We start from the raw sequence: 53492 nt of genomic DNA on the forward strand, positions 1-53492 counted from the left end.
TATGCCCTCACCACTTCATGTTTAAATTCAATAGAGAAAAATTTATTGGACATAAAAAAGCCCCCTTAAGGTAATCAGATTTTATTTTTTAATCTGTCTACCTTAAGGGGAGCATATCAATTATAGTTAGCCTCTTTTTTATATCACCCCCTCATCTCTATAGGTGTTAAACAAAGGCTGTTTTCGCATTGATTGTTAATTTTCGTTCTAAGGTTAAGCACGTATATATCTAGCGTTCGTGGCATCTTTTCTACTTTTACAATTATTAAATTCTCTTAAAACTCATCAAACTGTCCATTTTAGAAATAATAGCAACAAAGTTTTTGAAAAGAGCCTAAACAGACGAAGTAGCTACATACTCGATTCATCGATGTTCAAGTTGCTTACCGATATTAGGTATTCAGCTTTTTACTATTCTTTTTTCTTTTTTTATATATAAAAAACCTTTTGAGATTAACTTTTTGTAGATGAACACCAATAACTCCTAAGATTATCAACAATGAACCAATCAGGTGATAGCTGTAAAATGGCTCATTTAAAATAAATACGCCTGCCATAGTACTTACAATAGTAGCTAGATTCATAAATACGCCTGCTTGAGAGGCTTTCATTCGAGCATAAGCGTAGTTTTTTAACATAGCTCCAAGTAGAGAAGATATAATAGCTAGATACAAAATTGAAAACAAAAAGTTTGTATTTAATAACATGGAGTAATCTACCTTTTCAGGTGACAAAAATACGAGGACATTAAACATGACCATTCCAATACCCATCATCGCAAAGGTGATTTCCATAGCTGTGAATTGTTTAGCAATTTCTCTGATTAATACAGTATATAGTGCCATTGAAAGGGCGGAGAAAACAATGAGTGTGATACCAACAATATTTCCATCAGTTTCAAGTCCTTTCATTAAAGTAATGTATGTTACTCCACCGACAGATAGCAAAATAGAAGTTTTTTGTGTAATGGTAGTACGTTCCTTCAATAACACAGAGGCTAATATCATGACGATTATAGGAACAAGTGCTGTTATAACACCCGCTTCACTTGAAGTTGTATACTTCATACCGTACGTTTGCAACAAAAATGCGAGCACTGGGTGGATGGTTGAAAATAAAATAAGAGGAAGTATTGGTTTATTGTAATATTGAATTTTCACAGCATTGCTTAAAACAAGGAGTGTTATTACTAGAAAAGCAATCGTAAATCTTATCGATAAAATATTTAATGGGGTAGTCATGCTTACGACATTTTTTAAAAATAAAAAACTAAGGCCACCCAGTACAGCACCTAATACTCCAGCTAAAATAGGTAAAGCAGGTTTATCGTTCATAATTAATTCCCCCTGATGTCGATAATTAAGATTAAAGGTGCCCAATCAATTAATATCAAAATAATGATTTAAGATCGTGTTAAATTCGTTTGTTGAGTAGGTTTGTTTTGACCTCTGACCATCATTAGTTATGATGATGTGCTCATCAGTTACCGTTACTCGGCCATTAGGGGTTGCAATTGTAACGATTGTCTGCTGTGTGAATTTAGATTGTGGATTAGTTTGATTCCAATGACATATCTCATTAAAGAAGGCATATTCTCTTGGTGTTTTGTTAAAGCGGAATTGTGTATGCCATTCATTATTCATGTGCTTTTGTAAATCAAAAAATATATCGTCAACAGCTTGTATGCGGTACTTTCCACTAATATCCTCAACAATCTCTCCGGTTAATAGTATTGGTGAACGGACTGTATCCCCGCAGCCCACATCTACCAAAAAATCGCGTTCATTAATAGTTACTAAATTCGTTAAATGGCTATTTGCTTTATACCACTGATCTTTCCCAGTCGATATTGTTGCTGAAATCATCGTTACTTTGTAGCCAAGCTTCTCTAGTAGCCAATTAAATAAGCCATTTAATTCATAACAAAAGCCACCTCGTTCATTATTCACGATTTTATGATAGATATTAGTTAAATTAAGCTTAATAGGTACGCTGTTTATGACATCTAAATTTTCAAATGGAACTGTGTATAGGTGATGTCGTTGTAAGGTTCTCAAGTCTTGTTCTTTTTCACCTGTGAGGGAGTGTACACCTATTCTTTGTAAATAATGATTCATGTTCATCTGTATTCCTCCTTTATTTACATTAGGCTGTTTTTCGTACAAATGGTGGTTTCGTACGAAGCATACTACATGTAGTTAACAATGGTTTGTTACATCTATCTCGACTTTTTGAAAGCGAATGAGAACTGGGTATAATGAACAACTTGCCTAATGCATTAAATAGTAACGAAATGAGCCTTGCCTTAAGCGTAACGTATAAACAATTGAAATAAATCGGTATTTATATTGAATGATTGATACGAATTTTAACCGATACGAAAAGGAACTTTCATACATCTACAGACCGAAGCTATGAATACGTTTGCATTTTTTAGAAAAAACTGTTTTTATAAAATTGATACCAAAAGTATTGCTCAAGGTTTTGGCATTGTGTTATAGTATTTTCATACTAAATGACTAAACTGTTCATTTGGTCAGTTGTGGAATGAGGTGTAGTAGTGGTTAAAGATCGAAAACAACTAATAATAGACGCAGCGACAAAATCTTTTTCTCTGTTTGGGTATAAAGCAACAACGATGGATCAAGTCGCAAAACTCGCTAATGTTGGGAAAGGTACGATATATACATTCTTTAAAAATAAAGAAGAGTTATTTGACGAAATAACATCTTCATTAATTGCTGAAATGCAAGAGGCTGCAGAAGAAGCTATTGATCCAACATTACGTTTCTACGAAAATGCGCATAGAGCTTTATACAAAATTTTAGAATTTAGAAAGAGACATCAACTGATGATAAAGTTAATTGAAGAGGAAAATCAGATTGGTACACCTGCTGTCCAAGAAGCTATGGTTAAACTCGAAGATGCTATCATTGGGTTTATTAAACAGAAAATTATCGTTGCAATAGATAAAAAAGAAATGAGAAATTGTGATCCAGAAATGACCGCATTTATCTTTTTGAAATTGTATATTGCATTAATTTTTGATTGGGAAAAAAATCACGAACCTTTAGGTAAGGAACAAATATTACACTTATTCGAGCTCTATTTCTTAGAGGGATTATCAATTAGATGATCCTTAAATTTTTCAGCATTATTGACCAAATGAACAAAACAGTCAAATGTTACTAAGGGGGATACTATGAGAGGAATATCATTGTTAATTCAAGAACTAAAAGCGATGGTAACGAACAAGAAACTCATTGTTCCAATCATTGTGTTAATGTTTATTCCGCTGTTATATAGTGGAATGTTTTTATGGGCTTTCTGGGATCCATACGATCAAATGGATCGTTTACCTGTAGCAGTCGTAAATCAAGATATTGGTACAGTGTATAATGATGAAGAATTGCACATAGGAGATGATCTAGTAGATCAATTAAAAGATAATGAAGGTTTTGGATGGGATTTTGTAGATGAAAATGTAGCTCAAGAAGGGTTGGATAATCTAGATTATTATATGATGGTTGAAATTCCAACAGATTTTTCTGAGCGTGCGACAACATTGTTAGAAGATAACCCTACCAAGCTAGAGCTTAAATATATACCTAATGAAAGTTATAACTTTCTTGCTGGACAAATTGGTGAATCTGCAATTGAAAAAATTAAAGGTGAGCTAGCGAATGAAATTAGTGCAACATTTGCAGAAAGCCTATTTGACAATGTTGATGAATTAGCAGATGGTTTAACAGAGGCTAGTGATGGTGCAAGTAAGATTGATGATGGAGTTACCGAACTAAACGATGGTGCAATTACGTTGCAAGAAAATTTAGCAAAGCTAGCAAGCAATACAATTACATTTAAGGAAGGGTTGCAGGCATCAAATAATGGTTCAAAAGAATTAGTTGATGGCGTAACAGCTTTAAAAGATGGGTTTGGGGAAATGAAGACAGGCCAGGAAGAATTGTTAGCTGGAGCTCTTGAAGCTCAAAATGGTACAGAACAATTGTCAAATGGTTTGCAACAATCACTTCAGGGAGTGGAAACAGCTCAGTCTTCTATTCCTCAATTAACGGATGGGTCCTTACAGTTAAATGATGGGACACAACAGTTAATTGAATCAATAGAACAATGGAAACAAGGAGCAGAACAAACTGCAGCTGGATCTGCCCAGTTGTCAAACGGTATTGAACAACTAAATGAAGTTATTCAACCAATGTTGGATTCGTTACCTGAAGAACAAAAGGAACAACTTAAAGTAACAATGGCGAGCTTAATAGATGGAAGTAAAGAAGTAAATGGTGGATTAGATCAGTTAACGGTTGCTGCAGATGAAATTAATGGTGGTGCGTCATTACTTTCAACAGAGATGAATAAGCTTCATCAAGGACAACTTGCGTTACAAACTGGAATAAACGAGTTGGCTGAAGGGCAACAGCTGCTAGTTGATGGTGCTACAAAACTGTTAGGTGGTCAAGATCAACTTGTAGGAGGGCTTCAATTATTCGGAGAAAAGATTACAGAGGCACAAGTAGGTACTGGCAATTTACTAGACGGTAGTAATAAATTATCAGCTGGTATTGATGAATTAGCAACTGGCTCTTTGGCGCTAGAAGATGGAGCTAGTCAATTAGCAGATGGATCTATAGAATTAATTGATGGGTTTGGAGAGCTTTCTGACGGAACGAATGAACTTTCTACGAAATTAACTGATGCCTCCACAGAGACATCGGAAATATCAGGTAACGATGATATGTATAATATGTTCGCTGACCCAGTAACAGTCGAAGAAAAGAAAATGAATGAAGTACCAAACTATGGAACAGGGTTTGCGCCATACTTCTTAAGCTTAGGGTTGTTTGTGGGGGCATTGCTCTTGTCGATTGTATTTCCTTTACGTGAAACGGTCGCAGCTCCAAAAAATCCGTTTAGTTGGTTTATTAGTAAATTTGGAGTACTGGTTATAGTTGGTATAATTCAAGCGCTAATAGCCGATGCAGTGCTATTATATGGCTTAGGTCTTGAAGTGAAAAGTGTCCCATTATTTATCTTGTTTAGCATTCTAACTAGTGTAACCTTTATCACATTGATTCAGTTTTTAGTAACTTGCTTTAATGATCCAGGACGCTTCTTAGCAATAGTTATTTTAATTTTGCAATTAACAACTAGTGCCGGAACGTTCCCGTTAGAAGTAATTCCAGATGTATTACAACCGTTTAATACATTATTACCAATGACCTATACAGTTTCAGGGTTGAAGGCAGTTATATCAAGCGGTGATTATGGATTTATGTGGCAAAATGCAACAATCCTCTTAATGTTCATTGTATTGATGTCATTAGGAACGCTATTATATTTTGTAATGCAGTTTAAGCGTAAATATGGAGCAAATGCTGCACAATCTTAATGAACAAACCTTGGAATATCAAGCGGAGAGTCTATTCACCTGATTCCTGAAATAAAGATAAAAATATTAGAGCATAGAACAAAGCCTGCTGATTGGTTATCAGCAGGCTATTATTTATAAATTTATTATTTAACATGAAGACAATCGTTACAGATGTTACCATAGCATTCATGTTGTTCATCTATTTCTTTATTACAATCAGTACATTTTTTTGGTGGTAAGTTTTTGAAGAAGTCACTACTTTTCTCAATCATTTCGTATCCCCTCCGAATTATGTTATGTATATATTGTATTATAACAGTTTTGTTTAGTCAATAACTGTTTTGTAACAAAGCTTGTAAATAGGCAAAATTGATCGCATACATCCATCATAAATGGCTTTTAAGTGTAACTAACGATATTTAACGAAGAACGGTTAGGTTCTAGCAGGTTTAAGTAAGCCAGTGTAATATTTAGGTGTAAAAGGGTACAATGAAATGAAATAGGAGTATTTTGAAAGGAAGAATGAAGATGAAGATGACAGTAATTGGATATTGGGGTGGGTATCCTGCCGCAGGAGAAGCAACGTCAGGTTACTTAATTGAGCATGAAGGTTTTTCATTATTAGTTGATTGCGGAAGTGCGGTTCTATCACAACTTCAAAAATTTATTCAAATTGACCAACTAGATGCTGTTTTACTTTCTCACTATCATCATGATCATATTGCAGACATTGGCCCTCTACAATACGCTTTGTTAATTCACCGTTTTATGGGGAAAGAACTGAAGGAACTACCGATTTATGGACATTCACATGATCAAATAGAGTTTGATAGGCTATCGTATAAAAATATTTCAAGAGGTATTGCATATAACCCTGAAAAAAAATTACACATTGGACCTTTTTCCATTACCTTTATTCAAACAGTTCATCCAGTAATGTGCTATGCAATGAGAATACAAGCAGGTGATCAATCAATAGTTTATACAGCTGACACTAGTTTTGATAAGAAATTTATTTCATTTGCTCAACAAGCTGATTTATTTATTTGTGAAAGCAATTTATATGCAAATCAAAATGGAACGAACGCTGGACACATGACTAGTGAAGAAGCTGGATATATCGCAAATAAAGCAAAAGTCAAGGAACTTTTACTAACACATCTTCCCCACTTTGGTGAGCATGAACAATTAATTAGAGAAGCTGAAAAACTATATCAAGGTAATGTAACTCTTGCAAAGACTGGCTATGTTTGGGGTTGAAATAGTTAAAAATAATGAAATGAAATAAATTTCAGAAATTTTTTATTTCGTTCCTTGAGTAAACTAGATTATTTCAATATAATAGAAGTGTATATTAATATGCCGAAAAAATGAATGGTTACTCATTCATTATAATAGGGAGGGAGTATTTTGAATTTAACTTCGCGCTTGTCAGAATCTGCACAGAAATACCCAGCAAAACCAGCTTATATTTTTCAAGATAAAGCTAGCACATATGCTGAGCTAGATAGTGCTGTGAATGCGTTTGCTAGTGGGTTAGACAAACTAGGTATTGGCAAAGGGGATCACATTGCACTTTTATTAGGTAATTCACCTTACTTTGTAATTTCGCTTTACGGTGCATTGAAGGTAGGAGCAACTATTATACCTATTAATCCTATTTATACTGCCGATGAAATTAGTTATATCGTTAATAATGGGGATGTTAAAGCGATTATTACCTTTGATGTTTTACTTCCACAAGTAGAACCTATGCTTCCTATCATGAAAGGTGTCGAGCATATTATTTATTGTGAAACACCACAAGGGAAAGACGCCGGTATTGATTCATCAGTAATTGTTACATTAGAAAAAATGAAATCGTTTTCAAAGATAATCTCATTAGGAAGTTTTACTTATGAAGGTCCAACATTAGCTGATGATGATGTAGCAGTTATCCTTTATACATCAGGAACAACTGGTAAACCAAAAGGTGCAATGCTGACTCATAAAAATTTGTATAGTAATGCGATAGATGTTGCTCAATATTTAAAATTAAGTGATACTGATCGAGTAATTACTACATTACCGATGTTTCACGTGTTTTGCCTAACCGTTGCACTGAATGCTCCACTTATGAATGGCGGAACGTTGATAATATTACCAAAGTTTAGTCCCGAAGAAGTATTTCGTGTTGCAAAGACATTTGAAGCGACAGTTTTTGCAGGTGTCCCAACGATGTATAACTTTTTATTACAACATCCAGACGGAAGTAAAGAAGATTTAGCATCTTTACGTCTTTGTATTTCTGGTGGTGCATCAATGCCAGTAGCACTGTTAAAAGGTTTTGAACAAAAGTTTAATGTTATCGTATCAGAGGGTTACGGTTTGTCTGAAGCATCTCCAGTTACTGCCTTTAATCCGCTAGATCGTCCAAGAAAACCAGGCTCTATTGGTACAAGTATTTTTAATATAGAAAATAAGGTAGTTGACGAAATGGGTGAGGAAGTTCCACCTGGACAAGTAGGTGAGCTTATTGTTCGTGGACCAAATGTGATGAAAGGCTATTATAAAATGCCTGAAGAAACTGCTCATACGATTATGGATGGGTGGTTATACACTGGTGATTTGGCACGTATGGATGAAGAGGGGTATTTTTATATTGTAGATAGAAAAAAAGACATGGTACTAGTAGGTGGATATAATGTATATCCACGAGAAGTAGAAGAGGTTCTATATAATCATCCAGATATTATCGAGGCTGCGGTCATTGGTGTTCCAGACCCGAACTTTGGTGAGGCAGTAAAAAGCTTTGTAGTAACAACAAACAACCAACTTACTGAGAAAGAAGTCCTTGATTATTGTATAGAGCATCTAGCAAAATATAAAATCCCTACCTCAATAGAGTTTATAGAAGAGTTACCAAAAAACACAACAGGAAAAATATTAAGACGTGCTTTAAAACAGCAAGAAACAACAAGCTTATAATTGTAGCATCATAAGATATAGGCTAATTGTAACATATACAAATAGATCAACAGCATGAAGGTCAGAGCCCCAGTTTAGCTAGGGTCTGACCTTTTATTTGTAAAGCGCTTTCAAAAAATTCAAATAGTGATGGAATTACGCCGCACGCTGACGTCTAAAGCTTTTTTCGGCTTTTCCAGTTTGTAATTGCCACATATGCCAAAAGACATATGGAACGATTAAGACGAAGTTAATCATACCCCATGTTTTTAATACTTCTGGATTATACCAAGAAGAGGAATCCATCGTCATAGGGAATATATCAAAACTAGCTCTTAAGAGCAGGTGTGCAGCTAGTGTATATACTCGAGCAGTAATATATAATTCTGGACGTCCTTTCATCAACGGGTATAGCTCTGCTGCAAGTAAAATAGTTAATGAACTCGCAAAATAGACAGGACTCTCAGCATAGACGAAGCAAGCGTTCCATGTTGTATAGAGAAAGTTCCAAGAAGCAGTCGTATAAGCTATAAGATCTCCATGTTTTTCAGTAGTAATCTTCCAAAACTTTGGAGCGAATGGTATGGTGACACATAAGAGAAACCCGGTTGCTGCATTAAAATAATTACCCATAGTAGCATCTTTTATCGTTGCTTCCATAATATTTAAAAACAAGATGGCGTAGAAAAACCATAGAAATTGCTCTGATTTTAGAAAATCCCATATTTTACCTTTTTTATTTTCGTAAACGGCTATACGCGAAAAGCCAACGATGATGGTTGGTAAGATGACACTTAATATTTTCGCCCAGCGAAACCATCCTTCAACTCCACCTAGAATCCATAATGGGAATGTAAATAGAGATGCAATCCAAAAATAAGCTGCTAGTTTATAGTGTTTTCTGAAAAAAGCGACGATGAATATTAAAACAATAAAGTAAATAGGCATAGTAATTACGTGTGGCCAAATGGTAATATTCATAATCATCTCATCCTCTACGTTATTTAATTTTTAATATAAAATAATGTCATGAAAAAATTTGAATGATAACGTATCGAACGTTCGGTATACCATAATTATACTGCTAAAATTCTTTGCTATCAATGTGAAAAGTATCACAATTTCATGACATTTATACATGTAAATAGTTTGTCAAAGCTCTTTTCTTAAACTCTGTTGCTATTGTTATCAAATTTGTATGATAACAAGTGGTTTTATATGTTGGGCATCGTCGTATGGAAGAAAAGGTACTACGAATGCTAGTTGACTACTTGTTTATTTTTTAATACGAAAAAACAACAATATCAATGTGAAAACAGCATTATTAATAATGGACACTGCGATGAGTTTTATAAGAACTTAATCATTTTAAATGTAGAAAAGAAGCCAAGAACGCTAGATGTATACGTGCTTATATTTTGTCAAACAACACATACTTCTATAAAAAACAAAATTTTCTGAATGATTTTTCTTTAAAAAAAGGAATTTATCCATTTCACTTAGAATTAAAACAATAACTATGAATAAATGAAGTAGGTGATCTTATTAGTGTCGTAAAATTTCGTGTCGAAAATCATATTGCAACTGTTACATTAAATCGTCCTGAGGCTCTTAATTGTTTTAATTACGATTTGCTATGTAGTCTAGAGAAAACGATTGAAGAAATACATGCTAGTAATGACATTAGAATTGTTATTTTTACGGGGACAGGCGATAAGGCATTTTCAGTAGGCGCAGACTTAAAAGAGAGAAGAACATTATCTGACACAGAGGTAAAAAGAAATTTGACTAAAATTGGTCAATTATTCACAAACATTGATAAACTACCTCAACCGACTATTGCTGCAATAAATGGTTATGCATTTGGTGGTGGGCTCGAGTTAGCTCTTTCTTGTGATTTCCGTTTCGTTGCTGAAGGTACACAATTAGGCTTAACTGAAACGAGTTTAGCTATTATTCCAGGCGCTGGCGGTACACAACGTCTACCTCGAATAATAGGAACAGAAAAAGCTCTAGAATTAATTTTGACAGCTAAAAGGTTAAATTCTGCACAGGCTTTAACGTATGGTTTAGTTACTAAAGTTGTACCTAGAGATCATTTAATAGACGAAAGTATACAATTTGCTAATGAAATGCTGAAAAATGGCCCTATTGCTTTACAACAAGCAAAGTTTGCTATAAAGCAGGGAATGAATACCGATTTACAAACAGGTCTGGAAATTGAAAGAAAAGCATATGAAGTAACAATTCCTACCGAAGATCGATTGGAAGCTCTACATGCATTTTCTGAGAAGCGACCTCCTAAATTTCATGGAAAATAATGAGTAATATTTTTAGATAATTAATAATATTCATATATTATTTAGTGTGGCTATAATAAAAGTCTTATAGACTATGTTCTTTGTTCAAATGGAACAGTTATTGCGTATTTTAGAAAAAAATCTTGATGTTTTATATTATTCATGTATAATTTAATGCATAAAAGCACCGAAGCATAAAAGCGTAAAAGCATAGAAGTGACAAAGAAATATAGAATAATAGTTTACGAGGGGGTTTTTAAAAGATGAAAAAAAGTTTGAAAGGTATACTCGGCAGTACACTTGCATCAGTATTAATTTTGAGTGGCTGTGGCTCTAGCGAGAGCAATGGATCCAATACGGGGGATGCTGGAGAAACATATAAAATAGGTGTGACACAGATTGTAGAGCATGACTCATTAGATGCTGCGTTTGATGGATTTAAGCAAGCATTAGCAGATAAAGGATTAGAGGTTGAATATGACGTCCAAATTGCTCAAGGCGATCCTAATACGAGTAATTTAATAGCCGAGAAATTAGTAGGAGATAATGTAGATTTAATATTTGCTAATTCAACTCCTAGTGCTCAAGGTGTGTTAAATGAAACAAGTGAAATTCCAATCGTGTTTACGTCTGTAACTGATCCGGTTGGTGCTGAGCTAGTAGAAGCAATGGATAAGCCTGGATCGAATATAACGGGTACAACAGATACACATCCAGATGCAGTACCAAATACAGTTGAATTTATCGATCAATATTTTGAAGGTAAACGTGTAGGGATGGTATACAACTCTGGAGAACAAAATTCCAATGCACAAGTTGAGCTAGTGGAAGAAGCAATGAAAGGAACAGATCTTGAAATTGTCTCAGCATCTGTGTCAACATCTGCTGAGGTAAAGCAAGCGACTGAATCTCTCATTGGAAATGTTGATGTAATATACATTATTACAGATAATACTGTTGTTAGTGCGTTAGAGTCAGTCATCATGGTAGCAGAAGAAAATGACATTCCATTGTTTGTTGGTGAACTTGATTCAGTTGAAAATGGTGGATTTGCTGCTTACGGTTTTGACTACTTTGATATTGGCTATGAAGCCGGTGAGATGGCAGCACAAATATTATCAGGAGAAAAAACAACTTCAGAACTACCAGTACAGTATCCACAAAACTTAAAATTACAGATTAATAAAAAAGCAGCTGAAAATATGGGTATCGAAATCAATAGCAAGTGGGATGATATCGCTGAATATTTAAATGAAGAGTAATGAATAGATTACTATTGTGTTCCTTTCTAATGTATAGAAGAAAGGAACATATTTTTCTGTTTGAAAGATAAGAAAATAAAACAGTTTTGAGAGAACTCATTCTTTGTATGAGAATTATCGATGAACAGGTCCAGCGCCTATCTCCTCGAGGTCACTTCGGTATTTTATCAAAAGGTAAAAAAATCCTTCTTGTGAAATGCAGCCTCCAGGGATTACAAGGCGCTTGCGCTTTTCATAACAATTTATGGATAAAATATATTTTTTAACTGGAAGGGTGAAAATACTATGCCTACAGCAATATTCGGAGCATTTGAGTCAGGTATTATTTATGCAATCATGGCATTAGGTGTATACTTATCATTTCGAATTTTAGACTTTCCAGACTTAACCGTTGATGGCAGTTTTGTAACTGGAGCAGCCGTAGCCGCAATTTTAATAGTAAATGGTATCAATCCTTTTATTGCTACAATCGCTTCTTTACTAGCGGGATTTATTGCTGGTTGTATCACAGGTTTGCTTCATACGAAAGGAAAAATAAATCCGCTGTTATCAGGGATTTTAATGATGATTGCATTATATTCTATTAACCTTCGTATAATGGGAAGATCTAATATACCGATGTTAAATGAAACAACAGTGGTTACAATTTTAACAGATTTTTGGAAGAATTTAGGGTTTGATACAGGTGTAGTTAATGTGTTGAGAGCATTGGGGTATTCAGGGTATATTCCAAAAACTTGGGCAATTGTTATTTTTATGATGATAATTACATTTGCCATCAAACTTATGTTAGATCGCTTTCTTCAAACGGAGATTGGACTTGCACTACGCGCCACTGGCGACAATAAAAATATGATTCGTAGCTTTTCAGCAAATACGAATGCTTTAACAGTAGTTGGACTAGGATTATCCAATGCACTTGTCGCTTTCTCTGGTGCAATCATTGCACAATATAATGGCTTTAGTGATGTCGGAATGGGAATAGGTATCATTATTATTGGCTTGGCCTCAGTTATTATTGGTGAAGCAATATTTGGTACGAAATCGATTATGCGAACGACATTTGCCGTGATTGGTGGTGCAATTATTTACCGCATTGTTGTAAGTATTGCTTTACGTGTAGAATTCCTAGAACCTGGTGATTTGAAGCTAATTACTGCAGTCATAGTTGTCTGTGCATTAATTATTCCTAAAATATTTGAATCACGTAGGGACAAAAAACGCAAAAAGCAACGATTACAGGCATTCGCAAATGATCACAAGCAACTAGCGAATAAAGAGGTGATATAGATGCTTGATTTTAACCATATCTTCAAAGTTTTTAACGAAGGAACGCTTGATGAAAAAATTGCATTAGATCACATAACGTTATCATTAAATAAAGGAGATTTCGTGACGGTCATAGGAAGTAATGGCGCAGGGAAATCAACGCTTATGAATGTTGTGTCAGGTAGGATTTTCCCCGACATAGGTGAGGTTATAATTGATGGGCAACAAGTAACGAATCTACCAGAACATAAGCGAGCTCAATATATCGGGAGAGTATTTCAAGATCCGATGGCAGGTACTGCGCCGACGATGACGATTGAAGAGAATTTGGCAATGGCTTTTTCGAGAACACAAAGAAGAACTTTACACAAGGGTGTAACAAAAAAGCGTAAGGTGTTTTTTAAAGAACAGCTTGAGACACTTCACTTGGGGTTAGAAGATCGCTTAAATGCAAAAGTAGGTTTATTATCAGGTGGTGAACGTCAAGCATTGTCTTTATTAATGGCGTCATTCACTGATCCAAAAATATTGTTATTAGACGAACATACTGCAGCATTAGATCCTGCTAGGGCAGAATTAATTACGAATTTAACTAAAGAAATTGTAGAAAAGAATAAGCTAACGACTTTAATGGTCACCCATAATATGCAACAAGCTCTTGACTTGGGCAACCGCTTAATTATGATGGATAAAGGTCAAATTATTTTTGAAGCTAGCGGAGAAGAGAAAAAGAAATTGACTGTAGAGCGGCTATTAGCAGAGTTTCAGCGCATTCGTGGTTCAGGGTTTACAAGTGATCGATCGGTTTTGTTGTAAAATAAGTGCTATATAACAGACTTGATTAACATAAAAACCGGTGGGGAGTTAACTCCCCACCGGTTTTACATATAGTCTGTTTTCGCATGGCTTGTTGTATGCGTAAAAAGAAATAGCTACGTGTGATGTTCTAATATCTCCGACAAGCACTGAAAGCATGCCTTAATTGATTGTTCTCATTATTCTTTTGAATACACGCTCTTTGTCAAAGCCTTCTCCCATACCAAAAATTTCAATGATGTTATTTTCATCGTCTAATAAATATGTATAGGCTGAATGAATAAATTGTCCATCACCAGGATCTCTATATAAGAATTCAAACGCTTCGGCAACTTTTTTTGTATCTTCCTCACTTCCACGAAGAAGATACCATGGGCCACCTTGCTCTAATTCAAATGCTTTGCCATATTCCTGTAACACTTCTTTTGTATCGTATGCGGGATCAATTGTAATAGTTATGAATTCAACTTTATTCCCAAAGACGCCTTCTTGTTCAAATTCTTCACGCAGTTGCTTCATTTTATAAGTCGTTACTGGACAAATATCTGGGCAATTTGTGTAAATAAATTCTAGTAGACGTACCTTTGGTTCCATTGCAGTAAATGAAAATGGCTCTCCGTAAGCTGTTTCCATGGCAACATCTTCCGGAAATTCCATTCCTGATTGTTTATAAACGGAAAAGTAGAATATTCCTGATGAAATACCGAGTACTAATAAGGTGACAAATGTAATATAAAGCTTCTTCATGAAATCACTCCAATACGCCTTTCAAATTTGACAATATAAATTAAGTCGGTTCTATACATACTAATCATACATGAACATTGCATATTCATGTGTCTATATCCATGAATTTTGTATGACAAAAAAATTATTGTTAATTTTTGTACTAATTTTATCTGATTTTTCTTACAATTAGTAAGGAGGCAAGCTATACTTAGTACAAGGGGGAGAATCTAACATTCATGAGAAAAATTGTAGGTTGGACGTTAATTTCGTATGTACTATTTAGTCTATTAATAGCTATGTATATTTTTTATTGGGCTGATACATCAATTCCGATACAGTATAAGGGATCAGGAGCGGATCCTACTACGTTCTTAAATGAACGTGAGCTTATGTTGAGTGAAGAGTATTCACAAATAAGAAATTTGTTATTTTTTCTCTCCTTACCATTCGAATGGATAATCTATTTATTTGTACTAGTGTTAGGAATATCATTCAAATTCAATACTTGGGCGCAAATAACATCTAAAAGAAAAATTATTCAAATTCCAATTTATGTATTTTGGTTATCTATTTTTGTTGGCGTTTTAACACTACCACTTAGTTGGTTTAGCTTCACCTTTTCTAAAATGTACAATATTTCTACTCAATCTACATCAGGGTGGTTAAAAGACCGATTAATCGATTTCTGGCTTGATTTTGGATTTTTAGTCATTATCGCCTATGCTTTATTTTTTCTCATTACAAAAGCAAAGAAGCGATGGTGGTTTTATGCATGGGTCTTGTCAATCCCATTTTCCTTATTTTTAATGTTTGTACAACCAGTGATTATTGATCCTCTTTATAACGATTTTTACGAACTTAAAAATAAAGAGCTTGAAGAAGAAATTTTACAAATGGCAGAACAAGCGAACATCCCTGCTGATCATGTATTTGAGGTTAATATGTCTGAAAAAACAAATGCCTTGAATGCTTATGTCACTGGAATAGGGGACAACTCAAGAATTGTGTTATGGGATACAACATTAAATAGGCTTAATGAACAAGAGATTTTATTTATCATGGCTCATGAAATGGGACACTATGTGAAAAAGCATATTTATTTTGGTATAGCGGGTTATTTAATTCTCTCTCTTATTGGCTTATATTTAACTAATAAAATTTTACATTTTTGCATTCATAGGTGGAAGGATATTCTACATATTCGTGACTTAAGAGAGTTACATGCACTTCCATTGTTGTTACTTGTATTTTCTATGCTAACATTTATAGCAAGCCCATTGGAAAACGTTGTTTCTAGATATCAGGAGCATACAGCAGATGTATACGCGATTGATATGACTAAGGACAATGAAGCAGCCATTCAAACTTTTCAAGAATTGTCACGTGCGGGACTTAGTCAAGTGAATCCTCCATTTATTGTAAAAATATTTAGATATGGTCATCCAACTATACTTGAACGAATTGCTTATATAGAGGAGCGAAAATAACTAAGAAACGCTAGAAAGCATAAGTGTAAGTGATTTTGTATTTAAAGATGGTAAAAAGTGTCAGGTGGAGTACTTACTTCATCTGATATAATATTTTATTATAGAAAAGTAGTGAGGCGTTTAAATACACTATAATAACTGGGCTAAAGAAGCCGTAGCAGGATGAACTTATATGAGGCTGTCATCGTTTTACAGATGAAAAGATAACACATTTTTTCATAGTTCGTAGATAGTCGTTGTCTTTAAGCGCTTACATTTTTATAAGAATTAACATGATTTTATATAAATAAATAATTAAATAATATAAAATTAGTATTAACAGTGTAAAATATCTTTATTGTTGTTGTGATTGAGCTATATTTATATAGAAAGACAAGGGGGAAATATGTTTGGAAATTGTAACTGAGAAGAGGAAAACGAGAGGAAGGTTTGTAAGAAATATGTTATTAATTGTACTAACTGTAATTATTTTGTTCTTTTTGATTGTCCAAATCATTCCTGTTAAGAAGAATGAAAGTAATACTATTCTGCGTGAAGGTGGAAAGCCAGATGTGATCGCTCACCGTGGAGGAGCTGGAATAGCTCCTGAAAATACGTTAGAGGCATTCAAACTGTCTGATTCACTCGGAGTAGATATGCTAGAATTTGATGTGAGACTATCAAAAGATGGACAAGTAGTAGTCATGCATGACGAAACCATTGATCGAACAACTAATGGAGAGGGAAAAATATCTGAATATTCTGTTGAAGAATTGAAATCGTTTGACGCTGGCTATCATTTTGTAGGTCCAGATGGCTCATTTCCTTATAGAGGTAAAGGTGTTACGATCCCAACTCTAACCGAAGTGTTCGAATCGTATAGTCATTTGCCTATGGTCATAGAAATTAAAGAAAATGATACGAAGTTAACGGAGAAATTTGCTGATATTATTTTTCAATATGGAATGGAAGATAAAGTGATTATAGCATCTTTCTATGACGAAATAGCAAATTATTTTTACGATATAACTAATGGAGAAGTTGCTATAAGTACTTCAAGTGCTACTACGAAAAAATATGTCATTTTTCAAAAGTTATTTTTAGGAAATATAATTCCGTTAAAGGAACAAGCTCTACAACTACCTACTCACTCAAGTATTTTTGATCTTACTACGAAAAAATTAATTGATGCAGCACATGAAAGAAATATAGCTGTCCAATACTGGACAATTAATGATTTAGACATGGTAGAATATTTACTTGAACAAGGTGCCGATGGAATAATGACAGATTATCCGAATAAAGTGATTCATTTATTACGTCAAAAAGGAGTAGATAAATAAATATGGAGATTAATAGACAACCTGTAGTGAGAAATAAACGCCCTGTCGCTCATCATATTGGATATATAACTATTTGTTTTGTTGCGGTTGCTATATTCTTTATTATAGCTGAGGTTGTTCAACAGTCTGATCAAGTAGCCTTTGATACAGCAATAAGAAATATCTTCGTCTTAGAGTCTCAATCATTTTTATATCAAGTATTTGCGAAAATCACTTGGCTTGGGAATAAGCCTGGTGTCATCACAATGCTAGTTATAATGTTAGTATGGTTAATATGGAGATATCGTGATTTCAAAGGTATTATTCTACTCATAACGATGGTTATTTTGCAAAATGAATTTAATAAAGCGATTAAAGATTTTTATCAAAGGGAACGACCTTTGATCGATCCTGCTATCGATGCATTAGGCTACAGTTTTCCGAGTGGTCATGCAATGACTGGTTTGTTAGCATATGGACTGGCCACGTATTTAATTGTCGTGAATGTAACATCGTTCAAAGCAAAGTTTATCGTTGGCATCTTTGGAAGTATTCTAATATTTTTAATCGGTCTAAGTCGCATTATACTGTCAGCGCATTATCCTACAGATGTAGTTGCAGGACATGCTTTAGGTATAGTTACCCTAATTATTTCGATATATTTGTATCAATGGATGAAGAGAATAGCTTTAAGTAAAAAAAATGATAAAGATACTCTTCAAGTAACGTAATAATTAAGAAAAATGATAATGAGATGTTTTAGAATAAAGGCACCCCCATTAGAGTATGAGAGTGCCTCTTTCCATAGAAGAGCAGGTAATCTAACTCATTGATCATTTCAAATCCAAAATGTTAAAAAAAAACCACATAATTATTTCCGCATTCATACTATTCTTTCGTATCGTTGGCGCTTTGTTTAATATGACTTATTAGAACATCATTTTCGGGTTTAATAAAATTTGGCTGTACTCGTTTGTAATACAACAGCCTATAGTAAAAAGGACTCTGGATAAAAGTATTTTAAAACTTTTATCCAGAGTCTTTATTTATTGTACGAATAAACGTTCCTTTTTTGCTGCACTCAAATTAAAATGACGATCCCCTTAATATTCATATTATTATTTATAAATTATTCATTTTTATAAGTCTACAATTTTATGGGATTTTTAGATATATTTTCTATACAGCAGCTAAAAAAGTGTTAATGGTCATATGGAGAGGAGTAATTATATGAAAATTAGTACATGGAATACAAGCTTAAAAATTCGGTTAATTGGTGAAATGTTATTTAATTTGCTGTATTGGATGTATTTTCCGTTCATTACTTATTACTTCGGAAGTGCATTAGGAAATAATATTGCTGGAATCCTTATGACGATCCCCCCTTTCATAGGAATCATTGGAATTATCATTGGTGGGAATCTAGCTGATAGGTTAGGTAGACGTGCTGCTATGTTAATAGGGACATCGATTAGAACAATAATGTTTTGTATTTTTGCTATATCAGATTCGTATTGGTTAAGCTATTTGGCGTTTGTTGGAACTGGCTTAGGAGGTGCATTATACGGACCAGCTAGTGATGCAATGATCGCTGACTTAATACCACAGCAAGTGAGGAAACGAGTGTATGCAACTTTTATGACAGCTAATAATATTGGTGCTGTTATCGGGCCAGTTTTAGGATCGTTTTTCTTTTTTAGTTATCGTAGTGAATTGTTATGGGCTTGCACAATAGTGATGTTAGTTTACTCAATTATTATTTATGTAAAGGTAGACGAATCCATGCCAAATTACTCAAGAGAACGAATGAATGTAAAATCTATTTCCAGTGGATTTAAAGAAGAATGGAAGGGGTATGGAGAGATTATTAGAGATAAAGTCTTCTTGTTGTACATGCTCGGAGGCGTTTCTGCTGTTATCGCTATTATGCAATTAGACTTATATTTATCAGTATACATTATTAATTATGTTCCTTCTCAAAAGCTATTTGTTTGGAATAACTTTTCTGTATCACTTGACAGTAAAGAGATTTTTGCCTGGATGTTAGTGTTAAACGGTGTCCTGTTCGTGTTTTTTGTTTTACCTATAACAAAATTGTTAAAAAATTGGACTGATCGGAACGTTTTTATTCTTTCAGCAATTTTAGCTGTGGGTGGCATGTTTTTAGTTGGATTTACTACAAACATATGGGTGCTAATTTTACTAACAATCATTTTTACTTTCGGAGAAATCGTGAGAGCCCCAGTAATAAATAATTTTGTTAGTGACTACGCTCCAGAACATGCTAGAGGAAAATATATGGGGGCAGCTAGACTACAGTTTACAATTGGTAGATTTTTAGCCCCATTAACTGTATTCCTAGCTGAATGGATTTCTCCTATGGGGATCTTTAGCGTAATTCTATTTTTTGCGTTTATGAGTGCAATTCTATATATCAAACTATATAAAAGCTATGAGCGCTATACAACAGGAATGACTGAGCCTGGAGTTCGAAAAAAAATGTAAGAATTTTTATTTGATAAATCAGAAATACGTACAAAATTATCAGATTTTTTAAAAAATAGCTTGCAATTCCTCTGTTCTGTTATATAATACTATTAGTTAAATAAAACTGTATTATAACAATATAGGTGGAAGGGTGTGTAGCTGCTGATGACGATACAGACGTCAGGTATTCAAGTTCACAGTAAGAGAAATGAACAGTATGATGAAATTTTGACACCTGAAGCATTAAAGTTTGTTAAAAAGTTAGAGAAAAAATTTGGTGAGAGAAGAAAAGAGTTACTACTAAAAAGAGGTGAGCGACAGCAGAAAATCGATGCTGGGAAATTGCCAGACTTCTTGGAAGAAACATCCGGTGTTCGACGAGGTGATTGGACTATTGCTCCCATACCTAAAGACCTCCAGGATCGACGAGTCGAAATAACAGGCCCTGTAGAAAGAAAGATGGTCATTAATGCATTAAATTCTGGTGCAAAAGTGTTCATGGCTGATTTTGAGGATGCTAATTCTCCAACTTGGCGAAATTGTATAGAAGGGCAAATAAATCTAAGAGATGCAGTGAACAAAACCATTACATTTGAAAATCCAAATGGAAAAAAATATAGCTTGAATGAAGAAGTTGCCACGTTGGTCGTACGTCCCCGTGGTTGGCATTTAGAAGAAAGACATGTCACAGTCGGCGGCAAGAGTATGTCCGCTAGTTTAATAGACTTTGGATTGTATTTTTTTCATAATGCTAAAACACTTTTAGCACGAAATAGCGGACCATATTTTTATTTACCGAAGCTCGAAAGTCACTTGGAAGCAAGATTGTGGAATGACGTATTCGTTTTTGCTCAAAATGAGCTCAATATTCCGCAAGGGACAATTAAAGCTACTGTATTAATCGAAACAATATTAGCAGCTTTTGAAATGGATGAAATATTATACGAGTTACGCGATCATTCAGCAGGGTTAAATTGTGGACGTTGGGACTATATTTTTAGCTATATTAAAAAATTAAGAAATTTTGAACACGTTATTTTACCTGATCGTTCACTCGTTACGATGACAGTTCCTTTTATGAGAGCTTATTCACTGCTTGCGATTAAGACATGTCATAGACGTAGTGCACCTGCAATTGGTGGTATGGCTGCACAAATTCCAGTGAAAAATGATCCAAAAGCAAATGAAGAAGCTTTTAAAAAGGTTCAAGCTGACAAGGAGAGAGAAGTGCTAGACGGTCATGATGGGACCTGGGTTGCACATCCAGCGCTAGTTCCTGTTGCAATGGAAATCTTTAATAATGAAATGCCTGAACCGAACCAAATATATAGAAAACGGGAAGATGTTTGCGTCACGGCTACAGAACTACTCGCAGTACCAGATGGAAAAATTACTGAGAATGGAGTACGCACTAATATTAATGTAGGAATTCAATATATTGAGTCATGGTTGTCTGGTAGAGGGGCTGCTCCAATTCATAATTTAATGGAAGATGCAGCGACTGCTGAAATATCTCGTGCGCAACTTTGGCAATGGATACGTCACTCTCAAGGAATTCTCGAGGATGGAAGAAAAATCACCTCTGAGCTTGTTCAACAGTTGAAAGAAGAAGAGCTTGTGAAAATTAAACAAGAGGTTGGAGAAGAGACATTTTCAAAAGGTAGATATCATGAAGCAAACGAGCTATTTGAACAGTTAATTTCAAATGATGAATTTACAGAGTTTTTAACTTTACCTGGGTATAAAACCTTGTAAGCGGAATTTGGAAATAAAGGTATGCTGGGTTGAACTATAAAAGGTTTTGATATGTCATTTCGTCTTTTATATAGAAGAAAAGATACTGTTTAAACCTAATTCTTATAGGATCACCATCAAATGGCTTCATATAAAAAAGAAGAGCTTGTGAAGTCATTGTTATAAGTATTAACAACTAATAGGAAAGATAAAGTACTTAAAATACAAGGAGGAATATGATTATGACTAATGAAAGAGTTCAAAAATTAGAAGAAAGCTGGAGTATGGATAAGCGTTGGAATGGGGTTGAAAGACCTTATAGTGCAGAAGAAGTAATTAAGCTTCGAGGTTCGATTGATATTGAATATACATTAGCAAAAAAAGGCTCAGAAAAGTTATGGGATTTAATTCATACGGAGGATTATGTTAATGCACTAGGTGCGTTAACAGGTAATCAAGCTGTTCAACAAGTGAAAGCAGGTTTAAAAGCAATTTATTTAAGTGGTTGGCAAGTAGCTGCAGATGCAAATTTAGCAGGGCAAATGTATCCTGATCAAAGCTTATATCCAGCCAATAGTGTTCCTTCTGTTGTGAAACGAATTAATCAAGCCCTACAACGTGCAGACCAAATTCATCATTTAGAAGAGAATAATCAATTTGATTGGTTTGCACCAATTGTTGCTGATGCTGAAGCTGGATTTGGAGGTCAATTAAATGTCTTTGAACTCATGAAAGGAATGATTGAAGCTGGTGCTTCAGGAGTGCACTTTGAAGATCAGCTGTCATCTGAAAAGAAATGTGGTCATTTAGGGGGGAAAGTTCTACTTCCAACACAAACTGCTGTCCGTAACTTAATCTCTGCCCGTTTAGCCGCTGACGTAATGGGGGTGCCAACCCTATTGATCGCTAGAACAGATGCCGATGCAGCTGATATGATTACTAGTGATATTGATGATAACGATAAAGCGTTTTTAACTGGTGAAAGAACACCTGAAGGTTTCTTCCGTACGAAGCCTGGCATTGAGCAAGCAATTGCTAGAGGATTAGCATATGCTCCGTATGCAGATTTAATTTGGTGTGAAACGTCAACACCTGATCTTGAGCAAGCAAAGCAGTTTGCAGATGCAATTCATGAAAAATATCCAAATAAACTTCTTGCATACAACTGTTCACCTTCGTTTAACTGGAAAGCAAAACTAGATGATGAAACGATTGCAAAATTCCAAAAAGAGTTAGGTAAAATGGGGTATAAGTTCCAATTCGTAACACTTGCAGGCTTCCATGCGTTAAACCATAGTATGTTCGAGTTAGCTCGTGGATACAAAGAGCGAGGAATGGCTGCATATTCGGAATTACAGCAAGCGGAATTTGGAAATGAAAAACATGGTTACACTGCTACAAAGCATCAAAGAGAAGTAGGTACAGGTTATTTTGATGAAGTGTCTCAAGTTGTATCAGGAGGAAAATCATCAACAACAGCTCTAAAAGGTTCAACAGAGGAAGAACAATTTGTTACCAATGCATAACTAACTAGTGTGTCAAGGGTTAACATAAATGGGGAAATGAAATAAAGAATAAACACTGGCACACAAAAGGCCAGTGTTTTTCGTTAGATTTAACTTTGTTGTTATTTATACTAAAAGTCTTATGTGATTATTATCATATAATAGAAAAAAGGATGTCACGAAACTATAGTTGTATGTGTGTTTATTTATTAACAGGAAAAAATAGGAATAACATATACGGTTGTCACTGCTATAAAGCAGATACGCCTTTGATGTTATGAGCTATGTTTGAATTACAGAGAAAATATTATAAGCATAAAATAATATGTCTCTTTAAATTGATTATATGTTATTCAACGCTTCTATAATATCCGTCTGTCCAGACAAAATTTCAAATGTTTTCCCATAGGTATTCTGAATGTTTAAACATTCTACAAGTACTTTTGCCACGTCTTCTCTAGATATATCACCTGAATAGTCAGCTAGTTTTTTAGATATGTTAATATGTCCAGTTCCTGCATCGTAAGAAAGCCTACCTGGACGGACAATCGTATATACGAGTGAGCTATTGCTTAAATATTCATCAGCTATCCCTTTTGATTTTAAATATACTTTCATTGATTCAGTAGGGCCAAGGTCGGGTAGATCTGCCCCAACAGAACTTAACATGATAAAGCGGTTAACTCCACACCTTTCCGCCTTTTTTATTAAGTTAATTGCACCTTGTTCATCAACGAGTTTTGTTTTATCTGCTCCAGTTTTTGATCCTGAACCAGCTGCGAAAATGATAGCATCACAGCCTTCGATAGCATGGCTCATATCTTTTTCTAAATCAGCTAAAACTGTTGAGCTAGCCCCAAGACTAATAAGGTGATCACGTTGTGAGTCATCACGAATCATTGCAACAGCATCATGTTCCTCATTCTGATCGAGTAATTGTAATATTATTCGTCCCGTACCACCATTAGCACCTACAACAAGTACTTTCATTTCATACCTTCTCTCTTAATATTATTAGCTTTATAAGGCTGTTCTGTTGTTATTAATGCTTCATAGAACAGCTAGATGAGTTTTATTCATCTGTGATCATTATGAAATAACAGGCTTTTTTTCATAAATTTCGTTGTTATTGTTTAAAATTGTACAGCAAGATGAAGCAAAGTCAGACTTTCAGCTTAATAAGGCTCTTTTCGTTAACATTGTTGCTATTGATAAATTAGTACTATAAAAAGAAGTTTTACATTGTTCGTCATCTGTACAGAAGAAAAGATGCCATGTACACTAATTAGAATGAGCTTATTTCTAAGTATGACAAACTACAATCAATGTGAAAACAAGCTTGTCCCTATAAATCAATCTTCTCATCATTAAACATATTTCTCATCATTTCTAAACTTTCCTTCGTATCATCTAAATATGTAACAAGCTCTTTACTACTCTTTTTTTGAATGTCAACAGACGATGCTATTTGTTGGAAGGTTGCAGACGTTTGTTCAAATGTCGAAGCAAAATCTGCCGTAGATGATTTGATGATAATTGATGTATCGTTTACTTTATCCGCAAGCTTTTCAAATTGAATCATCTGGTTGTTTAACTCATTTACTACTTTGTTTAAGGATCGAAAGCTATTTTCTGTCTCCTTCGTTATGTCAACATTTTTACTAAGCTGTTCTGAGCTCTCATTTAGTCTTAGATTAGCTTCACTTGTCTTTCCATTTACTTCTTGTAAATTATTAGTAATCTCCTCCGTTGACTGCTCGGTTAAATGTGCTAATTGTCGTATTTCATCGGCTACGATTGCAAACCCTTTGCCATAATCTCCTGCTCTTGCAGCTTCAATTGATGCATTTAATGCTAGTAGGTTTGTCTTTGTTGTTATTTCTTTAATTCCTTCAGTCAAAATATTTGTTTCGTTAATTTTTTCGTTCAATTCACGAAATGTAACTGCTAAATCCTTCATGACTACGTCTAATTCTACGGTGTTTTCTAATAAATAGCCCATTTTTCGTTCACCATTAACTGCAAGGTCTGATGATGCACTTGATTTCTCTTTTAACTTAGCTGCATTTGTAGAGATCTGTTCAATATTAGTTGTCGTTTGTTCAATTTGTTCAGCTATTGTTGTAATTGCTTCAGATTGTGTAAAACTACTTGATGATAGTTGTTGTATAGCTGCAGCTACTTCCATATTATTTGTCATTGTTGAGGAGGCATGATTATATTGGTCAACCATCTTTTGGTTAATTTTTTCAGCCTCTTTTTCAATCTCGAGTTTTTGAGTTATTTCTTTTTGTGCTGCTTGCTGTATTTGTTGTAAACTATCTTTTACTTGGGAGATATGGTTACGATTTATTTTTTGAACTGTAAATATAATACAAGTTATTAGTATGAGTAAAATGGAGATATTTATAATTTCATAAATATTAATATTCAAGTAGTCATCAAGAATAAACATTGTTGGCATCATACCTAACGATAATACAAAACCAAGGAAAAGGGTTCTTCTTCGACCATGTATCATAGATATCATTAACACATAAAACGGATATGCTAAAGATACAAAGAAAACTTTTTGCGTAATTATAAAATAGAACATAGCAGCTATAACGATTGTGACAACAGGTATATAAAAATGTGCTCCACTCTTTCTATTAAGTTGTGTCACAATGCCATAACTAATCAATAGAATACCGCCAATTAACATCGTAACCGTTATGTACAAGGGCTGTTCCATTGAAATATTTGAGACTGTACCTAATATAATTGAAATGATGACAACTATTAACATTAATTTGTTTTTTTGTTTTAAATCCTTTTGATAAAAATTATGAAGAGAATCCATGAACATATCAACTCCTACACCAAATTTTTGATAGATAGGATAATTATATCAATTTTTTATTAATACTTAACACTTTTCTAAAAATTATATCTTTTACAAATAATTATTATACAGTTTTTGCTTACACTGGATGTAGTAAATTAACCAGTATTTACGTAGATCTCGAAAAAGCTTTTCTCATATAAAATTAGGTTAATTACTTAAATTTAGTTGTTGCTGTCCAATATTAGTCTCAATAGCAATAAAGTTAACAATAAGAGTCCTTCATCAACATACTAATTAAGTAATAGATATAAGTTAGTCCTATTTATAGAAAAAGTTTGAATTTTTATGATTCAGTTGATACAATAAAAATATCTTGTAAAATGATAAGGAGGTGTAGAGATGTTACATTCTGTTATTAATCGCAATGGTTTTTTAGCATATATTTATATTTGCCGTGCGATTTTTCATGGTGTTGTTTTCAATGGGATACGTATGCCCATTTTTAGAAACAACATCATATTGAACAGAATGTAAGGTCTCTTAACCCTAATAGTGTGTGTTCAGAAGGTGAGAAAATAGTTGGAGAATGTAGCGTCGAAAAATCTGACTAATTTTCTTAGCATATCTGAACACCATCTAATATAAATTTCTGACAGAAATCTGATCGGCAACTATGGGGAGAGTCATGCTCTCCTTTTTTGTGTTTAAATTCTTATGCCAATTTGTGTACGATTGATGATTTCTTGTTAAGTAAATTTATGTTTCATAAAGTCATGGGTAGTTGAATCTTACCTATGGCTTTTTTTGTGTTTTTATATGGCTCTTTTCGTAAACTTTGTTGCTATGGTTTCTTAATTAGAAGATAAAGACGTCGGACATAAAAGGCATCGTTTAATAGAAGAAAGATGCCCCGAACGTTAGTAATAATTGTGATTAGATTTTAATACACAAGTAACAATTAATGTGAAAACAGCCCTTTAAATAATAAAGACCCATTAGCTAGTCTAAAAATTTGTTAAGGAGTGGTTATAAATGATCGTATGTGCTGCGAATGATATTAGTAAAATGTATGGTGGAAATCAGATATTCGAAAATATTTCCTTTGAAATAAAAACTGGAGAGCGAATTGGAATTGTAGGGCAAAATGGTAGTGGAAAAACAACTATTTTTAAATTGTTGTCAGATATAGAACAGCCTGATAGTGGAGAAATTTATCTGCAGAAAGGTTGTAAAGTTGGGTACCTTGCACAAATTCCAAGTTTTGAAGCTAGTACAACAGTATTAGATGTTCTCCAACATGCTTTTTCACATGTGAAAAAACTGGAACAAAAAATGAAAAAATTAGAAAGAGATATGGCAAGTGAGCAAAAACAACAGTCACTTGAGTTGTTATTAGAAGAGTACGGGATAGTCCAACAACAATTCTCTAACTTGGGTGGCTATGAAATTGAAGCTGAGATCATGAAGGTAGCTAATGGTTTAGGAATTGAAGCAATGCTTGAACAAAGGTTTAATGAACTTAGTGGTGGTGAAAAGACGAAAGTTGGACTTGGGTTAGTTATTCTACAACAGCCAAGTCTGTTATTACTTGATGAACCGACCAATCATTTAGACATAGACGCTGTAGAATGGCTTGAACAGTATTTAACTCAATATGAAGGCACAGTTTTCGTAATATCTCATGATCGATATTTTTTAGATCAAACTGTTACAAAGATTTATGATTTGGAAGCTGGCGAACTGTCTACGTACCACTGTAATTACTCTGCATTTATTAAAGAAAAGGAAGAAAGATTACTTGCTGAATTTGCAGCTTATGAGGAGCAACAGAAGAAAATTAAAAAGATGAGAGAAACGATTAAACGGTTGAAAGAATGGGCAAACCGTGCGAATCCACCAAATGAAGGATTGCATAAACGAGCAAAAAATATGGAGCGTGCAATTGAGAGGATGGAAAAACTAAAACGTCCGATTCTTGAAAGAAAGAAAATGGGACTTTCGTTTAATATGGAGGATAGAAGTGGAAAGGACGTCATCGTCATTGATCAAATATGTAAAAAGTTTGAAGGGAAAAAACTTTTTAACGATGCCTCAATGTATGTTAGATTTCGAGATAGGGTGGCAATTGTAGGAAATAATGGAAGCGGCAAAACAACATTATTAAAAATGATATTAGGTAATGAACAAGTAGACGAAGGGGATGTTAAAGTAGGAAATCAAGTTAAAATAGGTTATCTATCCCAACAGCTTAAGTATGACAACAAAGAAGAATCGATTCTTCAGCACTTTTGTAATGTAGTACCAATATCACAAGCTGATGCTCGGCACATTTTAGCTAGATTTATGTTTTATGGCCAGGATGTTTTTAAAAAAGTCTCAAGCCTTAGTGGTGGTGAACGAATGAGGTTGCGCTTAGCCCAACTTATGCACCAACAAATTAATGTGCTCATTTTAGATGAACCAACAAACCACCTTGATATTGACTCTCGTGAGGTACTTGAAGATGCAATTGAAGATTTTGCTGGGACGCTGATTTGTGTATCACACGATCGTTATTTGCTAAATAAATGCTTTAAGGTAACTTATTGGATTGAAGACTATGGACTAACAAGATATGAAGGTAGTTACGATGAAGCAAAAGGAAAAAGAAAAGAACTTAATCTAACTCCAGCTAAAACAAAAAGTGAAAATCATTATGTCAAAAAAACAATGATAGCCGTTAATAAACAAGAAATTGTAACAGTGCAACAAATAGAAATAAAAGTTGAAGCATTAGAAGCTGAAATTAATAAGATTGAGCAGCTAATGGAACAAGAATTTGAACTAACAAATTTATTAGAATTACAGCAAAAGAAAGAATTATTAAGTGCCGAAAGAGACGATTTGTATGAAATTTTAGATGAGATGCTATAACTGCAGCAAAAAAAGCTACGTACTCAGCATTTAAGTACGTAGCTTTTGATCAAGAAAATAGTTATGAGGAAAGCTTTAGTAAGTTGTTATATTCCTGTGAAAGATTCATAAACAACTCATTGTTCCTGCAATCTAAAGCAGCATCAATTTTTTGTAAAAGTAGTTCTTTTTTTCTATCATAAATAGCAGAGTCTATTACCATTTGAATGTATACATCAATCATAGTAGCATCGTGTAGCAATTTTTGATCTTTGCCGTGGGATTTCATGATCTCAGTATACGACTTTTTTTCTCTCATTAAAAATCCCTCCTACGTCTTTTTTATATTATATGGATAATTAAGTGAAAAATCAACCAAAAATTTAAAATATTCGGAAAATAGATAAAATTACATGATTGTGAATAAAATTACATTAATGGAACATGTTATTTGTATAGAACTTTGAATGGAGGAATAATTAGTGGATAAACAAAATAAAGTAAAGTCGACGATGGAAGATGAGACGGAATTACCTTTGGGAACGACACTTAATCCCTCAGTTATGCTTACTGCAAATTTTGATTCAAATAATCCATTTAAATCAGAAATTCAGTTTTCTGGTGATTCAACAAACGAGCATGTCATACAGCAAGAAGCTAATGAATATATTGCTCAAAAAGAAATAGGACAATCAAAAAATAATTCGTAAAATTATATAAGTGATTTTCTATGGCAGAAATCACTTATATTATGAATATTTTGTGAATTCAAATAAATGAACAAATTTGTGTGCTATTATATAAAGGAAATATTTAGGTTAAAATTTATAGTTAGGAGTTGATGAAATGAATGCTGGGTCACATGGTGTCTTGCAAGGTTATGAGGTAAACAGGCACACAATGTCTATCTTGCCACATATTTATGGAGGAAGGCCAGTTTCAAAAATTATAGAAGAAACTGAGGAGTTTATTGTATTAATGAAGCCGCTTCAAATTATTGAAAGAAGTTGTATTTATTACGGTACAAGCTTCAAAGGAAGGCGTGAGGGTACATATAAGATTATTGGAATATCTTATAAAGCTCCCATCGCTATTGAGCCATCTAACATGATTTACCTCTTCCCTACACTCTCACCAAAAAAATCGTTATGTGCTTGGATTTCACACCCTCACGTTCAGGATCATAAGCCAGTCGCTGGAAATAAAACTGATGTAATCTTTGTAAATAAAACAAACATTGAATTGCCTATCTCTCATAGATCATTTAAGAATCAATTACATCGTACCGCTCAGTTGCAAACAAAATTAACACACCGCATTGATAACCATAATAGAAAAATGGCATTTTTGCTAACTCCAGAGAAAAAGAATGGGCAAGAATTTAGTCATAGTTACATAATGGAAGATAAAAGTAAACATGACTAAATGAAAGGCCCTTTGCGTGCGTAAACTTTGTTGCAATTGTTCCTAAAGAAGGTGAAAATGTTATTTTATGGAAAAACATTGTTTTATAGAAGAAAAGATGCCACGAAATCTAATGGTATACGTGTTTATTTTTTATACGAAAAACAAGAATCTATGTGAAAATAGTCTTTTGTAAACTTTGTTGCAATGTTAACGAAATTTGGTATGTAGGTAGTGGTTTAGCGATTGCAGTTAATTACTGATGAAAAGGTGCTACGAACACTAATTGAATACGTGTTTATATTTTAGTATGAACAACGATAATTACTCGGTAAACATTGAAATTAAAAGGAGTAAAGACAACAATCTCGAATCATATATACAACAGTAATACAAAGTTGTATATATGATTTTTATTTCCTCTAGATTTGCTGATCAACATACATGATATCAGTAGTAACACATTTAATTACATCCAACTATGTGCGTTTTAACATAGGATACTTATATTTCGGAGCAATATTACGATTATATGTTGATTTGCGGTTACCTTGCTTGCCATAAGATAATCGACAATGGGTAAAGTCTTGCATTCATACTATGTCATTTTTGAATTTGATAATGTTCCTTCTTTCGTATCAATAGGCTTCGCCGAATTAATTTTGTTATCTTGCAAGTATACAATCATTAGGTCCTGTACTTTATTTCTTATACGCGGATTAAAGTAATTGTGTCGCTCTTCATACCCTTTATAAATAAATAGAAAATCTGTGAAAGCTTCATCTCGGTTTACTTCACATACTTTTAAATCATTTTTGTACATTTCTTTCTTTATGTGTTGTAAATCTATTTGTATTTGTTTCATTGATTGTTCAATAATAGTTACGTATGGCTTTTTTAGTTTGAAATTACTTTGTTGAATGGTTGCTAAGTCTTTGTTTAAAACAATTAATAACATAGGCAAATAAATGGCCAACTCCATCATTGCTCGTTCTTCATTTGGAATTCTCGTCATACTATTTCTCCTTTCAGAAAGCTTTTTCAAGTATGTTATAACGAGTGAAGAATTAATGCTTCCTCGTGGTTTTCTTAAAAAATTGTGTAAACTTTACTGTAAAATAAGCAAGCTAGCAAAGTTTAGCACATGGGTATGAATAAGAAGAAAAGTGATTATGAAAAACTATAATGAATGTGAAAACAGCTTTATTACAGGAATAGAGAACGTATGTTTGGTTTATATCTTATTATAAATTATGAAAAAAAACAAGTATCTAAAATTGTGAAAAGGGTATAATTCACAATAGTTGTAGAAATGACATTTGTTTGATATTATATTTCCCAAAATTAACATTATACGTGTACAATATATGAAATAGTGGGTAAAAAATATGTATCTGACGATGAGGAGTAATAGACATGGACCTAGACACGTTAAGAGAACTTATAACGTTAGAAAATATATTATCTGTACTGGAAGAATATCGCTCATTAGGACCACTGCCTGGAATTTTCCTTCCATTAATTGAAGCGTTTTTACCGTTCTTTCCTTTATTTGTTTTTGTGATGGCAAATGCGGCTGCGTTTGGACTTTGGCTCGGTTTTATCTTTTCTTGGATTGGTGCATGTGCGGGTTCAATAGCGGTGTTTTTTCTAGTCCGAAAATTTGGCCAACAACGCTTCTTTTCTTTTGTTAGCCGCCATCCTAAAGTGAAAAGCTTAATGAATTGGGTTGATAGACATGGGTTCGGTCCATTGTTTTTACTCCTATGCTTTCCATTTACCCCATCTGCAGCTGTTAACATTGTTGCTGGCTTGTCAAACGTACGTGTACCTCAATTTATTCTTGCTGTATTGTGTGGGAAAATGGTGATGATTTTTACAATGAGTTGGGTTGGGTATGATATTGCTGCTTTAGTTCAGCAGCCTGTTCGATCAATTATTGTTGTTATTATCATTTTCATATTATGGGTCGTAGGGAAAAGACTAGAAGCAAGGTTTAATATTAAGCAAACAGCAAATTGATTATTGTTCCATGATACTGATACTGATAAAATAAAATTAAAAAATAGTTATGAAGGAGTTAATAGACAATGCCTCAACAAGAAAAAAATATTAAAAAAGAAGGAATTGAATGGCTTAAGTCTATAGGTATTGGAATTATTATTTTTGCATTTTTTAGAACATTCTTCTTTACGAATTATGTAGTAGAAGGTGAATCGATGATGCCTACCCTTCAGGATGGTAATATGTTAATGGTAAATAAAATAGGCTATCGTTTAGGAGATCTAGAGCATTTTGATGTCGTTGTCTTTCATTCAGATAGTGAGGATGACTATGTGAAACGTGTGATCGGTTTACCAGGTGACAAAATTGAATACAAGCAAGACGTTTTATATATTAATGATAAACCTGTTCAAGAGCCATACCTTCTTCCATTTAAAGAAAGACTCGTTGAAGGTAAACTTACAGGAGATTTTACACTACAAGAAATTACTGGTGAAGCCAATGTTCCAGCAGACTCAGTATTTGTTATAGGGGATAACCGTCGCAAAAGTTGGGATGGGAGGCATTTTGGGTTTATTAAACGAGATCAAATTGTTGGAAAGGTCAATTTACGTTACTGGCCAATGGATGAATTTGATATAACTTTTTAGCCTACTATCTTTTCGTAAATTTTCATAATTTCAAAACTAGAAGGTAAAGATGCCGTTTGACTCAACAGTAATCGTTTTATATAAGAAAAGATGCCACGAAATCTAATTGTATTCGTGTTTATTTATTAGTATAAAAAACAATAATCTATGTGAAAACAGCCTTTCGCAAACCTTATTGCTAAATATACTAGATAATGAGGTCTCTGTTTTTCTGAAATGATACTCCATTTCTCTACATAGCAATGACAGAATATTAAAATATATTAAAAATACTACATAAATGCGAACGTTGATAAGGATTTGGACTTATTAACGTTTTTTGTTATGGTTCTTTTCATAACGCTCAGCTAACCATTTGTTGTTGAAAATTCTTGTGAAGGTGCTTAGAGAAAAAAGTTGGTGAACTATTAATTACAAAACCAAGCACAAAAGCATCGTTTACCTGATGCTCTTACTGCTTCTTCCTCAACATGTACTGTTCTCAGATTTCAAAGGGTGGATGTAATGTTTTAATGGAAGAGTATAAAGACAATAGCCATTACAAAATGAGTGTTTATGTCAACGTAAACCTCGTTGCTATTGTTACTGAAAAATGACAGCAAAAACTGATTATTCTCCAGTTAACATCATTGTTAATTTAGAAAAGATGAAACGGACGCTTAGTTTAAACTTACTACCTTAGTACGGCAAGCAAAATTAATCTGAAAAACAGTCATAAAAAAGAAAACTATTTTGGTGCTAATGTGCTCTAATATTATAGAGAGGTTTATGGGGAGGAGACACTTTGGATTTTGAACAACTAGTAAAACGTGCACAAAAGTATGATGATGAAGCGTTTTATGAATTAATTTCTTTGCATAAAATGAGCTTGTATAAAATAGCATACTCGTATTTTAGAAATGAACACGATGCAACAGAAGCAGTGCAAGAAGTGACCTTTCGGGCATATAAGGAGATCAAAAAGGTGAGGCAGCCACAATTCTTTACTACTTGGATTACTCGCATTATGATTAACTATTGTTCGAGAGAGTATAGTCGAAAGAAAAAAACATCTTTGCAGGAAGTAGATAAAGGTGTAGAGGATAGTGAGTCAGCAACGTTAACGAAAATTGATCTTGAACAGCATATTGCATTATTAGACCCTCAACTTCAAACAATTGTTAAGTTAAAATACTACCATGACTTAACGATAGGTCAAATCGCCGACATTCTTAAATGTCCTGAAGGAACCGTGAAAACAAGGTTGTATAAATCTCTAAAACTTTTAAAAGTTAGCTTAGCAAAGGAGTGGTTATCATGAATAAAGACTTTGATAAAGAAGAAGCTGCTCTTTATGACATAAAAGATAAATATGATCATTTGTCGATACCAGAAGGCCTTGATCAATCAATAAGGAATGGAATGAATAAAGCGACAAAGAGTCGAAGAATAAATCGTAGAATGAGGCTGACTTTCATTAGTGCTTGTATCTTAATATTATCCTTCGTTACAACAGTGCGGGTATCACCTGCCTTTGCTAATTATATGAGTACGATTCCTGGCTTAGCAAAAATTATTGAACTCATTCAATTTGACCAAAGTTTACAAGTAGCGGTAGAAAATGAATTTATTCAACATATTGGTGCAAGTAAAGAACAAAATGGTGTTACGTTCACAATCGATTCTGTTATTGTTGATGAGAGCAAGATGGTCATGTTTTATACAATGGAAAATGTAGATGACTATAATTATTTGCATCCTTTACCAGATTTATTAACGAGTGAAGGTAAAGATTATCTTACTAGTAGTTCCTCTAGCAACCTGACAAATAAACAGAACGAAAATTCAATAAGCGGACGATTTGAGTTTAATTTTCACGAAGCTGTACCTACAGAAGGTTTTATTCTCCAACTAATCGTTGAAGCGGGGGATGACTTATCTAATATGAGTGAACTTCCACATGAATATAGTATTCCTTTTCAAGTGAATACAGAGCTTTTCGAAAATATGAAGGAACTATACGAAATAAATAAAACAGTAGAAGTCGAAGGGCAGAAAATCACATTTGAGACACTCGAAGTATATCCAATTCAACTAAAACTGCAAGTGACATATGATAAAAACAATACGATGAAAATCTTCGAACTTGAAGATTTACGAATTGTTGATGAAAATGGTGATGAGGTTACTTCAATTTCGCATGGAGTAACAGGCTCGAATATTACCGAATATGGGGAGAGTTTTCATCTGGAAAGTAATTATTTCAAGAAACCGAAAGAGCTATACATCGAATTTACAGCTATAAGAGCGTTGGATAAAAACTTATTAGACCTTCAGGTGGATGTAAAAAACAGAAAAATAGTAAAAGCACCTGATGACCGTATCTATATAGAACCCTCCTACAATAATAAGAAGGAACAACTAGTTATTTCATTTGATAAAGATGACCTCTATAGTGGTGAATTACGTGTCAATTGGGAATTTGTTGATAGAGATGGAACAAAATATAAGCCCCTATCGAACGGCTACAGTATGGATGAAGATAAAGAAAGCTTGGTGCTTGAAATCCCTAATGAAAACTATAACAACCCATTAGTGTTTACAATTAGTGATTATCCAACTAGAAAATATACAAAAGATATCCGTATAAAGGTAAAATAGTGAACTTAGCGTTTCCTCAAAAGTATTTATGTGTTCCAAAGAACTTTTTTACTAGCTAATAATATGTTTTATTCATGTATTTTGGTCAATACTTTTTACTATCTATTATTATCAATTACAGTTATACTGATGTACTAATAGAGTATATATAACAGCAGTCATATATTATGGGGGAATTAAGATGGAACCAAAAATATATATTATTCATGAAAACGATGAATGGACAGAACCTTTACACAAAGAACTAGATAAATTAGGACTATCTTACGAAGATTGGTTTCTTAATGAGGGATTACTTGACCTTAACGAAGAACCGCCGATTGGGATTTTCTATAACCGAATGAGTGCATCTTCTCATACGAGAGGACACCGTTTTGCTCCTGAACATACAGCAGCGGTATTATCTTGGCTAGAAAAGCATGGACGAAAAGTGTTTAATACGAGTCGTGCACTTCAGCTTGAAGTAAGTAAAGTTGGCCAATATACGGCGTTACAAGCTTTTGATATCGTCCCTCCACATACGATTGCTGCAGTTGGTAAGGAACATATTTTAAAAGCTGGAAGTACGTTTGCAAAGCCATTTATTACAAAGCACAATCGTGCTGGCAAAGGGTTAGGCGTTCAGCTCTTTGACAATGTTTCCGCACTAGAGCAATACGTTAATAGCGATGAGTTTGATGAATCGATTGATGGCATCACACTTTTACAGGAATATATACAGGCACCAGAACCGTATATTACTCGTTGTGAATTCGTTGGAGGAAAATTTCTTTATGCTGTTCGGGTTGATACGTCTGAAGGCTTTGAGCTATGCCCAGCAGACGTGTGCCAAATAGGAGATGCCTTCTGCCCGACAACAGCCGAGCCTACGCCAAAGTTTAAAATTCAAGAAAATTTTAACGATCCGATCATTCAAAAATATGAACAATTTCTCGCTAACAATGACATTCATTTTGCAGGAATCGAATTTATTAAAGATGCCAAAGGAAATATATACACGTACGATGTAAATACTAACACAAACTATAATGCTGATGCAGAAGCAGTCGCAAATGTTTCAGGGATGGGTGCGATTGCTAAGTATCTCGGTAAAGAGCTAGCTATGTTATTGAACAACTAAACCTTTTATCTAATTGCACGATAAAGAACCTTTCAATTCGGGAGGGTTCTTTTTTTGTTCCTTATGATGAGTCTTTAAGTGTAGCCCATAGATTCAATGTGCCTTAAACTGAATGCGTAATTATTTCTTAGCAAATAAAACTAGAAAGATTTTTAACTGGCTCGTACAGATGGTTACATGTTTAAGATTTTCGATAACTGTTTTATAATGAGAGGAAGGATTAGCTACGGTTTACACGATAGATGTTTATAATTTTTTGATAGGCTCTTTTTGTAAACTTTGCTATTTTCACTAAAAATGTACAGAATGATGTGTTGTATGAGGGCTAGTAGATTTTAAAAGTAGAAAAGATGCCTGAATTTTAGTGTGAAATGCAACAACTAATACGAAAACAGCCATATGAGAATATAATACTGAGGAAAGGAGCTCACCTTCATGTTAGAAAAGGCCACCCATGTATTAAAACAATATTTTGGTTATACAGCGTTTCGGCAAGGACAAGATGGGATCATAGAAAATGTATTAAACGGGAATGATACGCTTGCTATTATGCCTACAGGTGGAGGAAAATCAATTTGTTATCAAGTGCCAGCGATGATGTTCGATGGTGTGACAATTGTTATTTCGCCGTTAATCTCCTTAATGAAGGATCAAGTTGATGCTTTAATTAATATTGGGATACCAGCAACATATATAAATAGTACGTTAACAAGACATGAATTAAATGACAGAATTGCGAAAGCACAAGAGGGGGCTTACAAACTCATTTATATAGCTCCTGAGAGATTAGAATCGTCTGATTTCCAACAATTATTACAAAGGTTACATATTTCACTAGTAGCAATTGACGAAGCGCATTGTATTTCACAATGGGGGCATGATTTTCGTCCAAGCTATCGGCATATTTCTACGTTTCTTCAAGCTTTAGATAAGCTACCAGTCGTCATCGCATTAACAGCGACGGCAACGACAGAAGTAAAAGATGATATTTGTGATTTACTACATATTGATTCGTCACATACATTTGTTACAGGTTTTGCTAGAGAAAATCTTTCTTTTACAGTCGTCAAAGGTGAAAATAAACGTGATTACATAACGAAATATATTAACGCAAATAAAGCATCTTCAGGAATTATTTATGCTGGTACGAGAAAAGAGGTTGATCAGCTTTATGCCTATTTTGAACGCAGCGGTGTTTCAATAGGAAAGTATCATGCTGGGATGTCAGAGCAAGAACGAAAGGACATGCAAGAGAAATTTATCTACGATGATATTAGTATCATGGTTGCTACAAATGCCTTTGGTATGGGAATAAATAAATCCAATGTACGTTATGTGCTACATTACAATTTACCGAAGAATATGGAAGCATATTACCAAGAAGCTGGTCGTGCTGGTCGTGATGGTGAGGAAAGCGATTGTGTTGTATTATTTTCTCCTCAGGACATACAGCTGCAAAAGTTTTTAATAGAGCAAACGTTGTTAAATCCTGAACGAAAAGCTAATGAATATCAAAAGCTGCAACAAATGATCGATTATTGCCATACTGAGCGTTGTTTACAACTATACATACTCGAATATTTTGGAGAAACAGATTGTCAAGCATGTGGAAAATGTGGGAATTGTACTGATGCTAGAGAAACGATTGATATTACAACAGAAGCACAAATGGTCTTTTCTTGTATTAAACGCATGAATGAGCGGTTTGGTAAAACGATCGTAGCCCAAGTTTTAAAAGGCTCTAGAAACAAACGTGTCATTGAACAACAATTTCATACGCTACCGACATATGGTCTTCTGAGTAAATATTCCGAAAAAGAAATTGTTGAGATGATTGATTACTTCGTAGCTGAACAATATTTGGTTGCCACAGAAGGTCAATATCCAGTATTAATGATCGGGAATAAAGCGTATCAAGTATTAAAAGGAAATGAAAAAGTATATAAAAAACAAAAACACAAAGCAAAACGTTTAACAACACACAATGAGCTGTTTGAGCGTCTGCGTGCACTTCGGAAGGATATTTCAACTGAAGAGCGTGTTCCACCTTATGTCGTTTTCGCTGATAGTGCATTAAGGGAAATGAGTGAGCAAGCACCTCTAAATGAACAAGCTATGCTAAGCATAAAAGGAGTAGGTAAGGTTAAGTTTGAAAGATATGGAACCCAATTTTTGCAAGAAATTAAAGCATATGCAGCTGAACATGATATTAAAGCAACAGAGGATATTCCTACAGAGGTACAGGTGAGTGAATTAGCATTAGGTTCATCTAATGATATAGTTGCAGACAAAGTAACAGAAAACCCTAGTCATATATTATCCTATCAATTATTTATTGAAGGAGAAGATATTGAAGATATTGCAAAAAAGCGGTCAATGTCACCGATAACCATTCAAAATCATATCATTCGAAGTGCAACTGAAGGGAACGTAATTGAATGGGGGCGAATGATTCCAGCTGAGTATGAAGAACAAATTGTCTCCAAAATATCAGAGTTAGGTGCAGAGAAGTTAAAACCAATAAAAGAGGCATTACCAGAAGAGGTAGATTACTTTGCAATCAAAGCTGTGATATGTAAAATGCACCTAACAACATGACCTTTACTAACGAGTTTATTATAAATGTTTAGTAAAAAGAGGAGATCTGATAAGTCTTTAAAAAAGTAAAGCATCTGATGAAAAATGATGCATTTTTTATCAGATGCTTTTTTGATTGTATGTTTTATGAAAGTAGCTAGGCGACATCCTGCTACTAAAGTCATAATCCCGAATTCATCGTGCACTTTGTCGAGACCCCGTAAGGAGGAAAACCTTCGGAATGATCGATTGCCCTATATGTGACCGAACACGCTATCTACTTCAACCTTTTGTCTGGCGTAGATAGCAACTGTTTCTTCACACTCAAGAGCTGATTTTGCTTTCATTTCTTCAAATATCGTATTCCAATAAACCTGTCAGTTTCCTTTCGCCTAGGTACCTTTCGTTTTGAACGGGCAACCTGTATATTCTGTTACGTAATGTATTTAGAAAAGTTGATAGGGAGTGGTTTAATGAGTGAGAAGCAAAGGGATGACCTATATAATAAGGAACGGAAAAACCACCCAACTGGAATGTTAAATGATGGAATCAACCGTAGCCAAGCTGGATCTCCTTCAGAATTGGTGAGAGGTGGTTGTTTTCAAATTGTTGTAACGATTGTCATTGTCATCATTAGCTTACTGTTGTTTAATCAATGTTCGACGTAATGAAATTAAAACTTATTATGGAGAGGTGTGTTAAATATGATTAGACACGTGAAAGAAGTAGATTATCAAACAATTATACCTGTAATGAATGATTGGTGGAATGGTCGCAAAATGGATCATATGTTGCCAATGCTATTCTTTACTCACTTCCAAAATACTAGTTTTGTAATTGAAGAGCAGGATGAGATTGTTGGGTTTTTAATTGGATTTGTTTCTCAATCTCAACAAAATGAAGCGTACATACACTTTGTAGGTGTACACCCTCAATATAGAGAACTGGGAATTGCTAAAAAACTATATGAACAGTTTTTTACTACTGTAATACAACATGGGTGTCAAATCGTAAGGTGCATTACATCACCAGTGAATACAAATTCAATAGGCTTTCCATCAGAAAATGGGTTTTCAAATTGAAGAAACAAATACTTTGATGGAAGGACTTTATGTGAAACGTAATTATGACGGTCAAGGTAATGACAGAGTGTTGTTCTTTAAGAATCTATACTAGGATGCTATGCTATAAGTGTAATAAAAAAGTTTGAACTACTCACCACTTAGCTTCGCTTGAAGTGGGAAATTCCTGCGAACACTAGCGTAACCGCAAGTTATTTAGCAGGCTCTACGGGTAGTCCCTACCCTGAAAGCAAAGCTTGTACGTATACTCACACGCTCCCTACTTTAGCTTGGTTTTCGCAACTTCGCCGAGCGTGGGGGATGGAGCGTTGAAGATTTTACGTTGCAGACGAATTCCTACAACAACCTCATATCTTCAGTTTTCAAAGAGCAATCTGTACAAGTATATTCTACCAATAGTTTTGGCTGACGCCAACCGACATTCATCTCACACCTACTCATTGGGCTTCGCCCTTCTCATTCCTTGAGGTGAGAGTCTTCTGCCGGAAAAAGTATAAATTGGTTTCATTTCTCTGATGCTATCCTTCCTATGTCTGATTTTCTGATTTTTACTAAAAGGTTATCTGCCCCAATAAAACGTAGCATTAACAATCATATAATATTTTTGTCAATTTTTATAGATATATAGATATCTCCATTCTTTTCTGTTAACTTTTGTTTGATTCAAAAGATGACTGTTGAGTAAAAAGAAATATTTTTCTTCTAGTTGAGAAGAATTGCAACAAGGTTTTACGAAAAGAGCCTTTGCAAAGCCTGCTTTCGCATAGGATGTTGTTATTCGTATTAATCAGTAAACACGAATAAAACTAGATGTCGTGGCATCTTTTCTTCTATAAAACGATGAATATTGAGTAAACCGACATACTTATCTTCTAGTTGAGGCAAGGTTTTACGAAAAGAGCCTTTGCAAAGACTGCCTTCACATAGGATGTTGTTTTTCGTACTAATAATAAACACGAATACAACTAGATGTCGTGGTACCTTTTCTTTTATTAAACGATGATTGTAGAGTAAACCGATATACTTATCATCTAGTTGAGGGACAATTGTAACAGGTTATACGAAAAGAGCTTTCCTAATGGCAGTTATTTTCTAGATAATCCATCTGTTCATTATTTTTTTAAAATTATATAAGGATTAAAAGTTCGGTTAAAGTCTATCGTGTTGATAGGCTTTTTTGATTGTTTAGACTGATAGTTGATTATTCTGATGGTCAAGTTTACTTGAAAGGGTTCGCTAGTGCCATATGAAACACTATCAAACGTAATTAACGTCTTTATTATTTAACTATAATAATAGTCATGTTAAGCGATTTAATATAAATATATTGATTCTAATGTTCGAAAACTGTCGATAAATGACGAAGTATATATGTTTTTAGCGATAGATGTTTCATTATCCTCCGTTTTGAGATTTTCCACTTAGATAAGTAATATCGTAGCATCTATATTAATGAACCAATCATTTGTTTAACAGATCCAGATAAAAATGAGAGCTGTACTTGTTCAAATGTGTAAGCGAAACAATTTGACAGTTGAAAGAGATCAACTTAGTCGGATAAAACCTGAATGTGTATTTATAAGACAATACCACGGTGATTTTTTGTATTTTTAAACTATTTATTTTGAAGGAGGTGCATTTCGAATGTGAAGTGTTTTTCGTTACTCTTTAAGTGGTTAGGGATGAAGTAATCATTCATATCAAAAGTCCAAATGAGAAAGGAGCATTTTTAATGGGGAACAATAAATCAACAAAACGTTTTTTCTCAATTATTACAACGCTAGCTCTAACGACTCAAATTGTATCATTTTCTCATCCAGTAACTTATGCAAAAAACATTGAATCCCAATCCGAGCGTTCTGTCCAAGAAGAAATAAATGATGATAACATTATTTTGAATGGTATGGAGGGAACATATTATTCTGACGCAGAGTTTTCTGATCATTTATTAATACGTTTGGAAGATTCAAATGCAAAATTTGATATTAATAGACTTAATATACCTAAGCCACTCCAAAGTAAGATGCGAAATATTCACTCGATAAAATGGGAAGGCATAATTGAACCTAATTATTCTGAGGATTATACTTTTACTACATCTGATAATGATCATATTAAACTATGGATTGATGATGAATTAATTATTAATGGACAACACTTTAAACCCCAGGCAATTAGCTTAGAGTCAGATCAACAATATAACATTACCATAGGTTATAGCAACTCAGATGTAGCACTATCTGAACTTGAAATTAAGTGGTTCAGTAATAATCAAGAAGAAGAGATCATTCCGAAAGAACAAATATTTCCACCAATTCAAAGTGAAGAAGGAAATGATTCGTTAGATCCTATTGATTTGATAGTTGATGAGCCTATCATACAAGAAGAGCCGGGAGATGAATCAACTGATCCAGGAGAAGAGCCAGGAGGTGAATCAACTGATCCAGGAGAAGAGCCAGGAGATGAATCAACTGATCCAGTCGAAGAACCAGGAGATGAATCAACTGATCCAGTCGAAGAGCCAGGAGATGAATCAACTGATCCAGGAGAAGAACCAGTAAATAATCTAACCGATTCACTAGAAAGAACAGTAAATAAGTTTCGAGATTGGTTATTATCATCTTATCAAAAACTAACAGAGCTCGTAGCTTATAAGCCATCAGTTGTAAGTGCGGAGACGATAGAAAACGATACTGATAACGATGGAGTTACTGACTTGTGGGAAATTAATGGTTATACTCATATTCCTGGCTTTGGATTAGTTGAATGGGATGATGCCTATTATGAGATGGGTGTATTAAAATATACAACGTCCCCATATGACTGGAGTACGGATCAAGATCCATACAGTGATAAGGAAGAAGTAACTGGTCAAATTGATGCGGCTATTCTAGCTCCTGCAACTCATCCTTTAGTTCCAGCATTTCCCGATATAAAAGCTGATCTTGAACATATTCAAATAACACCTAGAGAGACTATTACACTCTCTGATGGAACGTCAAGGTCAACAGGATGGCAAACCCAAACAGATACGACTGAGAGTAAAAAAATCAGTACTGGAGCTAAGTTTGGTACTGAAGTGACCCAAGAATTTGAAATATCTGCATCACTTACCGATCTTGGGGTAAAGCAATCAACGTCTCTTAAACTGTATACCGAATTAAATACGAATATCGAGACTACTGATGTAACTTCAAATTCGAGTGGTAGAAATGGCACGAATACAGCAAATTGGAGTCAAGCTACTACGAGTGAAAAAGATAAAGCTGCTACAAGTATTTGGAATGTAAAATATAGAAATGTAGGCACTGCGCCAGCATATGACATCGTTCCAAGTCTATCTTTAACAGTTGGTAATTTAGATATTCTGTCATTGAAAACAGCTAATGCCAGTACGATTGGAACGATTGCCCCTAATAGGACATATCCTAGCAGTGGATCTATTGCTTTACAGTACCAAGAGGTTGGGTCGGTAGATAACACACCTATTTATCTTACGATAGATCAACTTAAAATGGTTGAAATGGGCTTGCCTATTTCTCTATCTACAGACCAAATTGAGGCAAAAGTAAAACGTATAGAAAATGGATTGCCATCTACAGAGTACAATTGGAGCCTATATGAAGGAGCTATTGATGCTGTTTCAGCTAATATTACTTTTATTAGTAGTACGACTGGAGAGCATAACTATAAAATATATGCTAATGACCCAAATAACGCAAATTCTCAATTTAAACCTGATACGTCGTTAGAGGAAGCACTTGTGTTAGTTCTTGACGCAGAAATTGTGAATGGAAAATTGAGAATTTTTGGTGAAGAAGTTGATGATTCATGGCGTGTTTATTTTTCATCTGATTCATCTGCTGATTACGATGCATTCCAACAAGGTGAAAGCATTTTTGATACTAAATTACGACCTGGTATGAATATTGTTATTGAAAAACCTGATCCGAACGGTACACCGTATGTACAATATGCACTTTATGCTGATGAAGGAAAGCAGGTAGTTGCAAATATTCTTGAAAACGGATCATCAATTGAGAGTGTCAAAGCGACAGTTAAAACGATTAATAGTGGCGTACAGGAACTCACATTAACAGATGAGGATGAAAACGGTGACTTTGATGGTATTTGGGAATCTGATAGTTCAGCAGGATTAATAGATTTAACACATGCAGATGCAAAAATCACTGTTACTGCAGCAAATGGAAATGAAACAGAATCGTATATTCTAAGACCGTATGATTTATCATTTTATGGCTTAGGGTATGTCCCATTACAAGAAGCCCAAGATGTTTCAAATATTAATACTCTGTCGTCACAATATCCGACTGCTGAAGCATTCGTCCTTGAAGTGAAAGATACACAAACGACTTCAAATAAACATAATGTACAAATTGGTGCTCAAGAAACTTATTTAGGTGTCAACGATGACCCAATTGAATATAGAGGAGCAGCTACAACATACCAATTATACGAGGACGCGAATTATGAAGGGGAACGTATTTACGACCTAACTAGTTCAATGTCAGATTTGCGAAGTGGCTTTCATTATATGAGTAATGATAGTGGAAGTAATAAAGTTAGTGGTGTTAAGTTAAGACAGGATGAATCTGGATCAGGGCTTGTTCTTTATAACTACTATGGATATGAAAATGGCAATGTAGATAATGTTTTACCAGTAGTAAATGGCTATAAAGATCTTGCCAGCACGAATATGGATAATAAAGCATCGGCAGTTCGCATAGTCGGACAGTCAGGAAAGCCATTTGTTCGGCTATATGATCAGCAGGATTTTTCTAACGGTGGAAATGATTATGCTGGTGATTTTATAGATATTTACGGAAAAAAAGATATTTCTGGTTACTTTAATGATAAAGCTTCTTCTTTTAAAGTTTTTGCAGGTGAAGATACGAGTTATCAACTTGATTCGTACTTTTACAATGCTGATGATTTTTCTGAATCTGGTGGCTGGTATCACTCGTGGGATACGATTGGACGAGGAAAAAACCTTACAAAGTATAATACGAATAATAATGTCTCTTCCATCAAACTCGGATGTGAGCAGAATTGTCCAACAGTTAAATTTTACAATGACAAAAACTATAATGATTTACACGGTAATAACACATTGACACCTATATTTGACTTACGCCCTTTTGGTATGGGGTCTGATTTATCTTCAATAAAGTTTGAAAATAATGAGGATAAGCTTGCGAAAGTAATCATCTATAAGGAAACTGATTTTGAAGGCTCGTACGCAATTATTGATGAGTCGATTCCTGATTTAAGTAGTTTTCAAGATATTATATACAAAGGTAGAAGTGCAACTGGTACTCGTGGATTTAATAATACGATTGACTCTGCTCGCTTCTACTATGGACCAGTGTATCGTTTTTATGAAGGAACGAACTATACAGGTAATTATGCTGACTATGTCATAGGTGAGGATAATATTGGAAATAATTGGGCTAATCAATTTAGTTCTGTCAAAGTATTAAATCCATTACCTGAAATAGGATTAATCGCGTATGATAATACGAACTATGCTGGCGAGTTTCTTCCTGTTACTAATGATATCCCTGATTTAAGTACAGTTGATTTTAATGACAAAATTTCTTCGGTTAAATTAATTACGCGTATTCCAGATAAAAGACCAACTCACAATACTACGGTTGTTGTACCTGCATCTGATTTGACATTAAGCACGACAAATGATTATTTTGGAGAAGGTACTTCTATAAAAGTAGTTGGATATTTTGATCGCTTATCAAGTTCATCTAAGTTTACGCCATATAATCATGAGCGAACATATACAACGACAGGGACCCAATCATATAGTACAGGTATAAACCATGCAAAAGGCTATCTTGTACAAGTAGATGCAAACCGAGTGACGTCTAATAAAGTCAGAGTGAAAATAAACGGCTCGTCTTATTCAGAGCTTGGTACTTCGGCAACACATGCATTAGGATTTGAGCCAGGTGCTGAGAATAATCCAAAGCATAGCAATATCGTATTTGTTCCAGCAGATGAAAATGACCCTGCTAATATAACAGTTGACATTTCTTTAGGAAGTTGGAAAGATACTGATGATAATACTGAATTTTTAATTAAAGTACTTGGGTATTTTGCAGATGAAAATGACTCTAATAACGACTGGTTCTATGAGCAGTATACAACACCAATTTCTGTAGCGTCTCCAACAGTAACAGATGAGCAGTCTACACAAGTTATCCTACAAGGAAATGATTTTAAAGAGCAACCAAAAGCATTTCTAGTTAATGTTACAGCAAAAAATATAGGTGCTAGTGTATTAAAATTCTCTATTAATAACGATTATGTACAATTAGGGACTGCTGCAACAAAATTTGCGAAAGGTGTGGATCCTGAGTCCGTTCATCATAGCGGATTAATGTATGTAACGGCTGATGAGCTAAATCCATATTTACTGACCATGACTCCAAACTACGGTACGTGGACAGTGCTTGATAGTAATGCCGAATATGATATTGACATAGTAGGTTATTTCTACTAGAAACTTACCCTCAATGAGTAACAAACTCATTGAGGGTCTTACATTCTTTTATAAATAAAATAGGTGACACTCTTAACTAATGTATGTCATTACGCGGACAAAAAAGTAGTTTAGAAAGTAGAAGTTATATAGTAAGGATACTAATTCCAGATTATTTCATAAAATATTAAAAGTCAGCAGTGTATATAAGTTTGCAAACAATTCTTCATATACCCTCCTTATTTTAAGTCAAAATGTGATTTAAACTCGTTTAACAATCAAGCGTGCAGTTGCTTATTTCTACTATTATCCACATTAAATGAGATTTTTCTTCTTGGACTCTAGTTATGGTCTTTGTTCTCCTCGTTCATCATCAAATAATCCAACCGTATTTTTTGGTTTTTGTATATGTTTTATAGTCAAATTGCTCTTATAATTTAACACCTGCACGTAGTCAAGTATAGTAGGTTATTGACGATGTGCGATAAAAAGGACTATTGTGCTGAGATAAATGACAGTTTCCAAGACGGACCTTTTCACATAGTTTAGTTATATAAAAGATTATATAACTAAAATGAAGAAAGGGGTGATCGACATTGTTTATCTATCCTTGTGAAGGACGGGTGTCGTCAGCATATCGTACAAGCCATAGGCCAGACCATTATGGTGTAGATTTTGCCCAATCTGGAAAGGTTTCAATTGTTGCAGCCGCTGACGGTACTGTTAGTCGATCATATATATCAACGAGCTATGGTGAAGTCGTTTTTTTAGTTCATCATATCGAAGAACAAATCTGGGAAACTGTTTACGCTCATATGCGTAGTGGATCTCGAAAAGTCAAGCAAGGTGATAAAGTGAAGCAAGGAGAACATCTAGGTTATATGGGTAATACTGGTCAATCTACAGGTCAACATCTACACTTCGAGTTGCATAAAGGAAGATGGGATCTTAATAAGACAAATGCCGTCAATCCATTAGCGTTTTTAAGTAAAAAAGTAGAAGAGGAGGAAAGCTTAATGAAACTACAAAAATGGCAATATGAGGAACTTGCAAAAACGTATGAGATTTCCTATAAAAAGGGAATTTTGACAAGTGATAAATGGCATCAAAAAGCTAGGAAACAAGATATAACTATCGATGAAATAGCTTTTCTAAATGCAGTAATTATGGGACGTATGATAAAATAGTTAAATAATCCCACTATTGTATAAAGAACTCAATTATTTAATAGAAATTAGAAAAGGCTGCTTTCGAATTAACTGTTACTTTTCGTACTATGAACTAAACCCGTAGCTTACGAGGTATGTTTTGTCATTTGTTAATTATCACATTGATTGTAGTTTTTCGTACGATAAAATAATCATACCAACTAGCGAAGGTAGTGCCTTTTCTACACTAAAAAAAATCATAGACTAATATAACTCTCTTCTTGTCATCTGTTTGTAAACAAAAGTAACAAATTGTTCGATAAGAGTCATTAAGGAAGACGGTGAAAGGGGTATTTTCAGGAGATCATATGTACCATAATTTATTGTAAGGGGTGGAAGTATGGCAACTGAAATTAAAAAAATGATAGATGTCGATTTTAGAGATTTTGCAAAAATTTCAGTAAATGCGTATCCAGGGTTGTATAATTCTTCAGAAGACAAAATAAAGCAGTTAGAAGAAAAATTTATAGAATTGCAGAGTATTGAATCTTCAAAAGTATTTTATGGGGCATTTAAAGATCAAAAAGCTGTAGGTGGCATGAGGTTATATGATTACACGCTGACGCTTTTCTCTTCTCAAATAAACGCAGGTGGAATTGGCTCAGTTGCCGTTGATCTATTACATAAAAAAGAAAAAATAGGTAAGGATTTAATATACTTTTCATTACAACACTTTAGAGAAAAAGGCTTTCCACTGGCAGTTCTATATCCGTTCCGTCCAGATTTTTATAAGAAAATGGGTTTCGGATATGGTACAAAAACGAATCAATACCGAATCCAACCTGATAGCTTTCCGAAAGGAAGGTCGAAGAAGCATCTCCAATATATCGAAGCTTCTGAAGCTACCGAGTTACTAGACTGCTATAATAGAGTAGCGAAAATGACTCACGGCATGATAAAGAAAAATTACAATGACGCAGCTAGTATATTTAAAAAGCAAGCAAATAGCATCATTGCGTATAAAGAAGAAGGAACAATTAGAGGTTATCTTGTTTTTACATTTAACAAAGTAGACAAGAACAACTTTCTACTAAATAATTTAATTATTGAAGAAATTATATATGAAAATACAGAAGTGCTTCAAGAGCTCTTAACCTTTCTAAATAGCCAAATGGATCAAGTTAATGAAGTCATTGTTCATACTCAAGATGAATATTTCCATTACTTACTAACAGACGTTAGGAACGGTACGAATCATATCATGCCTCATGTGTATCATGAAAGCAATATCCAAGGTGTAGGCATTATGTATAGAGTAATTAATACGAAGGCTATATTCCAACAGTTAAGTAGCCATAATTTTAATAATGCGAATTGTAAATTGAAGATAACTATTAATGACGACTTTCTTAAAGAAAATGAAGGTAGTGTTATCTTATATTTTGAAGACGGCAAAGTAATAGTGATGGAAGAAAGTGAGTATGACGTAGAAATATCATTACATGTCTCAGAATTTACTTCAATGCTTGTTGGTTCTATTGCTCTTAAGCAACTACTAAGCTATGGATTAGTGAGCATATCTGATTCAACTTATGTAGAAACGGTTAATAGAATTTTTGCTACAGATCATAAGCCAATATGTACAACAAGATTTTAGCTAATATTCATTATATATTGTTACAGGCTAGGCAGTGTGAGGTCAGCCTGTTTTTTGTAGGGAAATACTTTCATTGACGTATGTGAAAAAAAGAACGTATAATGTATTCGAAAGCGTTTTCGTTATACATAAATTTCAACAATGACACTGAAAGTAAAGTGGAAATATGATACTAAAAAGGTAGGTGAAAGACTGCTATAACAATAAAAGCATTCAATATTTCATGTGCATTAAATGTCACAAAGTTAATGAGCAATTCATCATTTAATATCAATGGCATTTGTCTTAGGCACTTATCCATGAATCGAAAAGCTTGTTTTGTGTAGCAGGATATGATGAATTATATACCAAATGAAAACAGATACGACACGATGGTTTATCGCAGGTGTGGCAAGACCGGTTTGAAGCTACCGGCTGTTTCGCTAGGGTTATGGCATAATTTTGGTGGAATTGATGATTATGATAATGCTAAAGCGATGGTTACACGAGCATTTGATTTAGGAATTACTCACTTTGATCTTGCTAATAACTACGGACCCCCAGCAGGGAGTGCTGAAGAAACACTAGGTAAGATTTTGCAGACGGAATTAAAAGATTATAGAGATGAATTAATTATTTCAACTAAGGCAGGTTACGGTATGTGGCCAGGCCCTTATGGTGATTTCGGTTCAAGAAAATATTTAATTGCTAGCCTGGATCAAAGCTTAAAAAGACTAGGGGTAGACTACGTAGATGTCTTTTATTCACATCGTCCAGATCCTGATACTTCAATAGAAGAGACGATGATGGCTCTTGATTCAATTGTTCGACAAGGAAAAGCATTATATGTAGGGCTATCCAATTATGATGCTCTTCAAACATCTCAAGCACTTGAGGTACTGAAGGACTTAAAAACACCAATTGTTCTTCATCAACCAGCATATTCAATGTTGAATCGTTGGGTTGAACATGGGTTGTTAGATGTTAATGAAAGAGCTGGCATTGGAACGATAATCTTCCAACCATTGGCACAGGGTGTATTAACTGACAGATATTTGCAAGGTATCCCTAGTGATTCTCGTGCTGCTAGTGAAAGTGTATTTTTAAATGAACAAGATATTAATGATAAAAGAGTTAATATGGTGATCCAACTTAATAATATTGCTAAAAATCGTGGACAAAGTTTAGCGCAACTTGCAATTTCTTGGGCTTTACGTGATGAGCGAGTGACTTCAGCATTGATTGGTGCCAGTCGAGTAGCTCAAATCGAAGATAATGTAAAAGCACTTAACAATCTTTCATTTAGTGAAGCAGAATTAACTGAAATTGAAGCTATTTTACAACAAAATAGCTAAGTTTGGACAGTAAACGAAGTAGATTGGATAGTAAACGAAGAAGTTTGGACAGAAAAACCTGATTTTTGAACAGAAGAGCACATGAAAAAGGGTTCTAACCATCAATTTGTGGGTTAGAACCCTTTCATGTATGTTTTGGAGAAAAGAAATACCTTATGATTATCTGTACATTATCCATTTCCCAATGTCAACAAAGCCAAGCTTTTTATAAATCCGTCCTGCACTTGGGTTATCGTAAAAAAGACAAAGTGTTTTTCCTTCTTTTAATAAGTCTTTACATAACATTTTCATAACTTCAGTGGCATAGCCTCTATTTCTATAGTCTTGATGAGTACAAACACCAACGATCATTGCTGATATCGAATTTTCTGCGGTAGTTGATGCAGAGGCAATCATTTGTCCATTCTTTTTCATGACATATGTGCGACCTGTCCCAGATTTCATTGTTTTTATAAGCATTTCTTTTGCATTTGATGGCGTGACAAATTCTTCAATATCACTTCTTAATGCAATGATCTCATCGACATCTTCAATTGTTGCAAGAGAAATTTCTGATTGAAAATGAAGTTCTCCCAGCTGATCATCTGTTACACATTCACAAAAGAACATGTTTTGCTTTTTTCCTAGCTTTAAGCCCTCAATATTTTCAAACTGACATGCGATTTCAGACTTACCGGATAGAGCTTGTACATTATCATGTTTTTTAATAATTTGTACAAAACCTTCTACATCAAACTCATGTTTAGCATAAGGAATATAGTATTGGTAATAACGAAGTAAAACAGCGATTAGCTGATTGTTTTCATCGAATTCTCCCCAAATATCTTGGAAGTCTTGTTCGTACCCGAAAGCTTCGATATCCCCGATAAGAAATAAGTTAAAAGAAGCTTCCTCTTTTAGAAAAGAAAATACTTGTTTGTGGTCATTAGACTTCAATTTACGAATCATTGTTCTTCTCCTCGATAATAAAAATTTGGTAAAAAACGAATAATAATTATGAATATACTAGCATGGTTTTTATACCCAAACAATGACCACCATAAGAAAATGTTTAATTTGCCTTGACATATGATTGACACAAAGACAGCTTATAGTAAACATGTGACAAATAAATTGTCCAACAATTGAAGGAGGAATGTTAAAAATGAAAAAAATTGGTTTGTTAGCCTTAGCTGGAGCAATAACATTGGGAGGAGTGAGTACTACTAGTGCTTTTGCAAAATATGATAGTAGCATAAAATACTTTAATAAAGATCATTTTCAAGAAAAATGGAATGAGCTTAGTGATGAAGAGAAATTGGCAAAGCTAACAGAGCGAGCAGAGCAGCAAGGGATTGATGTAGAAGGCAAAACATTAGAAGAAATCCAAGACTTATTGAAGGAACAACGTGAACAACAACTGTTTGAACGAGCAGAAGAATTAGGTATTGAAACAGAAGGTAAAACTGTGGATGAAGTAATAGAATTAGTGAAGGAACAAGCTCCACACCATAAAGGAAAAAGAATGAATAAAGATCATTTTCAAGAAAAATGGAATGAGCTTAGTGATGAAGAAAAAATGGCAAAGCTAACAGAGCGAGCAGAGCAGCAAGGAATTGATGTAGAAGGCAAAACATTAGAAGAAATCCAAGACTTATTGAAGGAACAACGTGAACAACAACTGTTTGAACGAGCAGAAGAATTAGGTATTGAAACAGAAGGCAAAACTGTGGATGAAGTAATAGAATTAGTGAAGGAACAAGCTCCACACCATAAAGGCAAAAGAATGAATAAAGAAAAGCTTCAAGAAAAATGGAATGAGCTTAGTGATGAAGAGAAATTGGCAAAGCTAACAGAGCGAGCAGAGCAGCAAGGGATTGATGTAGAAGGCAAAACATTAGAAGAAATCCAAGACTTATTGAAGGAACAGCGTGAACAAAAGCTGTTCGAACGAGCAGAAGAATTAGGTATTGATATAGAAGGTAAAACTGTAGATGAAGTAATAGAATTAGTGAAGGAACAAGCTCCACACTATAAAGGTAAAAGAATGAATAAAGAAAAGTTCCAAGAAAAATGGAATGAGCTTAGTGATGAAGAAAAAGAGGCGAAGTTATTAGAAAAAGCAGAGCAGCTAGGAATTGACGTAGAAGGAAAATCACTAGAAGAAATCCAAGAGTTACTAAAAGAACAACGCCAGCAAAGACTAATTCAACGAGCAGAAGAATTAGGAATTGATACAGAAGGTAAAACAGTTGAGGAAATCAAAGAATTACTGAAGGAAGCACGTCAAAGCTCTAGAAATTAAGTTTAAAAAAACGGTTCAACGTCAAATGTTGGGGTGAAGCAAGTTCTCTTCGCCCTATCCAACATGAACACCCACTTTTTTATACTTATGAGCTAATAAGATTTTAGCTCTAAAACGCTTGAAACTTCTAA

39 protein-coding genes and 2 pseudogenes are annotated in these 53492 nt (G+C 34.2%); 31 read left to right on the forward strand and 10 right to left on the reverse strand.

Annotated elements, in window-relative coordinates:
• Positions 1–392: 392 nt before the first annotated feature.
• Both ACSVDA_RS18910 and ACSVDA_RS18915 read right to left on the reverse strand, forming a co-directional pair.
• Complete coding sequence (locus ACSVDA_RS18910) at positions 393–1334, reverse strand: DMT family transporter (protein WP_485885186.1); 942 nt, start codon at positions 1332–1334, stop codon at positions 393–395.
• A 45-nt stretch (positions 1335–1379) separates the two neighbouring features.
• A complete protein-coding gene (locus ACSVDA_RS18915) occupies positions 1380–2123 on the reverse strand; it encodes an arylamine N-acetyltransferase family protein (protein ID WP_485885188.1) in 744 nt (247 codons plus the stop codon).
• Between the two features lie 437 nt (positions 2124–2560).
• Between ACSVDA_RS18915 and ACSVDA_RS18920 the strand changes: the two genes are divergently transcribed.
• Both ACSVDA_RS18920 and ACSVDA_RS18925 read left to right on the forward strand, forming a co-directional pair.
• Positions 2561–3136: a TetR/AcrR family transcriptional regulator gene (locus ACSVDA_RS18920; protein ID WP_485885190.1), complete on the forward strand. Its 576-nt coding sequence runs from the start codon at positions 2561–2563 to the stop codon at positions 3134–3136.
• 66 nt (positions 3137–3202) lie between these two features.
• A complete protein-coding gene (locus ACSVDA_RS18925; RefSeq protein WP_485885192.1) occupies positions 3203–5407 on the forward strand; it encodes a YhgE/Pip family protein in 2205 nt (734 codons plus the stop codon).
• 125 nt (positions 5408–5532) lie between these two features.
• On the opposite strand, the gene yhfH is transcribed toward ACSVDA_RS18925, so the two are convergent.
• Positions 5533–5661, reverse strand: a complete 129-nt coding sequence (gene yhfH, locus ACSVDA_RS18930; protein ID WP_214482421.1) for a protein YhfH — start codon at positions 5659–5661, stop codon at positions 5533–5535.
• A 256-nt stretch (positions 5662–5917) separates the two neighbouring features.
• Between yhfH and ACSVDA_RS18935 the strand changes: the two genes are divergently transcribed.
• Both ACSVDA_RS18935 and ACSVDA_RS18940 read left to right on the forward strand, forming a co-directional pair.
• A complete protein-coding gene (locus ACSVDA_RS18935) occupies positions 5918–6649 on the forward strand; it encodes an MBL fold metallo-hydrolase (protein WP_485885194.1) in 732 nt (243 codons plus the stop codon).
• A 150-nt stretch (positions 6650–6799) separates the two neighbouring features.
• Positions 6800–8356: a fatty acid--CoA ligase family protein gene (locus ACSVDA_RS18940; protein WP_485885196.1), complete on the forward strand. Its 1557-nt coding sequence runs from the start codon at positions 6800–6802 to the stop codon at positions 8354–8356.
• Positions 8357–8491: 135 nt separating this feature from the next.
• On the opposite strand, the gene ACSVDA_RS18945 is transcribed toward ACSVDA_RS18940, so the two are convergent.
• Entirely contained in the window at positions 8492–9316 is an 825-nt protein-coding gene (locus ACSVDA_RS18945; protein ID WP_485885198.1) for a hypothetical protein, read from the reverse strand.
• Between the two features lie 563 nt (positions 9317–9879).
• On the opposite strand from ACSVDA_RS18945, the gene ACSVDA_RS18950 reads away from it, so the two are divergent.
• The 4 genes from ACSVDA_RS18950 (at position 9880) to ACSVDA_RS18965 (ending at position 13982) form a co-directional block, all read left to right on the forward strand.
• A complete protein-coding gene (locus ACSVDA_RS18950) occupies positions 9880–10656 on the forward strand; it encodes an enoyl-CoA hydratase-related protein (protein ID WP_485885236.1) in 777 nt (258 codons plus the stop codon).
• A gap of 242 nt (positions 10657–10898) precedes the next feature.
• On the forward strand, positions 10899–11897 hold the full coding sequence (locus ACSVDA_RS18955) for an ABC transporter substrate-binding protein (RefSeq protein WP_485885200.1): 999 nt from the start codon (positions 10899–10901) through the stop codon (positions 11895–11897).
• A gap of 285 nt (positions 11898–12182) precedes the next feature.
• Positions 12183–13187 carry an ABC transporter permease gene (locus ACSVDA_RS18960; protein WP_485885202.1) on the forward strand — a complete coding sequence of 335 codons (1005 nt, stop codon included), beginning with the start codon at positions 12183–12185 and terminating at the stop codon, positions 13185–13187.
• The gene (locus ACSVDA_RS18965; RefSeq protein ID WP_485885204.1) at positions 13188–13982 is read left to right on the forward strand and encodes an ABC transporter ATP-binding protein; all 795 of its coding nucleotides are present in this window, start codon (positions 13188–13190) and stop codon (positions 13980–13982) included.
• A gap of 162 nt (positions 13983–14144) precedes the next feature.
• Here the strand turns inward: ACSVDA_RS18965 and ACSVDA_RS18970 are convergent, their stop codons facing one another.
• The gene (locus tag ACSVDA_RS18970; protein ID WP_485885206.1) at positions 14145–14729 is read right to left on the reverse strand and encodes an SCO family protein; all 585 of its coding nucleotides are present in this window, start codon (positions 14727–14729) and stop codon (positions 14145–14147) included.
• 218 nt (positions 14730–14947) lie between these two features.
• On the opposite strand from ACSVDA_RS18970, the gene ACSVDA_RS18975 reads away from it, so the two are divergent.
• The 6 genes from ACSVDA_RS18975 to aceA all read left to right on the forward strand — a co-directional run bounded on the left by ACSVDA_RS18975 (position 14948) and on the right by aceA (position 23246).
• Positions 14948–16198, forward strand: coding sequence for a M48 family metallopeptidase (locus tag ACSVDA_RS18975; protein WP_485885208.1), 1251 nt, complete (start codon positions 14948–14950; stop codon positions 16196–16198).
• Between the two features lie 389 nt (positions 16199–16587).
• Entirely contained in the window at positions 16588–17520 is a 933-nt protein-coding gene (locus tag ACSVDA_RS18980; RefSeq protein ID WP_485885210.1) for a glycerophosphodiester phosphodiesterase family protein, read from the forward strand.
• A 2-nt stretch (positions 17521–17522) separates the two neighbouring features.
• A complete protein-coding gene (locus ACSVDA_RS18985; RefSeq protein ID WP_485885212.1) occupies positions 17523–18230 on the forward strand; it encodes a phosphatase PAP2 family protein in 708 nt (235 codons plus the stop codon).
• Positions 18231–18729: 499 nt separating this feature from the next.
• The gene (locus tag ACSVDA_RS18990; protein ID WP_485885213.1) at positions 18730–20004 is read left to right on the forward strand and encodes an MDR family MFS transporter; all 1275 of its coding nucleotides are present in this window, start codon (positions 18730–18732) and stop codon (positions 20002–20004) included.
• A 147-nt stretch (positions 20005–20151) separates the two neighbouring features.
• Entirely contained in the window at positions 20152–21741 is a 1590-nt protein-coding gene (gene aceB, locus ACSVDA_RS18995) for a malate synthase A (protein ID WP_485885214.1), read from the forward strand.
• A 221-nt stretch (positions 21742–21962) separates the two neighbouring features.
• Positions 21963–23246 carry an isocitrate lyase gene (aceA, locus tag ACSVDA_RS19000; protein WP_485885215.1) on the forward strand — a complete coding sequence of 428 codons (1284 nt, stop codon included), beginning with the start codon at positions 21963–21965 and terminating at the stop codon, positions 23244–23246.
• A gap of 321 nt (positions 23247–23567) precedes the next feature.
• Here aceA and ACSVDA_RS19005 read toward each other — a convergent pair whose 3' ends face one another.
• Both ACSVDA_RS19005 and ACSVDA_RS19010 read right to left on the reverse strand, forming a co-directional pair.
• Positions 23568–24215, reverse strand: coding sequence for an SDR family oxidoreductase (locus ACSVDA_RS19005; protein WP_485885216.1), 648 nt, complete (start codon positions 24213–24215; stop codon positions 23568–23570).
• Positions 24216–24570: 355 nt separating this feature from the next.
• Entirely contained in the window at positions 24571–26067 is a 1497-nt protein-coding gene (locus ACSVDA_RS19010) for a methyl-accepting chemotaxis protein (RefSeq protein WP_485885218.1), read from the reverse strand.
• Positions 26068–26451: 384 nt separating this feature from the next.
• Between ACSVDA_RS19010 and ACSVDA_RS19015 the strand changes: the two genes are divergently transcribed.
• Together ACSVDA_RS19015 and abc-f are read left to right on the forward strand one after the other, a co-directional pair.
• Entirely contained in the window at positions 26452–26586 is a 135-nt protein-coding gene (locus ACSVDA_RS19015) for an RAxF-45 family protein (RefSeq protein ID WP_485885220.1), read from the forward strand.
• A gap of 498 nt (positions 26587–27084) precedes the next feature.
• Positions 27085–28965, forward strand: coding sequence for a ribosomal protection-like ABC-F family protein (abc-f, locus tag ACSVDA_RS19020; RefSeq protein ID WP_485885222.1), 1881 nt, complete (start codon positions 27085–27087; stop codon positions 28963–28965).
• Positions 28966–29026: 61 nt separating this feature from the next.
• Here abc-f and ACSVDA_RS19025 read toward each other — a convergent pair whose 3' ends face one another.
• Positions 29027–29263 carry an IDEAL domain-containing protein gene (locus ACSVDA_RS19025; protein WP_214482438.1) on the reverse strand — a complete coding sequence of 79 codons (237 nt, stop codon included), beginning with the start codon at positions 29261–29263 and terminating at the stop codon, positions 29027–29029.
• 163 nt (positions 29264–29426) lie between these two features.
• Here ACSVDA_RS19025 and ACSVDA_RS19030 point away from each other — a divergent pair, with 163 nt between their 5' ends.
• On the forward strand, positions 29427–29654 hold the full coding sequence (locus ACSVDA_RS19030) for a hypothetical protein (RefSeq protein WP_485885223.1): 228 nt from the start codon (positions 29427–29429) through the stop codon (positions 29652–29654).
• A gap of 136 nt (positions 29655–29790) precedes the next feature.
• Positions 29791–30369: a competence protein ComK gene (locus tag ACSVDA_RS19035; RefSeq protein ID WP_485885224.1), complete on the forward strand. Its 579-nt coding sequence runs from the start codon at positions 29791–29793 to the stop codon at positions 30367–30369.
• A gap of 577 nt (positions 30370–30946) precedes the next feature.
• Here the strand turns inward: ACSVDA_RS19035 and ACSVDA_RS19040 are convergent.
• Positions 30947–31363, reverse strand: coding sequence for a YhjD family protein (locus tag ACSVDA_RS19040; RefSeq protein WP_485885225.1), 417 nt, complete (start codon positions 31361–31363; stop codon positions 30947–30949).
• A gap of 401 nt (positions 31364–31764) precedes the next feature.
• Between ACSVDA_RS19040 and ACSVDA_RS19045 the strand changes: the two genes are divergently transcribed.
• The 12 genes and pseudogenes from ACSVDA_RS19045 to mgrA all read left to right on the forward strand — a co-directional run bounded on the left by ACSVDA_RS19045 (position 31765) and on the right by mgrA (position 51077).
• Positions 31765–32370, forward strand: a complete 606-nt coding sequence (locus ACSVDA_RS19045) for a TVP38/TMEM64 family protein (RefSeq protein ID WP_320208244.1) — start codon at positions 31765–31767, stop codon at positions 32368–32370.
• A 68-nt stretch (positions 32371–32438) separates the two neighbouring features.
• Positions 32439–33002 carry a signal peptidase I gene (lepB, locus tag ACSVDA_RS19050; RefSeq protein ID WP_485885226.1) on the forward strand — a complete coding sequence of 188 codons (564 nt, stop codon included), beginning with the start codon at positions 32439–32441 and terminating at the stop codon, positions 33000–33002.
• A 784-nt stretch (positions 33003–33786) separates the two neighbouring features.
• On the forward strand, positions 33787–34302 hold the full coding sequence (locus ACSVDA_RS19055) for a sigma-70 family RNA polymerase sigma factor (protein ID WP_485885227.1): 516 nt from the start codon (positions 33787–33789) through the stop codon (positions 34300–34302).
• Positions 34299–35642, forward strand: coding sequence for a DUF4179 domain-containing protein (locus ACSVDA_RS19060; protein ID WP_485885228.1), 1344 nt, complete (start codon positions 34299–34301; stop codon positions 35640–35642). The genes ACSVDA_RS19055 and ACSVDA_RS19060 overlap by 4 nt, the downstream gene beginning before the upstream one ends.
• A 181-nt stretch (positions 35643–35823) precedes the next feature.
• Complete coding sequence (locus ACSVDA_RS19065) at positions 35824–36762, forward strand: ATP-grasp domain-containing protein (protein ID WP_485885229.1); 939 nt, start codon at positions 35824–35826, stop codon at positions 36760–36762.
• A gap of 435 nt (positions 36763–37197) precedes the next feature.
• Positions 37198–39360 (forward strand): DNA helicase RecQ, encoded by a 2163-nt coding sequence (gene recQ, locus ACSVDA_RS19070; RefSeq protein ID WP_485885230.1) that lies wholly within the window; start codon positions 37198–37200, stop codon positions 39358–39360.
• 452 nt (positions 39361–39812) lie between these two features.
• Positions 39813–40007 (forward strand): DUF6366 family protein, encoded by a 195-nt coding sequence (locus tag ACSVDA_RS19075; protein WP_485885231.1) that lies wholly within the window; start codon positions 39813–39815, stop codon positions 40005–40007.
• Between the two features lie 36 nt (positions 40008–40043).
• Positions 40044–40515, forward strand: a pseudogene (locus tag ACSVDA_RS19080) (GNAT family N-acetyltransferase).
• Positions 40516–42153: 1638 nt separating this feature from the next.
• Entirely contained in the window at positions 42154–46959 is a 4806-nt protein-coding gene (locus ACSVDA_RS19085) for a binary toxin-like calcium binding domain-containing protein (RefSeq protein WP_485885232.1), read from the forward strand.
• A gap of 575 nt (positions 46960–47534) precedes the next feature.
• Positions 47535–47930, forward strand: a pseudogene (locus ACSVDA_RS19090) (M23 family metallopeptidase); the annotation flags it as partial.
• Between the two features lie 556 nt (positions 47931–48486).
• Positions 48487–49743, forward strand: coding sequence for a GNAT family N-acetyltransferase (locus tag ACSVDA_RS19095; RefSeq protein ID WP_485885233.1), 1257 nt, complete (start codon positions 48487–48489; stop codon positions 49741–49743).
• Positions 49744–50078: 335 nt separating this feature from the next.
• Positions 50079–51077: an L-glyceraldehyde 3-phosphate reductase gene (gene mgrA / locus ACSVDA_RS19100; RefSeq protein ID WP_485885237.1), complete on the forward strand. Its 999-nt coding sequence runs from the start codon at positions 50079–50081 to the stop codon at positions 51075–51077.
• Between the two features lie 159 nt (positions 51078–51236).
• On the opposite strand, the gene ACSVDA_RS19105 is transcribed toward mgrA, so the two are convergent.
• Complete coding sequence (locus ACSVDA_RS19105) at positions 51237–52025, reverse strand: GNAT family N-acetyltransferase (RefSeq protein ID WP_485885234.1); 789 nt, start codon at positions 52023–52025, stop codon at positions 51237–51239.
• A gap of 196 nt (positions 52026–52221) precedes the next feature.
• Here ACSVDA_RS19105 and ACSVDA_RS19110 point away from each other — a divergent pair, with 196 nt between their 5' ends.
• Positions 52222–53361 carry a hypothetical protein gene (locus ACSVDA_RS19110; protein WP_485885235.1) on the forward strand — a complete coding sequence of 380 codons (1140 nt, stop codon included), beginning with the start codon at positions 52222–52224 and terminating at the stop codon, positions 53359–53361.
• Positions 53362–53492 lie beyond the last annotated feature (131 nt).

It is taken from the genome of Cytobacillus sp. Hm23, assembly GCF_051842895.1.
Taxonomy (GTDB): domain Bacteria; phylum Bacillota; class Bacilli; order Bacillales; family SM2101; genus Nanhaiella.

Bases quoted from the DNA above. Each gene is read 5' to 3' on its own strand.
- ACSVDA_RS19005 (WP_485885216.1), bottom strand. From the start codon at position 24,215: ATGAAAGTACTTGTTGTAGGTGCTAATGGTGGTACGGGACGAATAATA.
- ACSVDA_RS19015 (WP_485885220.1), top strand. From the start codon at position 26,452: ATGTTACATTCTGTTATTAATCGCAATGGTTTTTTAGCATATATTTAT.
- ACSVDA_RS19045 (WP_320208244.1), top strand. From the start codon at position 31,765: ATGGACCTAGACACGTTAAGAGAACTTATAACGTTAGAAAATATATTA.
- ACSVDA_RS19110 (WP_485885235.1), top strand. From the start codon at position 52,222: ATGAAAAAAATTGGTTTGTTAGCCTTAGCTGGAGCAATAACATTGGGA.
- ACSVDA_RS19075 (WP_485885231.1), top strand. From the start codon at position 39,813: ATGAGTGAGAAGCAAAGGGATGACCTATATAATAAGGAACGGAAAAAC.
- ACSVDA_RS18955 (WP_485885200.1), top strand. From the start codon at position 10,899: ATGAAAAAAAGTTTGAAAGGTATACTCGGCAGTACACTTGCATCAGTA.
- aceA (WP_485885215.1), top strand. From the start codon at position 21,963: ATGACTAATGAAAGAGTTCAAAAATTAGAAGAAAGCTGGAGTATGGAT.
- mgrA (WP_485885237.1), top strand. From the start codon at position 50,079: ATGAATTATATACCAAATGAAAACAGATACGACACGATGGTTTATCGC.
- lepB (WP_485885226.1), top strand. From the start codon at position 32,439: ATGCCTCAACAAGAAAAAAATATTAAAAAAGAAGGAATTGAATGGCTT.
- ACSVDA_RS18985 (WP_485885212.1), top strand. From the start codon at position 17,523: ATGGAGATTAATAGACAACCTGTAGTGAGAAATAAACGCCCTGTCGCT.
- ACSVDA_RS18915 (WP_485885188.1), bottom strand. From the start codon at position 2,123: ATGAACATGAATCATTATTTACAAAGAATAGGTGTACACTCCCTCACA.
- ACSVDA_RS18960 (WP_485885202.1), top strand. From the start codon at position 12,183: ATGCCTACAGCAATATTCGGAGCATTTGAGTCAGGTATTATTTATGCA.
- ACSVDA_RS19025 (WP_214482438.1), bottom strand. From the start codon at position 29,263: ATGAGAGAAAAAAAGTCGTATACTGAGATCATGAAATCCCACGGCAAA.
- ACSVDA_RS19040 (WP_485885225.1), bottom strand. From the start codon at position 31,363: ATGACGAGAATTCCAAATGAAGAACGAGCAATGATGGAGTTGGCCATT.
- ACSVDA_RS19060 (WP_485885228.1), top strand. From the start codon at position 34,299: ATGAATAAAGACTTTGATAAAGAAGAAGCTGCTCTTTATGACATAAAA.
- ACSVDA_RS18945 (WP_485885198.1), bottom strand. From the start codon at position 9,316: ATGAATATTACCATTTGGCCACACGTAATTACTATGCCTATTTACTTT.
- ACSVDA_RS19065 (WP_485885229.1), top strand. From the start codon at position 35,824: ATGGAACCAAAAATATATATTATTCATGAAAACGATGAATGGACAGAA.
- yhfH (WP_214482421.1), bottom strand. From the start codon at position 5,661: ATGATTGAGAAAAGTAGTGACTTCTTCAAAAACTTACCACCAAAAAAA.
- ACSVDA_RS18990 (WP_485885213.1), top strand. From the start codon at position 18,730: ATGAAAATTAGTACATGGAATACAAGCTTAAAAATTCGGTTAATTGGT.
- ACSVDA_RS18935 (WP_485885194.1), top strand. From the start codon at position 5,918: ATGAAGATGACAGTAATTGGATATTGGGGTGGGTATCCTGCCGCAGGA.
- ACSVDA_RS19095 (WP_485885233.1), top strand. From the start codon at position 48,487: ATGGCAACTGAAATTAAAAAAATGATAGATGTCGATTTTAGAGATTTT.
- ACSVDA_RS19035 (WP_485885224.1), top strand. From the start codon at position 29,791: ATGAATGCTGGGTCACATGGTGTCTTGCAAGGTTATGAGGTAAACAGG.
- aceB (WP_485885214.1), top strand. From the start codon at position 20,152: ATGACGATACAGACGTCAGGTATTCAAGTTCACAGTAAGAGAAATGAA.
- recQ (WP_485885230.1), top strand. From the start codon at position 37,198: ATGTTAGAAAAGGCCACCCATGTATTAAAACAATATTTTGGTTATACA.
- ACSVDA_RS18965 (WP_485885204.1), top strand. From the start codon at position 13,188: ATGCTTGATTTTAACCATATCTTCAAAGTTTTTAACGAAGGAACGCTT.
- ACSVDA_RS18970 (WP_485885206.1), bottom strand. From the start codon at position 14,729: ATGAAGAAGCTTTATATTACATTTGTCACCTTATTAGTACTCGGTATT.
- ACSVDA_RS18975 (WP_485885208.1), top strand. From the start codon at position 14,948: ATGAGAAAAATTGTAGGTTGGACGTTAATTTCGTATGTACTATTTAGT.
- ACSVDA_RS19085 (WP_485885232.1), top strand. From the start codon at position 42,154: ATGGGGAACAATAAATCAACAAAACGTTTTTTCTCAATTATTACAACG.
- ACSVDA_RS18925 (WP_485885192.1), top strand. From the start codon at position 3,203: ATGAGAGGAATATCATTGTTAATTCAAGAACTAAAAGCGATGGTAACG.
- ACSVDA_RS18910 (WP_485885186.1), bottom strand. From the start codon at position 1,334: ATGAACGATAAACCTGCTTTACCTATTTTAGCTGGAGTATTAGGTGCT.
- ACSVDA_RS19105 (WP_485885234.1), bottom strand. From the start codon at position 52,025: ATGATTCGTAAATTGAAGTCTAATGACCACAAACAAGTATTTTCTTTT.
- abc-f (WP_485885222.1), top strand. From the start codon at position 27,085: ATGATCGTATGTGCTGCGAATGATATTAGTAAAATGTATGGTGGAAAT.
- ACSVDA_RS19010 (WP_485885218.1), bottom strand. From the start codon at position 26,067: ATGGATTCTCTTCATAATTTTTATCAAAAGGATTTAAAACAAAAAAAC.